This is a genomic window from Bacillus sp. SH5-2 (genome assembly GCF_008368905.1).
GTDB classification, from domain to species: Bacteria; Bacillota; Bacilli; order Bacillales; family Bacillaceae_G; genus Bacillus_A; species Bacillus_A luti.
This window is the reverse complement of record NZ_QOSD01000003.1, coordinates 54,649-98,157: the sequence shown is the minus strand read 5'-3', so window position 1 is coordinate 98,157 and position 43,509 is coordinate 54,649. Positions and strand designations below refer to the sequence as shown.

42 protein-coding genes, 3 pseudogenes, 1 riboswitch and 1 other annotated feature (1 of these 47 only partly in view) are annotated in these 43,509 nt (G+C 32.1%); of the genes and pseudogenes, 35 read left to right on the top strand and 10 right to left on the bottom strand.

From position 1 onward, the window contains the following. The first annotated feature begins 24 nt into the window (after nucleotides 1–24). The 4 genes from DN410_RS03320 to DN410_RS03305 all read left to right on the top strand — a co-directional run bounded on the left by DN410_RS03320 (nucleotide 25) and on the right by DN410_RS03305 (nucleotide 3,254). Complete coding sequence (locus DN410_RS03320; RefSeq protein ID WP_149175334.1) at nucleotides 25–366, top strand: PadR family transcriptional regulator; 342 nt, start codon at nucleotides 25–27, stop codon at nucleotides 364–366. Beyond that, a complete protein-coding gene (locus DN410_RS03315) occupies nucleotides 363–875 on the top strand; it encodes a hypothetical protein (RefSeq protein ID WP_149175333.1) in 513 nt (170 codons plus the stop codon). Before DN410_RS03320 ends, DN410_RS03315 begins: the two co-directional genes overlap by 4 nt. Further along, complete coding sequence (locus tag DN410_RS03310; RefSeq protein ID WP_149175332.1) at nucleotides 875–2,326, top strand: serine hydrolase domain-containing protein; 1,452 nt, start codon at nucleotides 875–877, stop codon at nucleotides 2,324–2,326. The genes DN410_RS03315 and DN410_RS03310 overlap by 1 nt, the downstream gene beginning before the upstream one ends. A 115-nt stretch (nucleotides 2,327–2,441) precedes the next feature. After that, nucleotides 2,442–3,254, top strand: a complete 813-nt coding sequence (locus DN410_RS03305) for a MerR family transcriptional regulator (protein ID WP_149175331.1) — start codon at nucleotides 2,442–2,444, stop codon at nucleotides 3,252–3,254. Between the two features lie 70 nt (nucleotides 3,255–3,324). Here DN410_RS03305 and DN410_RS03300 read toward each other — a convergent pair whose 3' ends face one another. After that, complete coding sequence (locus DN410_RS03300; RefSeq protein WP_149175330.1) at nucleotides 3,325–4,551, bottom strand: MFS transporter; 1,227 nt, start codon at nucleotides 4,549–4,551, stop codon at nucleotides 3,325–3,327. 226 nt (nucleotides 4,552–4,777) lie between these two features. On the opposite strand from DN410_RS03300, the pseudogene DN410_RS03295 reads away from it, so the two are divergent. The 7 genes and pseudogenes from DN410_RS03295 to DN410_RS03265 form a co-directional block, all read left to right on the top strand. Further along, nucleotides 4,778–5,084, top strand: a pseudogene (locus DN410_RS03295) (NUDIX hydrolase); the annotation flags it as partial. Next, nucleotides 5,058–5,321 (top strand): annotated as a pseudogene (locus DN410_RS03290) (winged helix-turn-helix transcriptional regulator); the annotation flags it as partial. The pseudogenes DN410_RS03295 and DN410_RS03290, both read left to right, overlap by 27 nt. Nucleotides 5,322–5,454: 133 nt before the next feature. Then, the gene (locus DN410_RS03285) at nucleotides 5,455–6,207 is read left to right on the top strand and encodes a class I SAM-dependent methyltransferase (RefSeq protein WP_149175328.1); all 753 of its coding nucleotides are present in this window, start codon (nucleotides 5,455–5,457) and stop codon (nucleotides 6,205–6,207) included. A gap of 136 nt (nucleotides 6,208–6,343) precedes the next feature. Beyond that, nucleotides 6,344–7,177, top strand: a complete 834-nt coding sequence (locus tag DN410_RS03280) for an alpha/beta fold hydrolase (protein WP_149175327.1) — start codon at nucleotides 6,344–6,346, stop codon at nucleotides 7,175–7,177. A 115-nt stretch (nucleotides 7,178–7,292) separates the two neighbouring features. Then, the gene (locus tag DN410_RS03275) at nucleotides 7,293–8,087 is read left to right on the top strand and encodes a VOC family protein (RefSeq protein WP_149175326.1); all 795 of its coding nucleotides are present in this window, start codon (nucleotides 7,293–7,295) and stop codon (nucleotides 8,085–8,087) included. A 116-nt stretch (nucleotides 8,088–8,203) separates the two neighbouring features. Then, nucleotides 8,204–8,953 (top strand): aminoglycoside phosphotransferase family protein, encoded by a 750-nt coding sequence (locus tag DN410_RS03270; protein WP_149175325.1) that lies wholly within the window; start codon nucleotides 8,204–8,206, stop codon nucleotides 8,951–8,953. Nucleotides 8,954–9,006: 53 nt separating this feature from the next. Beyond that, a pseudogene (locus DN410_RS03265) lies at nucleotides 9,007–9,744 on the top strand (AraC family transcriptional regulator); the annotation flags it as partial. Between the two features lie 14 nt (nucleotides 9,745–9,758). Here DN410_RS03265 and DN410_RS03260 read toward each other — a convergent pair. After that, on the bottom strand, nucleotides 9,759–11,450 hold the full coding sequence (locus DN410_RS03260; RefSeq protein WP_149175323.1) for a M3 family oligoendopeptidase: 1,692 nt from the start codon (nucleotides 11,448–11,450) through the stop codon (nucleotides 9,759–9,761). A 226-nt stretch (nucleotides 11,451–11,676) separates the two neighbouring features. On the opposite strand from DN410_RS03260, the gene DN410_RS03255 reads away from it, so the two are divergent. From DN410_RS03255 to DN410_RS03245, 3 genes are all read left to right on the top strand, one after another. Further along, the gene (locus DN410_RS03255) at nucleotides 11,677–13,056 is read left to right on the top strand and encodes an aminotransferase-like domain-containing protein (RefSeq protein WP_149175322.1); all 1,380 of its coding nucleotides are present in this window, start codon (nucleotides 11,677–11,679) and stop codon (nucleotides 13,054–13,056) included. Between the two features lie 11 nt (nucleotides 13,057–13,067). Further along, nucleotides 13,068–13,415 carry a peptidase associated/transthyretin-like domain-containing protein gene (locus DN410_RS03250; protein WP_149175321.1) on the top strand — a complete coding sequence of 116 codons (348 nt, stop codon included), beginning with the start codon at nucleotides 13,068–13,070 and terminating at the stop codon, nucleotides 13,413–13,415. Between the two features lie 169 nt (nucleotides 13,416–13,584). Continuing rightward, nucleotides 13,585–13,788, top strand: a complete 204-nt coding sequence (locus DN410_RS03245; RefSeq protein WP_149175320.1) for a hypothetical protein — start codon at nucleotides 13,585–13,587, stop codon at nucleotides 13,786–13,788. Between the two features lie 27 nt (nucleotides 13,789–13,815). On the opposite strand, the gene DN410_RS03240 is transcribed toward DN410_RS03245, so the two are convergent. Next, nucleotides 13,816–14,058 carry a hypothetical protein gene (locus tag DN410_RS03240; RefSeq protein WP_149175319.1) on the bottom strand — a complete coding sequence of 81 codons (243 nt, stop codon included), beginning with the start codon at nucleotides 14,056–14,058 and terminating at the stop codon, nucleotides 13,816–13,818. Nucleotides 14,059–14,168: 110 nt separating this feature from the next. Here DN410_RS03240 and DN410_RS03235 point away from each other — a divergent pair, with 110 nt between their 5' ends. From DN410_RS03235 to DN410_RS03215, 5 genes are all read left to right on the top strand, one after another. After that, a complete protein-coding gene (locus tag DN410_RS03235; RefSeq protein WP_149175318.1) occupies nucleotides 14,169–15,095 on the top strand; it encodes a zinc-dependent alcohol dehydrogenase in 927 nt (308 codons plus the stop codon). Between the two features lie 81 nt (nucleotides 15,096–15,176). Then, entirely contained in the window at nucleotides 15,177–16,034 is an 858-nt protein-coding gene (locus DN410_RS03230) for an NAD-dependent epimerase/dehydratase family protein (RefSeq protein WP_149175317.1), read from the top strand. A gap of 55 nt (nucleotides 16,035–16,089) precedes the next feature. Then, nucleotides 16,090–16,587: a DUF421 domain-containing protein gene (locus DN410_RS03225; protein WP_149175316.1), complete on the top strand. Its 498-nt coding sequence runs from the start codon at nucleotides 16,090–16,092 to the stop codon at nucleotides 16,585–16,587. A gap of 256 nt (nucleotides 16,588–16,843) precedes the next feature. Continuing rightward, complete coding sequence (locus DN410_RS03220; protein WP_149175315.1) at nucleotides 16,844–17,473, top strand: class I SAM-dependent methyltransferase; 630 nt, start codon at nucleotides 16,844–16,846, stop codon at nucleotides 17,471–17,473. 361 nt (nucleotides 17,474–17,834) lie between these two features. After that, the gene (locus DN410_RS03215) at nucleotides 17,835–19,700 is read left to right on the top strand and encodes a GMC family oxidoreductase (RefSeq protein WP_149175314.1); all 1,866 of its coding nucleotides are present in this window, start codon (nucleotides 17,835–17,837) and stop codon (nucleotides 19,698–19,700) included. Between the two features lie 281 nt (nucleotides 19,701–19,981). On the opposite strand, the gene DN410_RS03210 is transcribed toward DN410_RS03215, so the two are convergent. Both DN410_RS03210 and DN410_RS03205 read right to left on the bottom strand, forming a co-directional pair. Continuing rightward, nucleotides 19,982–20,683 (bottom strand): class I SAM-dependent methyltransferase, encoded by a 702-nt coding sequence (locus tag DN410_RS03210; RefSeq protein ID WP_149175313.1) that lies wholly within the window; start codon nucleotides 20,681–20,683, stop codon nucleotides 19,982–19,984. Continuing rightward, entirely contained in the window at nucleotides 20,680–21,582 is a 903-nt protein-coding gene (locus DN410_RS03205; RefSeq protein WP_149175312.1) for an SMP-30/gluconolactonase/LRE family protein, read from the bottom strand. Before DN410_RS03205 ends, DN410_RS03210 begins: the two co-directional genes overlap by 4 nt. A 129-nt stretch (nucleotides 21,583–21,711) precedes the next feature. Between DN410_RS03205 and DN410_RS03200 the strand changes: the two genes are divergently transcribed. After that, the gene (locus DN410_RS03200) at nucleotides 21,712–21,882 is read left to right on the top strand and encodes a DUF2197 domain-containing protein (RefSeq protein WP_149175311.1); all 171 of its coding nucleotides are present in this window, start codon (nucleotides 21,712–21,714) and stop codon (nucleotides 21,880–21,882) included. 69 nt (nucleotides 21,883–21,951) lie between these two features. Further along, nucleotides 21,952–22,208 (top strand) — a binding site (T-box leader). 83 nt (nucleotides 22,209–22,291) lie between these two features. Further along, nucleotides 22,292–23,845 carry a lysine--tRNA ligase gene (gene lysS, locus DN410_RS03195; protein ID WP_149175310.1) on the top strand — a complete coding sequence of 518 codons (1,554 nt, stop codon included), beginning with the start codon at nucleotides 22,292–22,294 and terminating at the stop codon, nucleotides 23,843–23,845. Nucleotides 23,846–23,904: 59 nt separating this feature from the next. Here the strand turns inward: lysS and DN410_RS03190 are convergent, their stop codons facing one another. Then, on the bottom strand, nucleotides 23,905–24,333 hold the full coding sequence (locus tag DN410_RS03190) for a cell wall hydrolase (protein ID WP_149175309.1): 429 nt from the start codon (nucleotides 24,331–24,333) through the stop codon (nucleotides 23,905–23,907). Nucleotides 24,334–24,488: 155 nt separating this feature from the next. On the opposite strand from DN410_RS03190, the gene DN410_RS03185 reads away from it, so the two are divergent. From DN410_RS03185 to DN410_RS03175, 3 genes are all read left to right on the top strand, one after another. Further along, complete coding sequence (locus tag DN410_RS03185; RefSeq protein ID WP_149175308.1) at nucleotides 24,489–25,403, top strand: acetamidase/formamidase family protein; 915 nt, start codon at nucleotides 24,489–24,491, stop codon at nucleotides 25,401–25,403. A gap of 125 nt (nucleotides 25,404–25,528) precedes the next feature. Then, nucleotides 25,529–26,236 (top strand): response regulator transcription factor, encoded by a 708-nt coding sequence (locus DN410_RS03180; protein ID WP_149175307.1) that lies wholly within the window; start codon nucleotides 25,529–25,531, stop codon nucleotides 26,234–26,236. Then, nucleotides 26,233–27,216 (top strand): sensor histidine kinase, encoded by a 984-nt coding sequence (locus tag DN410_RS03175; RefSeq protein ID WP_149175342.1) that lies wholly within the window; start codon nucleotides 26,233–26,235, stop codon nucleotides 27,214–27,216. The genes DN410_RS03180 and DN410_RS03175 overlap by 4 nt, the downstream gene beginning before the upstream one ends. Before the next feature lie 321 nt (nucleotides 27,217–27,537). Here the strand turns inward: DN410_RS03175 and DN410_RS03170 are convergent, their stop codons facing one another. After that, nucleotides 27,538–28,164, bottom strand: coding sequence for a DUF6518 family protein (locus DN410_RS03170; RefSeq protein WP_149175306.1), 627 nt, complete (start codon nucleotides 28,162–28,164; stop codon nucleotides 27,538–27,540). Between the two features lie 557 nt (nucleotides 28,165–28,721). On the opposite strand from DN410_RS03170, the gene abc-f reads away from it, so the two are divergent. The 5 genes from abc-f (at nucleotide 28,722) to DN410_RS03145 (ending at nucleotide 34,621) form a co-directional block, all read left to right on the top strand. Next, nucleotides 28,722–30,350 carry a ribosomal protection-like ABC-F family protein gene (gene abc-f, locus DN410_RS03165; RefSeq protein ID WP_149175305.1) on the top strand — a complete coding sequence of 543 codons (1,629 nt, stop codon included), beginning with the start codon at nucleotides 28,722–28,724 and terminating at the stop codon, nucleotides 30,348–30,350. Nucleotides 30,351–30,370: 20 nt separating this feature from the next. After that, the gene (locus tag DN410_RS03160; RefSeq protein WP_149175304.1) at nucleotides 30,371–30,955 is read left to right on the top strand and encodes a GNAT family N-acetyltransferase; all 585 of its coding nucleotides are present in this window, start codon (nucleotides 30,371–30,373) and stop codon (nucleotides 30,953–30,955) included. A gap of 255 nt (nucleotides 30,956–31,210) precedes the next feature. After that, a complete protein-coding gene (locus DN410_RS03155; protein ID WP_149175303.1) occupies nucleotides 31,211–31,981 on the top strand; it encodes an ABC transporter ATP-binding protein in 771 nt (256 codons plus the stop codon). Next, on the top strand, nucleotides 31,956–33,881 hold the full coding sequence (locus DN410_RS03150) for an ABC transporter permease (protein ID WP_149175302.1): 1,926 nt from the start codon (nucleotides 31,956–31,958) through the stop codon (nucleotides 33,879–33,881). Before DN410_RS03155 ends, DN410_RS03150 begins: the two co-directional genes overlap by 26 nt. Before the next feature lie 68 nt (nucleotides 33,882–33,949). Then, entirely contained in the window at nucleotides 33,950–34,621 is a 672-nt protein-coding gene (locus tag DN410_RS03145; RefSeq protein ID WP_149175301.1) for a lipoprotein BA_5634 family protein, read from the top strand. A 76-nt stretch (nucleotides 34,622–34,697) separates the two neighbouring features. Here the strand turns inward: DN410_RS03145 and DN410_RS03140 are convergent, their stop codons facing one another. Beyond that, on the bottom strand, nucleotides 34,698–35,039 hold the full coding sequence (locus tag DN410_RS03140; RefSeq protein ID WP_149175300.1) for a DUF3914 domain-containing protein: 342 nt from the start codon (nucleotides 35,037–35,039) through the stop codon (nucleotides 34,698–34,700). A gap of 306 nt (nucleotides 35,040–35,345) precedes the next feature. Here DN410_RS03140 and DN410_RS03135 point away from each other — a divergent pair, with 306 nt between their 5' ends. From DN410_RS03135 to DN410_RS03115, 5 genes are all read left to right on the top strand, one after another. Then, the gene (locus DN410_RS03135; RefSeq protein ID WP_218947460.1) at nucleotides 35,346–36,383 is read left to right on the top strand and encodes a homoserine dehydrogenase; all 1,038 of its coding nucleotides are present in this window, start codon (nucleotides 35,346–35,348) and stop codon (nucleotides 36,381–36,383) included. Nucleotides 36,384–36,565: 182 nt separating this feature from the next. Continuing rightward, nucleotides 36,566–38,014, top strand: coding sequence for a MocR-like pyridoxine biosynthesis transcription factor PdxR (gene pdxR / locus DN410_RS03130; protein WP_149175298.1), 1,449 nt, complete (start codon nucleotides 36,566–36,568; stop codon nucleotides 38,012–38,014). A 4-nt stretch (nucleotides 38,015–38,018) separates the two neighbouring features. Beyond that, complete coding sequence (gene ddlB, locus DN410_RS03125) at nucleotides 38,019–38,933, top strand: D-alanine--D-alanine ligase (RefSeq protein ID WP_149175297.1); 915 nt, start codon at nucleotides 38,019–38,021, stop codon at nucleotides 38,931–38,933. A 73-nt stretch (nucleotides 38,934–39,006) separates the two neighbouring features. Then, a riboswitch (TPP riboswitch) is annotated at nucleotides 39,007–39,112 on the top strand. Between the two features lie 123 nt (nucleotides 39,113–39,235). Beyond that, nucleotides 39,236–39,925, top strand: a complete 690-nt coding sequence (tenA, locus tag DN410_RS03120) for a thiaminase II (protein ID WP_149175296.1) — start codon at nucleotides 39,236–39,238, stop codon at nucleotides 39,923–39,925. A 286-nt stretch (nucleotides 39,926–40,211) separates the two neighbouring features. Further along, nucleotides 40,212–40,826, top strand: coding sequence for an ABC transporter permease (locus DN410_RS03115; protein WP_149175295.1), 615 nt, complete (start codon nucleotides 40,212–40,214; stop codon nucleotides 40,824–40,826). A gap of 300 nt (nucleotides 40,827–41,126) precedes the next feature. On the opposite strand, the gene DN410_RS03110 is transcribed toward DN410_RS03115, so the two are convergent. After that, nucleotides 41,127–41,384 (bottom strand): hypothetical protein, encoded by a 258-nt coding sequence (locus tag DN410_RS03110; RefSeq protein ID WP_179958569.1) that lies wholly within the window; start codon nucleotides 41,382–41,384, stop codon nucleotides 41,127–41,129. A 417-nt stretch (nucleotides 41,385–41,801) separates the two neighbouring features. Here DN410_RS03110 and DN410_RS03105 point away from each other — a divergent pair, with 417 nt between their 5' ends. Next, a complete protein-coding gene (locus DN410_RS03105) occupies nucleotides 41,802–42,503 on the top strand; it encodes a pPIWI_RE module domain-containing protein (RefSeq protein WP_149175293.1) in 702 nt (233 codons plus the stop codon). Nucleotides 42,504–42,541: 38 nt separating this feature from the next. On the opposite strand, the gene DN410_RS03100 is transcribed toward DN410_RS03105, so the two are convergent. Further along, nucleotides 42,542–43,509: the 3' portion of a site-specific integrase gene (locus DN410_RS03100; protein ID WP_149175292.1), read on the bottom strand. The gene runs 142 nt beyond the window's last position; only the last 968 of its 1,110 coding nucleotides appear in the window; its start codon lies beyond the right edge, outside the window; it ends in the stop codon at nucleotides 42,542–42,544.

Genomic DNA, 43,509 nt, shown 5'->3' with positions numbered 1-43,509 from the left:
ATATATTTCTGTTAAATTTATCCTATGGATAGAACAAGTTTAATTAAAGGTCATTTAGAAATGTGTGTATTATCTATTTTGTCGAAAAAGAAAAGTTATGGTTATGAGATTATGAAAGAACTTGAAATAAACAATTTAAAATTGAAAGGAGTAGGAAGTATTTACCCTATTTTAACTAAGTTGAAAAATCAAGAGTGGGTTAATACTTATCAAGAGGTAACAGACAGTGGTAAAGTGAGGATTTATTATGAAATTAATGAAAATGGGGAAATACGTCTTGAGAAGAAAATTAATGAGTGGTTAGAATTGCAATCGGACATTCAAACATTATTAAAAAGCGGTTTGAAAGGAGACCTTCTGAAATGAGGAATAGATTGATAGGTAAAGAAAAGCAATTTTTAAGAGACGTACTTAAGGAATTAAAGCAATACGATATTAGTTTAGAAGAAAGGGAAAATATTAAGCGACAAATATTAGAACATATTCAAGAGTGTCGTGAACATGGTGAAGACAGTATAGATGATTTAGGTACCCCTCAATTATTTATTACAGATTTTATAGAAATAAATGAAATTGATTTACAAGTTAAAATGAAACAACTTCAAAATGAAAAAGGAAAATTCAACACATTTATCTTACGTGGCATATTCATCGCATTTATTACTTACCTCATCTCGCAAACTACATTTTCAATATTTTTAACTGAATCATTTAATTCAACTAATAGCAAAAATACATTTAATTATAATATTTTATATCGCATATCAGAGAATCAATGGTGGAACGTTTTATTAATAATGATTAGTTTTATGCTCTCTGTAGTAGTGTTTATTAGCTTAGTAAGTTATAAAAAAAGAAAGCTATCTAAAGTATAATGAAGAAAACTATCTATAAACTATTTCAAATATGTATTCTTTGTAATGTAATAGTATTATGTATTATTCATCCAAAAGCATATGCTCAGCAAGAGATTAAAGCTACTTTAGATAAGTATATTGAAAAATTTATAAAGGAACAGAATATTCCAGGAGTTGCTGTTGCAATTGTACATAATAAAGATGTATTCTTCACTAAAACGTGGGGGATTACTGGGGAATCTGAAAAAAAAATAACTAGCAAAACACCATTTGCAATCGGCTCAATAAGTAAATCTTTAACAGCTTTAGCTATAGTGAAATTAATAGAAGACAAAAAGATAAAATTAGAGGATTCAGTTCAACAACATCTTCCTTGGTTTAAACTAAAAGATTCTCAAATATCCTCATCTATAACAATCCAACACCTACTAACTCATACAAGCGGAATAAACACATATGAAGGCTTATTAATATCAGATAAGCAATCCAAAAGTTCTACAGCATTAAAAGAAAATGTAATGAGACTTTCAAATGTAAAATTAACTGCTCTACCAGGAGAAAAATATCAATATAGTAATGCGAATTATATTGTTTTAGGTGCACTTATTGAGGAAGTTACAAATGATACATATTCCTCATATATGGAAAAACATGTTTTTCAGCTATTAAATATGAATGGTGCGGCAGCAAGTAAAGAAACTGCATATGAAAAAGGCTATTTAACAGGTTATCAGTCGTGGTTTGGCATACCAAGAAAAAGTGTAGTGTCCTATGATAATGCCGGGGCACCGTATGGTTATATTACCGCGAATTTGGAAGATATGATTCAATTTATTATGTTTTTGAATCGCCAAAAAGATACTCAATTTTTAAAGAAAGAAAACATCGCCCTTTATCTATCACCACTTTATAACATAAATTCAGAAAAAAGCTATGGTTTTGGATTAAGAACAACAAGTATAAATGAAAGCGAAACGATGATTTGGCATTCAGGATCAACGCCCGATGCTCGTACAGAAATATTTACTTTAAATAAAAGTGGCTGGGGTGGTGTGATTTTAACAAATAAAAATCATGTATTAGAAGAACCAGCACTTTCAGTATTAAAAAAGGGGATTATTAGTATTTTGAATGAAGAAGAACCGGTTGATCCCCATAAAAGCATACCATTTACACAAATTGTTATGTCTACAGTTATACTCGCGCTTTTCATTTCATCAATTATGTTAATTAAAAAATATAAACATAAGAAAACTGTAAAAAAACTAATTTGGTTATTCGTAGGGAATCTATTCCTACTATTATCTATTATTTTCATCCCACTTCTTACTTATTGTACAAGCTCACCATGGCGTACGATAAAAATATTTGCGGCAGATGTAGGGTTACTTACAAGTATTATAGTAATTTTATTAGCTGTGAACGGATTATTATCAATCTTTATAGGCATAAGACGCAAAAGGGTATAAGGGTAAATAATTAAAGAAATATAATTCAAGTGTTATAAACAGTTGACTCTCACACAATGTCATTGTTTAAGATAAAGTTAAGCTTCAAAGTAGATGTAACTTATAGGAGGAAATCATGTTTAAAATAGGGGATTTTTCAAAACTATCTTCCATTAGTATACGTATGTTGAGACACTACGATAAAGTGGAATTACTACAACCAGTAAAAGTCGATGAGCAAAGTGGATATCGATTTTATTCAGCAGACCAATTAAAAAAAGTAAATCAAATTCAAACATTAAAAGCTATGGGGTTTAATATTGCTACCATCAAAGAAATAATAGAATGCGATAATATAAATAGCATAAAAGGGCAATTTTTAAATCGTAGTGTTCAAATTAAAGAAGACATGAATAACCTCCAAAAACAATTACGTCTCCTCGAAGACTCAATGAAAACGATGAGAGAGGATGTTGTTGAGATAAATTATCATGTTTCAATAAAAGAAATTCCAGAAAGAACTGTAGCTAGTGTTAGAAAGATTATTCCATCGTATAATTGCGAAGGTGATTTATGGAGTATATTAATGCAAGAAATTCAAATGAAAAATATTAGTATTACCCAACCGAGTTATAGTATTGCGTTTTTCCATGATCGTGAATACAAAGATAATGATGTAGATGTAGAAATACAGCTAAGTATTCTAGGCAAGCACGAAAATACAAAAGACGTTACATTTAAAAATATGGGATCAATTAATGTAGCTTCTATAACAGTTAATGGAAGTTATGAACAGATGACGGCTGTAAATGAGGCTGCGGCAAAATGGATTGAGACAGAGGGTTACAAATTAGCAGGCCCGATGTTTAATATTTATCATGTGAGCCCAGCGATGGAATCGGATCCTAATAAGTGGGTTACAGAAGTTTGTTATCCAATAAACAAATAAGTAATAAAAAAAGGCATGTTTTATGCCTTTTTTATTTTATTGATATATCAAAATATATAATTTTTACTCTTTACAGTTTTCGTATCGGACTACATAAGGCAATAAAGACTTCAATTAATTTAGTAAAAGCAGCTAAAGCAAATATAAATACAGGATTGTAGGCTGAAATAATTCCACCTACTAATGCCCCCAATGGCATAGCTAATCGTGTAAGTACACGAGAAAAACCTAAAACACGTCCTTGCAAATTGGATGGAACAGTTTCCTGTCGAATTGATGTAACAATCGTATTCCATGTGATATTACATGTCATCGCGATACCGAAAGCAATTCCGGGAGCAAGCCAATATGTACTCCATAAAGCAAATGTTAATCCAAGCGCTCCCAAAAATAGGAGTAAAGGAATAAGTACACCACGTCGAAATTTCTTTTCTAAAGGAACGGCAATTAAGCTTCCTAAAAGCCCGCCTATTCCTATTAAAGTATAATTATAACCACTTTGTGCGGAGGTAAGATGTAATGTCGATAATAAATAATACATAAGTACACCTAAAACAGCACTTGCTCCAAAGTTACCTACCATAGCTTGAAGTGACAAAGCTATATTTAACCGATCATTCTTGAGCCATTTAAATCCATCAAACAAATCATTTAGTACATTTTGCAATGTATTTTTATCAGTATTCTTTTTGTTTAAGCTTTTCATAGAAGGTAATATAATCACAGCAATTAATGTTGCAATAAACGAAAGAACATTAATCCAAAGTACTTGAAAGCCGTCAATAAAAGATATGAAAAGACCAGCTATCATTGGACCAAACAAACTAGCCAATTGATTGACCATTTGATATAAAGAATTAGCCTTTGTTAATGATGCACCTGCGATGTGTGGAATGACTGTAACAGTTGTTACGTCAAAAAGCATGGACATAACTGCTAAGATAAAAGCAATTACGTATAAATGCCAGACTTCTAATAGATGTAATGCATGTAGAATTGGTACGAGACTTACTAAAATAATATTGGTAATATCCGCTATCCATAGCAATGTTTTTCGATCGTATCGATCAATTATTACACCAACTAAAGGACCAAATAAAACGATTGGTAATACGTTAATAGCAAATAAAGAACTCATAATTACAGCTGAACCGGTTAATTGATAGGCAATCCAAGGTAATGCAAAAGTATATAGTGAATCCCCAATTCGTGAAATGAGTAAACCAAAAATAAAAATCTTATATTCTTTAGAAAAAGTTGTCTTTATGGTAAGCCTTTGTTCTTGTATAAATTTCACACTGTTTGAACCACCTTTATTATAGAGGAATTTGAAAATAATCCGTCCAATATTTGTTATGTATAGAATTCTATTATTCTTTTGTGAATCCTACTTTTTAGATGTATTTTAAAATTTTAAGGAGGAAATAAAAATGAAGGCAGTTTTTTGGATTGAAGATCATTAAAAAAACATAATAAAATTATAATAAACTGTCTTATTCAAAGATTCTTAAGGAGGGATAATATTGATATATATAGATAAAAATGTACGAACATCTGGTGCATATGTAATATACGAGAACTTATTTGTTTTCCAAGTTGGGCCAACGAGTAAAGGAGATACATTAGGTGTAGTAAGGCTCGGCGGACATAAAGAAGATGAAGAAACAGCAGTAGAAACTGCAAAAAGAGAAGTGAGAGAAGAAGCTACTATCGATATTACTATTTTGAGTTCACCAAGCATATTATAAAGAGAATTGGAATGCGCAATCAAAGAAAATAAAGATAGCAAATGAGATCAATCCAATATTAATTATTAATAGTCCAGATGGAACGGAACGTTTTGGTGAATTAAAGCGATTAATACCAGAAATATCTCAAGGGACGTTAGCAAAGCAATTACGTGAATTAGAGCAAGATCAACTAATAAAACGCGAAATTTATCAAGAAATACCACCTAAAGTAGAATATAGATTAACTGAGCATGGAAAAACAGTCAGTACTGTTTTGGATAGTATGTGTAGTTGGGGAAGAGGACATTTAGAACATATAGATAAAGATAGACTATAAAATTGTTATGTAAACTTAATGTAGTACGAAGTGAAATGTTGTTTTAATAATTTTTAGTTTATAATATATAATTAAACAGTGTTGCAGGTTATTATACATATTTAATTTATTTTTACAAAGGGGAAGTTATAAGGTGAATGAATTAGAGTATAAAAGCTTTTATGATAAAGTAGGAAGATTAAATGGATGGGATTTTAGTAAAATAAAATGTGAAACTGTAGGAGATATATGGGACTTTTATGGAGAAGTGAAAGAAAGATGTAAACCATCAGACACTCTACTTGATGTTGGTACAGGTGGAGGAGAAAATGTACTTAATATAGCATCTTCGGCTAAAGTGTTAATTGGAATTGATAATTCAAAGGGCATGATTGAAACGGCACATTCTAACTTGAAAAAATCAGGTGTACAAAATGTTGAGTTTCTTCAAATGGGTTCTGAAGCTTTAACATTTCCACATGCACATTTTGATATTGCTTCAAGTTGTCATGCCCCGTTTCTGGCATCTGAGTTAGCAAAAGTAATGAAAAAGGGTGCCTTTTTCTTAACACAACAAGTAAGTGAGAATGATAAATTAAACCTGAAAGAAGCATTTGGCAGAGGACAATGCTTAGGTGAACGAGATGGCACTTTAAAAGAAAAGTATATGAATGAACTTATAAGTGCAGGATTTGATCTCGTGCAAGTACGTGAATATGATGTTACTGATTATTACAGTAGGCCTGAAGATCTCATTTTCTTATTAAAACATACGCCTATTATTCCTAGATTTGGAGAAGAGGGAGAGGATTTTACTATTTTACAAAAGTTCATTGACACGAATAGTTCTGAAAAAGGGATTCGTACGAATTCAAAAAGATTTATGATTATCGCTGTTAAATTATAATATATTTTAGTGTAAAAGCTGCTTTTCATTTAAAGAAAAGCAGCTTTTTGTGTGGAAAAGAATGCAGGAAATACTTGAAAATAATAGAAATAAATAAAGTATAAATTGAAAAATCAAAATATGAAGGATAAATGTTTTGAAACGTTACTATATTAGCAATGAAAAAATAAATGTACATATTACTGAATGGGGGAATAATGACAAACCCGTTATCTTTTGTTTACATGGATTAGGTAGTACGAGTTTAAGTTTTATAGAAATTGCTGAGGAATTAAAAGAAGAGTATAGATTTATCTCCGTTGATGCACCTGGACATGGTAAAACATCGCCCTTTGAAAGAACAGAAGATTATGAGATGCACAATTTAGCAAATTGGTTAAATGAAATAATAAATGAACTGAGAATTGCACATTTCTATTTTCTATCACATTCATGGGGTAGTTTTGTAGCGTTATTTTATTTGTTAAATCATCCAGAAAAAGTACAAGGAAGTATTCTTATTGATGGTGGATATCAAACGAAAAGGCTTCAAGAAGAAACGTTGGAAGAAGAAATTGCTTATTATGAAAAGGACTTTGATGAATACGTTTTTAATAATTGGGACGAATTTTTCAAAAGTGAAAAAGAAGCTTATACTAGATGGTCTCCATTATTAGAACTTGCAGTAAAAGATCTTGGGATTGAACTGGATAATAAAGTATGTTGGCATGCGCGAGGAACAACGGCTGGCAATATAATAAGAGGTATGCATAAAGATGAAACGATAGATATATATGAGAAGCTGCCGGCTAATATTGTATTACTTCGAGCTACAGTTCCACAAGTTTGGGCGGATTATAGAGATAAGACGGTAAATGTTTTTAAAGAGAAAACTGACAGTATAGTAAAAGTAATCCCTGATACTACCCACATGTTGCACTGGGATAAACCAGAAGTTGTTGTAGCAGAAATAAAAAGTAATTGGAACTAACGTATTCATACTAAAGTTGTAGTTTCTACATGGAAAATCAATCCTTCTGTTTGATTTTATCTATTTCTAATTGTAATACAATACGAGTAAATAGTATGAAATAGGGGGATGTAAAATGATTACACATATTTCAGATATAAAACTACAAACGGTTTCAATAGAAGGAGTAAAACAAGTTTATAAGGATATATTATCTTTTCCAATAAAAAAAGAAACTGCATCATGTATTCAATTTGAAGTAACACCATACACAACAATTAGTTTTCAAGAAGTATATGAACCGATTGCACCTGCGCATTTCGCTTTTGAAATTCCATATTCAAAATTTCATGAAACAGCAAAGTGGCTTGGAAAATCTGGATTACTCATTATGAAATGGAAAGATGGAAATACAATCGGTGAGGAGAACGGTCTATTCAATTTATACTTTAAAGACGGTGATGGAAATCTTCTTGAAATTATCGCACATAGTTATGTTAAAGAAGATGTATTAGTTTCGCAGTCACCTTTAAACATTTTATATGTTAGGGAAATCGGTCTTCCCGTTAAAAGTGTACCTGTATTTACGGAGTGGTTAAAATCAAATCTTCATATGAAAACGATGGAAGATGGGGATATTTTTAATTTTGTTATAGGTGGCACTGCATACATTGTTGCAACTTGGTGGCAGCGACCTTGGATTCCAATTGCGATGAAAGCATTACCACCGAAAGTACACGTCTCTTTCGGAACACCGGATCCCGCATTTTTACAGCGGATCCAAAATACATTTCAGAAAAATAGTATTCCATTTGAGTGTAAATGCAATGAAGTATCGTTTATTCAACAAGGATATTCATTTACTATCTTGCATACACCGGAGTTTCATTCTGATGTTCCTAAACAGTTAAACTTACCACTTTCTATTTAAGAATAGGAAGTGGTAAGTTTTTTGTAGATTCGTTAAGTAGGTTTTCGTTATGATTACAGTGAATATAAAGTAAAGGATAAAGTGTTATTTGAATTTATTTAAAGGAGGGGAGCGAAGTGAATCTAGGTAATCCAATTGCAAAAGGGAATACAGCGGAAATTTATCTATATGATAATAAGATTGTGAAATTATTTAAAGACTATCTCCCAAATACAGAGGCTATAAACGAAGCAAAAAAACAAAAATATGCTTATTCATGTGGGCTACCAGTTCCGAACGTATTTGAAGTGACAAAAATACAAGATAGACAGGCAATTATTATGGAATATGTAAAAGGGGACTGTATTGGTGATCTCCTGCTTAATAACCTAAATGAAGCAGAGCATTACATTGGCCTATGTGTTAATGAACAAAAAAAGATTCATGCTATATGTGTGAATCCAGATGAAACGGAGCCAATGAGAGAAAGGTTAGAGCGTCAAATTAAATCTGTACATAGATTGGATGAAAATAAAAAGGAAAATATATTACAAAAATTAGATTCAATTGTATTTGATTCTAGGCTATGTCATGGAGATTTTCATCCATTCAATCTGATTTTGAGTAATGGTAACGTGAAAATTATAGACTGGGTTGATGCAAGTTCAGGTGATGCTCGTGCAGATGTATTTCGTACATACTTATTGTACGCTCAGGCATCAGTAGAATTAGCTGAAATGTATTTACATATTTATTGCAAAAATACCAGCTTATCAAGAGATGAGATTTTTCAATGGGCTCCTATTATTATTGTAGCTAGATTGTCAGAGAAAGTATCTCCGCAAAACGCAGTATATTTAAATGGATTATTAGATCAGTATGTATAATTGGAAAATAAATATAATCTAGTGAACAAGTAAGTATCCTTATAATAACAGGAGAGTTTAAAATGAATATTTCTAGAAAAATAGAGGTTGAGCAGTTACGAAATGCAAAGAGTGAGCTGTTTGATAAAGATGTACTTCACATATTAAACGGTCAAATGATGTATGAAGAGTTTAAAAATGAAAAGCTAATGGGTGAATCTGATTATGCACCATTTAACGAAGCAATGTGTGTAAATCTCGTTACTACACAAGTTTTTGATGAAGAGTTTATTAAAACAAGAGCAATGGGGCATAATAGTGCAGTTGAGGATTATATACAAAAGGTTATAGCTCCATTAAATAATCTTTTTAAGAATAAATATGAATGTATTGTTTTATGGTTTGGTGAGGATATGTTTTGCCAAATGAATCTACTTACAATACTTGCATACCTTGAACAGTCAGGTTATGAGGGGAGAGTGGTTTTAAATAGCTTTAAAGAGGATGAATTCAAATTCAATCAAATTGAAATAAAGTTAGGAAACTACCACTCTGTATATACAGAAGTATTGGTGAATCATAGGAAACAATCAGTAGAGTTACTTCCAGTAATGTATCAGGCTGTAGACTTATATTTAGAAATGTTAAAAGATGATAATGATGTAATAAAATTTATCTCCAAAAATAAAGATTTATCAGCGCAAGAATTATTAATAAAGTTGTTTCATCTTTTTCCAACAATCGGATATGGAGATTTTCAGTACATAGAATTAATCAATAAAATAAAAAAGAAAGCTGCACCTAAAATATAGGTACAGCTTTTTTCTTATATTTGTTCCAATAATTCTAATTCTTTTTCTACAAATGACATGAGTTCTTTAATGGTTTCACCTGAAAAATCAAAACGAATGCCGGCTGTCTCATATACTTCTTTTATTGATTTTGAGCTTCCTAGCGATAGTGCCTTTTTATAATTTTCTAGAGCTTGGTCCGGATTGTCTTTATATTGTTTATACATTTGCAACGCACCAAGTTGAGCAATTGCATACTCAATATAATAAAATGGCACTTCAAAAATATGGAGTACAGGTAACCAACTCGTTGCTATCCAGTTTTCGTAGCCATCAATATGTATGACGTTAGACTCATAAGTTTTTTGAAGTTGTAAGTATTTTTCATTTCTTTCTTCAGAAGTATGACTCGGATTTTCATAAATCCAGTGTTGAAATTGATCTACGATAAGCATAACAGGTAAATATGAAATAACATCTTTAAAGAAGTTAATTTTCGCTTGTTTTAAATCTTTTTTGTCTGTGTAGAAAGTTTCCCAGTAGTCAATTGAGAATAATTCCATTGTCATACTAGCTAGTTCAGCTGTTTCAGCGGGAATTTCTATATATTGTCGTAAATCTAATGGTTTGATGAGTTCGTTATGAATGCTATGACCCATTTCATGTATGAAAGTGATAATATCATCTTGCGTATAGTTTAAGTTCATAAAAATAAAGGATAATTGAGAAGCTGGTAAGTACTCACAAAATCCACCAGATGCTTTTCCTTTGCGGCTTATTAAATCAAGGCAATCATGTTCATGCATTCGTTTTAAAAGTGCTGAAAATTCAACATCTAGTTTATTGAAGATGTGAGTGCTTTTTTCAATTAAATCATTTTCATTTGCAATAGGTGTAAGTACTTTTTCATCTGGGGCTACAGCTATTACATCCCATGGACGAAGTGTATCCACTTGCAGTTTTTCTGTTTTCTCTTGTAATATTTTATCTTTAAGTGGTATAACGTACTTACGTATTGATTCGGCTAGTTCATAGCAATCTTCGGCTGTATAGTCAAAGCGCTCGTACTTCTTAAACATATAATGACGATAACTCTCTACTTGAATATTTTTCGCCTTTTGATGGCGAATTTCAATTAATTGATTTAAGAGAGTTTGGAGTTCTTTTTCGACAGACAAGAATTGTTCAGAAATAATTATTTTTGCTTTTTTACGGATTTCACGATTTGGATTTTGTAAATATGATTGTAATTCTGTAATTGTTTTTTCTTCGCCATTCCAAATGCCACTTAATCCTCCTGTAATTTCAAAGTACTCTGTTACTAATTTGTCTTCTTTAATTTCTAAATCGATGTTTTCCTCACAGAATAGTGTTTGAGCATTTTTTATTTTAGTATCTAATAAACTATATAATTTAGCATCTAATTCCATTCGAAAAGGTGACTGTAAGTATGTATTATTAAATAAGTTTTGATAACGTTTTAAAAGAGGTCTTACAAACTGTTGATCATGTTCAAATGTATCTTTTATTTCTTTATTATCTGTATTACATTGAAAAGCAATATAGTGTGATCTTAATTGTTCTTCGATTTCCCAAATTAATTTAGATTGCTCTTTTAACCAATTTTCAAAGTCGTGCTTTGAAGAGATCTCTTCATGTAATAAAGTCGAAAGAGCTTTTTCTAATTCAAGTACATTACTAATATCAATCGTATTTAAGCGCTGCATTATATATCCCTCACTTTTCATTTATTCATGGAGATATTCTATTTATTAATTGTAAATCCTTTGTGAAGTGAAAGAATTGTGAAATAATGTTAAAATTCATAATTTTAGAAGGGGTTTATAAGTCATAGTACTAAGTTGTATGTAATTGCATAAGAAATCTAAATGAAGACTCAAAAAGTATGTTAATTAAGCTGTAACGATACAAAACTAATGAAGAAGGTGTGAGATGTATAAGTATTTACATGTTTTGAATGACCTAGAAAATATGATTCAAAATGGAGAGATAAAAGAAGGGAAGAAACTACCGTCTATTCGGACACTTGTTTCACAATATGAATGTAATAAGGCAACAGTTATACGTGCGCTTCATGAATTAGAAAAGCGTCATATTATTTATTCTGTGCCGCAAAGTGGATATTACGTTGTTAAAAAATCAGGAAATACCATAGAAAATAACGAGATAATTGATTTCGCTTCGTCAGCACCAGATCCAGATGTTTTTCCATATTTAGATTTTCAGCATTGTATTAATAAGGCTATTGATACTTATAAAAATGACTTGTTCGTATACGGAACGCCGAAAGGGTTACCATCTTTAATTCCAGTTATTCAAAAGCAATTGGCTAACTATCAAGTTTTCACAAAAGAAGAAAATATTTTTATAACGTCAGGTGTGCAGCAAGCGCTTGCTATATTAACTTCTATACCATTTCCGAATGGAAATGAAACTGTATTAATTGAACAGCCAACATATCATCTATATATTGATTATCTAGAAATAAATAAAATTCCTGTAATCGGTATTAGACGTACGAATGAAGGTATCGATTTGAATGAATTGGAACAAATATTTCAAACTGGAAAAATAAAATTCTTTTATACGATACCGAGATATCATCATCCGCTTGGAACTTCTTATTCTAAAGATGAGAAAGAAAAAATCGTACTATTGGCTAAAAAGTATAATGTATTTATAGTGGAAGATGATTATTTAGCAGACTTAGAAACAGATTCAAAAGCAGATCCGCTATATAGTATAGATGATTGTAACCATGTAATATATTTGAAAAGTTACTCCAAGATTATTTTTCCCGGTTTACGAGTCGGTGTAGCAGTTATTCCACCGGTGATCGCAAACGATTTCTATAAATATAAAAAGATATTAGATATTGATAGTCCAATGATATCTCAAGCAGCTTTAGAAATTTATATAAAAAGTGGCATGTTTGAACGTCATAAAAATAAAATTAAAACTTCTTACTATAATAGATCAAAAAAATTAGCAGAAGCATTAGAAAAAGTGCAAAATGAAAACCCACATTTATTTATATATAAAAAGCAAAGCACATTGGGAATACATACTTGTTTAGAATTACAGAAACATATAGCTACGGAAACTCTTATTGGAAATTTAAGTGAAAATCAAATAAATATTGATCCTATTGATAAAAATTTTGTAAAGGATTTCCCTAAAGAAAAACTATTAAAGTTAAACGTATCAAATGTAAAAGAGGATAAAATTGAAGAAGGTATTTACAAAGTAATAGAAGAAATCAAAGTATCAAGACATCTAGATTTTCAATTTAAAAAAGAACAACCTAAATAAGGAGGCGGATTGTGAGACGCAAAATAATTATTTTGTTTATATGTATCGCTATAGTAATTGGAGCGATAGTTATTATTAAATATTATAATGAAGATAATCAATGCATAGCGGTTGCTAAGTACTCACGAGGTATTATCGTAGATCAAAATAACGAACCTATATTTAATGTGAAAATATACGAAGATTCTATTGGAAGTAAAGAACGTAGTATTTCAAATGAACAAGGTGAATTTGAAATACCACATGGTGTTTGTGGCGAAATAGTATTGCAATTTGTTACTCCAGATGGAAAAACTTATACGAGAAAATATGATAGTAAACATATACCAAAATTGATAAAACTAAATTATAAAAAATAAGTAGAATTATATGAAAGCATTATAAGGGAAATGTGTTAAATTAAAAGAGCACTCCATAGCTGAGTGCTCTTTTAATTTGTGTCATAAGTATAGTAACTGGAAATAAACTACCAATAAATGATATTCTTAAAATAAAGCTTTTATTTTGAAGAGGAGGGTGATGGAGTTTATGGCGGTACGTATAGTCGATAATTTACAGCAATTATCTTTATTACTTATGTTTTTAAGTACATTCATATTTTACAAATACTTAAAGAAAGTTAAACGAAAGAGAAAATTGACTCGTTTTGAATGGACAATGTATTTTGTCACTCAATTTGCGACATTGATTTGGGCAATGACTTATTTTATTAAACACTTAGCTGAATCGTAAATTCTATTCATTCAATCTAGTTTACTGTTATCTATTAGGAATATAAATATAGTCTGTGTCTAAATCGATGACAACATCGCTCGTGCCGTCTTCTTGTAGTGACTTTGGAATAATTTCATAATGATAGTGTACACAAAATAAACGTAGAAGATCCTCATTAGATAACTCTTTATTTTTAACAGTTAAATACATTGTTTTTAACTCGTTAAGAGAACAGTTATTGCCAATAACATACTCATTAATTCCATATCCATCAAATTCAATTATCATGTTATCACTGTTGGTTGCTAGTCAACGTTATAGCTTTAGTTTTGGATGAATCTATTATACATTGTTTAAAATTTAGTGAGAAAATATTTTTATAAAGTGAGAGGGTATGAATGGAACAATATAAATTAGTTTTAGAAGGACCAAAACGTCTTAAGTGGCAAACGTGTGAAATTAAGTCTATACAGGATGATGAAATTATCGTTAAAACAATTGCAGGTGCAATAAGTATTGGAGCAGAGTTACCGCAGTATAAAGAATCGGATGTTACAGATACGAATCCTTTTTATCCAAGAAAAACTGGATATGAAAGTTATGGTGAAGTGATTCAAGTTGGTAATAAAGTAACACATGTAAACGTAGGCGATAAAGTAGTTTCTTTTTATGGACATGAAACGATAGGGATAGTTAAGGGGCATAAAGTAATTCGAGTGCCTAGTAATATACAGCCTAAAACTGCTTTATTATCTATTCTTTCGTGTGATGCTGCTAAAGGGGTATTGAAACTGAACCCACGACAAGATGAAAAAGTACTTATAACTGGAATGGGGGTTATCGGTTTACTAGCTTGTTATTTCTTAACATATTATGTAGGTGTTGAGCGCGTGGATGTTGTTGAACCTAATATAAACAGAAGAGACTTTGCAAAGAAGTTTGGTGCCAAAAACATATATGATTCAGAAGAGAAAATAATAGAAACATATAATTACGGTGTTGAATGTTCTGCTACAAATATCGGATTTCATGCATTACAAAAAGCACTTAACAGTAATAGTGAAATATGCATACTTTCTGATGGTAATATAGAAGAACTAACATTAACCGCCGATTTTTATCAGAAAGAATTGCAAATCATTGGTTCAAGTGACGGATATGATTATCAAAAACATGCAGATTGGTTTTTTAGTCAAATAGAGAAAACACCATTTATAGAAGAAATCTTTCAACATGAAATTCACTATACTGCACTTGAACAATGTTTTGAGGAATTGAGTGAAGGAATAATAAATCCTTTAAAAGTGTTCGTTTCATATGAATAATAGATAAATCTATCAAGTGTTTGTCACATATCTCATATATGTTTCGTTATATGTATGATTACTAAATGAGGGGGAACATATATGAAAATATTTGTAGCAGGTGCAACAGGTGTAATAGGACGTTCTTTATTGCCACTGTTAATAAAAAATGGGCATACGGTGTTTACAATGATTCGTAATGAATCGCACATAGGAGCGATGAAGAAAATTGGTGCTATACCAGTAATCGCCGATGTATTTAATCGACAGGCTGTATTTTCTGTATTAGAAGAAACTAATCCTGATGCAGTTATTCATCAATTAACGTCGTTGTCTTCAGGGGATTTTGAGGATAATGCAAAAATTAGAATCGAAGGCACTCGTAATCTTGTTGATGCTGCTAAAAATGTAGAGGTAAAGAGAATGATTGCTCAAAGTATTTCATGGGCGTATGAACCAGGAGATTCATTTGCGATAGAAAAAGATTCATTAGATATTGCTGCTCCTATGCCTCGGCAAGTGACTATTAATGGCATATTAAAATTAGAAGAAGCTGTTTCTGAGTTTCCAGAAGCAGTTATACTTCGTTACGGTACGCTATATGGACCGGAAACATGGTATGGGGAAAACGGATGGATCACAAATAAAATTCAGAATAATGAAATTATTGCAACGGACGGGATAAGCTCATTTTTACATGTTGAAGACGCAGCTAGAGCAGCTATGTTAGCTCTTGAATGGCCTTCAGGAGTCGTAAATATTGCTGATGATTCCCCGGCTTCTAGTAAAGAATGGTTACCAATATATGCAGCTGCAATTGGGGCACAGGTTCCTAAAGTCCAAGATGGGAAAAATAGTTGGGAAAGAGGAGCGTCAAATAATAAGGCGCGTAAAGAGTATGGATGGACACCTTTATTTCCAACATGGTCTGAAGGGTTTAATAACTTGAAAAACATGTAAAATACACCTTTAATGGGAATGCTAGTAATATTCACCATTAAAGGATTGATCTATAATGAATATTCTTTTTGAAAGTATTATTTTAATTTTTACTGGAGTTTTTGCTTTGAAAATGACAGGAAGTAAATCTGTTGGTCAAATGACGAGAGCTGAAATAATTATAGTCGTATCAATTGGACGTATTATTGTAGAACCTGTATTAAGTAGGAAAGTAGTCCCATCTATATTTGCGGCTGTAATATTTGCAGGCGTCCTTCTTATCATTCATTTCTTTGAATTGAAATCAAAGAAGATGGAACAATTCCTAAATGGCTGTAGCATTATAGTAGTAGAAAACGGAGAGATTGTAAAAGAGAATTTGATGAAGGCAAAAATGTCGGAACAACAACTTTATATGCAATTAAGAGAAAAAGGAATTCATGATTTAAAGAGTTTACAACAAGTTACGGCTGAACCGAATGGGCGTATTGGTTATCAATTAATAAAGAAAGCTCAACCAATAACTTTAGAAGTGTTAGAAAAAGTAATAGATCAGTACAACATAAAAAGATAATTTCTCTTGAGAAAAGCCAATACTACAACGGAAGTATTGGCTTTTTTATTTTTCTACAAACGTAAGGATTAATAAAATAGGGTGGATTTTAAACCAATCATTATAATAGATATAGGCTTATAATTATGCTATATTCAATGGACCTTTAGTCAATGTGATAAAAAAATTAATTTGGCATAGGTAGCCGCAGTGTTGAAATTTATAAGTTTTTAATGTGATACTAAAAATGAGATAAGAACAAGGAGATAGAAATATAATGGAATTTTGGGAATCAAGTTTTATAGAAAAACAAACGATGTGGGGGTTTGAACCTACAGATTCTGCAATTTTGACAAAGGATTTTTTCCTTGAAAAGAACGTTAAGGATATTTTAATTCCGGGTATTGGATATGGTAGAAATGCAAAGGTTTTTAGCGATAATAGTATAAATGTCACGGGTATTGAAATTTCCAAAACAGCCATTGATTTAGCAAAGCAAAACGGACTAGAAGGTATTAGTATACATCATGGTTCGGTAAACGATATGCCTTTTGATAGCAAACTGTATGATGGGATATTCAGTTATGCACTTCTTCATTTGTTGAATAAGCATGAGCGAGAGAAATTTATTAAAGATTGTTATAATCAGCTAAAACCAGGTGGATATATGGTTTTTACAACGGTTTCTAAAAAAGCTCCAATGTACGGAAAAGGGAAACAGTTGGATCAAGATTATTTTGAGGTAATGGAAGGCATAAAAATGTATTTCTATGACTCTGAATCCATACAAAAAGGTTTTGAAAAATATGGACTTGTACAGGTGTCTGGAATTGACGAACCACATAAGAATGCAAAAAATAAACCTTCAATACATTTTTTATTTATAAAATGTAAAAAAGCATTATAAAGAAAAGGTAGTAGATATTAATTACCACTGTTAAATATAGATTATGTATGCAAAAATCGTAACTGGAAAACATAGGTTGCGATTTTTCTTTTGAAGGAAGTAATTAAACTTCGTATGGAGATAATTTCAAAGCCGTACTTATCGCAATTAATCGAAAAGGAATACAATCAAGCCCATTTACTCGAATGTTCAAAATCCAGATATGACAAAGTTACTACTCATTAGTAAATAATGATGATGAATGTTAGGCCAATCTTACATGTATAGAGTATACATTTTTTTTAGTAAAGACACTGGTACAAGAAACAGATTTTTTTTTACATTTAATATACTAAATGTAAAAAAAGGAGCCTGATTATTCATGACATCAAAAAGTAAAAAATGTTTCAATCCTCATGAATTTCCTTATTCACTCTTTCCTTGTGCATTTCCGTGCGAACTTCCAGAGCCTATAAAACCAATAGACCCTGCCAAATTTGATTATATCGTGATTGGTGCTGGAACTGCTGGAGGGGTAATTGCCAAAGAATTAACGGATGACAAAAGTACTTCTGTACTAGTGCTTGAAGCGGGAACAAATATGACGAATGAGCTAAGTAACCCTAGCGTTATTGGTGCGATTAACACAACTCGTAGTAATAGATTTAGCTTCAATGTTACTTCTGAGCTAGAGTCTACTATTGCACGTACGCTTATTGCAACGAATGGTCGCGCTATGGGGGGAAGCTCGGAAATTTGTGACATGTATGCTGTACGTGGGAGTAAAGAGTTATATGACAAATGGGCAAGTCTTGTTGGTAACCAATGGAGTTACAATGAGATTAGCTCCTTATTTATAAAAAATGAAACCTATACAGGAGCGACACAAGATCCTAATGAAAGGGGAAAGAATGGGCCGATTTTTAATAGGCAACAGAATATTCCCCCAGATGGATTGATAGATACGTTAGTTCAAGCAACAAATACTGTATTGGGAACACCGATTACTGAGGACTATAATACCGGCATTAGAGATTGTACATTTCATAAAACGCAAATCATTCAAAAAGAGATTGGTCCCGGTCAATTTGTCCGATCCTCAACGGCAACAGGTTATTTAAACGAACAGATCGTTAGTCAAGGAGATCAAATTCATCCAGATGAATTTGGAGTTGATGGAAGAAAATTGGTTATTCTAGCTAAAACAACCGTTAACAAAATCTTATTTAAGAAGAAAAATGGAGTGAACATTGCAGTTGGTGTTGAATTTGTCAAGGATGGTGTTTCACATAGAAGGTTTGCAAGAAAAGGCATTATCGTCTCTGCAGGATTTTTTTCCTCAGTCATTCTACAACGTTCAGGGATCGGTAAATCAGATGATTTAGCTAAAGCGGGTATATCAACGTTGATAGAGAGTCCAAATGTGGGTCACAATCTGCAAATTCAGGGTTATGTTGGATTAGGAGTTGAGATAGATACATCTCAACTTCTTCCGGTATTTTTTGCTGATCCCAACTTTCCACTTATCCTAGGTGCTTTCCAAGCAGAAAATCCATTGAATATACTAGAAAGTCGTCGTCTCCAATTGATAGGGGCTCCTATTCCATTTTTTCTCCCGGCTTCAGATGTGATTAGCAATGGTTGGAGTTTAGATTTAACTTTTCAAACTACGCCAAGCATTATGAGTTTTGGTATTATAGACGTTAATACAAAAAGTAGGGGTACAGTACTAGTGGAACATAGCGATCCAGAGGCTTATCCATCCCTCGACTTCAATCCATTGGGAAATCCAGATGACCTAACATATATGGTCGATCAATATAAGAGGATTTATAATATAATTGTAGAAGCTAGAAATCCGCTCAAATACCCAAATAACGGAATTGGGAAAGTTGTATACCCTCCAGAGAGTATATTCCAACTACCTGATAACGACCCTAATAAACAAAAGCAGCTTGAGAATTATGTCAAAGCTTCTTATACGAACTTTTCTTTAGGGGGACAGTGTCGGATGGGACAGACGATTCAAGAAGGTGTTGTCGATGGGTTCCTCAATGTGTTTGGTACTAAAAACCTTAAAGTGGCTGATCTTTCCATCTCTCCTTTTTTACCAGATGGTCAGCCGTCCGCCGCTGCTCAGGTGATTGGATTAAATGCAGTACGTTTTATAAAAGAGGATATCTCTTCATATGTAATGACAGATGAGGAACTTGAAGATTATGAAAATGAATTGAAAAAAGGATATTAAATATTTGTGCATTTTTTCTATTTTTATTTTTGTTGGAAAAGCTTGAATTTGTAAGGAATTCAAGCTTTTTACTATATGTGAAAGAAAGGAATAATAATGATAATCACATTGCAATTAACTAGTTTTTGTCTAGCCATTTATATATAAAGAAAAGATGCCTTGACAGTGCTACTAGTGAAACTATATGTTACTCATAATTGTTAATACGTAAGAGAACGATGTAACACATAATAAAAAATGAATCTGTAAGAGTAGTATTACAGATTCATTTTTAAATATTATTATTTCTGAACGACAAAAGTAATCGCATTTGTCTTTAATTGAATGTGTCTTTTATTTCGAACTATGTCATAAGCTAATTCTTTTATTTCAATTTTTATTTCTTGCCATTCCTTATAAATACTTTTTAATAGATGTATCATATCATCAGTAGGAAGGTTAATTTCAATTAAAGCATCTAATTCTTCATTCGTATGTAAGCCAATTTCTTGTATGTTTGAGTTAATAATTAAACAATTGATACCACCAGTCTTTGTACCTTTTTTCATAGAATGGAGCACATTTGTTAAATCTTCTTCTGATTTAACATGCTCTAAACTAGATACTGCAACGATATAATCATAAGTGTTAGGGACAATATAGTAGTTTTCAATTGCTGCTTGTTCCGTTTTAATATTTTTAATTACGCCATATTCTTTACTATAAGTTTGTAATTTTGTTAAAGCGGAATCAAGCAAGTCAACACATGTAACAGTACCGCTAGCGTTTTTTATCTTTTGCGCAATTGGAATGCTATTTCTACCGACGCCAGAGCCGAGGTCAAGTACTTGCAAGTTTTTTTGTCCTTCAAAGTGATCTATTAAGTCCATCACCGTTTTAACTGGTTTGTAAAGCCAAGACCCCGTTTTGAACAGTTTATATTGTTCATAGCAAAGATCGTGATATTTCTTTTCTTCTTGTCTTATGTATTCGATACGGTTCATATTGTTTCAGCTCCAATATTTTTATTGCAAAATTCATATGTAGGACACCCTTTAATATTTGTTTGAATTCGAAAGATACCACCTGCATGTGGATAGTCCTTTAATTCGTCATCCGTCATTCTTGTTCTGGCTGTTGTAACATATAAATCTGTTAAATTAGGCCCTCCAAATGTACACGACGTTACATATAACGCTGGAATCGGAATACTCAATATTTGTTCGCCAGTTAAAGGATTCCATCTAGTAATCTTTGAACCTCCCCAATGCGCAATCCATAAACAACCTTCTTCATCAATTGTCATACCATCAGGTAAACCTTCATTCTCAGAGAAAAAGATTACATCGCTTGGATTGCAAATTTCTCCAGTACTTATATCATAATGAAAACGAACTACTTTTTTAGTAGGTGTATCAATAAAGTAAAAGTATGTATGATCAGGTGACCAAGCAATTCCATTTGATGTATTTACATGTAAAACTTTTTTCTCTACGCTCCAATTATTATTTAAACAATACAAGGAACCTGCAGCATTGATACCGTATGTATCTGTAGTACCTGCCCAGAAGCGACCAGCTGGGTCACATTTGCCATCATTAAAACGATTTTCTATTAAATGTGATTCGGGATCAAAAATATGGGTCAGCTTTTCTGTATTTACATTAATAGAATAAAAGCCGTTTTCCATAGCTAAGAGCAGTAAGTCCTCTAAATATGGGACAACACAACCAATTTGTTGATTGAGAGCGATTACTCGGTTCGTATTAGTGATAGGACTATATATACATAATTTTTTCTCCATAATATCAACCCAATATAAAAGCTGCTTTTTCTCATTCCAACATGGTCCTTCAGCTAAACTTGCTTTAGCATCCAAAACTAATTCTATATTACTGAACAAGACGTTCACCTCGCTTTATAAGATATTTATATAATTCGATAAGAATAGAGGTAAACCTTTAGTGATAGGATATTAAGATTTGTAAGGTAGGTAGAATTATTAAAAAAGTGTATAAACACGGAGAGGAAAATGCATATGATGTTTTATGAGATTGTTTGCTTTTCTTGTAAGAACATATTTCGTGTTTACGAAGGTAGTGAAAAATATAAGCGATTTAAAGAGAAACCAAAAGGGGCATATTGTTGTGATGAGTGTAGCCACAAAATTCAATTAGAAGCGATTAAGCATTTTTTTAGATAGCTATATATTTTGTTCGGAAAAGTTTGACAATAAAAGTGTAATAAATTATCATATAAAAAACTAATATTTAAAATGGCATGGAAGAGAAGAGTAGTTAAGAAAGGATACGTACAGAGAGCTCTGGTAGCTGAGAAAGAGCGGTATACATCTTAATGAAAAAAGACTTGGAGCTGCGCAAGGAACTAATTTATTTAGGGATGGTGCGACGGGATCTCCCGTTATAGAGATAGGGTATAAGCATATTTTGTCGTACCTGAAGAGGTTAATATGGCGACATATTAACAAACTGAGGTGGTACCGCGAAGCTAATAACTTTCGTCCTCAAGATGAATAATCTTGGGGGTGGGAGTTTTTTTATTGTAAAAAAATGAAAATATGAGAACAAAAATATAATTGAGGTGAGTAGTATATGCATTGGGCGTATGAAGTAGCACATGAATTAATTAGAAAACATCCAAACAAAGAAACTTTTGTTTGTGCTTCAGGAATTAGTCCATCTGGTTCTGTTCATATCGGGAACTTCCGTGAAATTGTAACGACTTATTTTGTTGTAAGGGCACTTCAAGATTTAGGGAAAAAGACTCGTTTCATTTTTTCATGGGATGATTACGACAGGTTTAGAAAAGTTCCTAAAAATATTGATCCATCTTTTGTAAAGTATATCGGTATGCCATACTGTGATATACCAGATCCGTATGGATGTCATAACTCATATGCGGAGCATTTTGAAAAAGAGTTTGAAAAGTCGCTCCAAGTATTTGGGATTGAAGTGGAATTCATATATCAAAACGCTGAGTATAGAAGCGGAAGGTATAACGGAAATATATTAGAGTCTTTATATAAAAGAAAAGAAATATATGATATTTTAATGAGTTTTAAAACTGTGGAGTGTAGTGATGAAGAACGAGAGAGCTTTTATCCGGTTACATTATATTGTGAGAAATGCGGGAAAGATGCAACAACGATTACACATTTTGATGAAGTATTGAAAACAGTTCGGTATGAATGTGAATGTGGAAATCAAAATGAATTATCAATATTAAATACAAATAGAATGAAACTGAATTGGAAAATCGATTGGCCGATGAGATGGATGATAGAGGATGTTATTTTTGAACCGGGCGGAAGAGATCATTCATCAGAAACGGGTAGTTATAATGTATCAAAGGAAATTGCAAGGAAAATATTCAATGGTGAAGCTCCTCATTACGTTGCTTATGATTTCATTGGTATTAAAGGGAATCATGAAAAAATGTCTAGTTCCTCAGGGAATAGTATTACACCTAGCGAGTTGCTAAAAGTGTATTTGCCCGAAGTGATTCTATTTATGTTTGCAAAATATAGGCCAGACGCAGCGTTTCATATCGGTCTTGATGAAGATGTGATTCGCAATTATACAGAGTATGAACGATTAAAAGATAGTTATAAAAATAAAAAGCTCAAAAATGAAGATTTATTTGATGCAATTAAACTTTCTAGAGTTGATAGTGGATTTAAAGAATATCCGAAATTTAATCAAGTAGCAGGAACGTTACCGTTATTAAATTTTGATTCATCTATTTTACAGGGAATATTAAAGAAAATAGATAGGAGCTATGCATTAGATGAAATGAGAGCGATAAGTAAACGTGCAGAGTATTGGATAAGAAACTTTCAACCTGAAAAATTAATTGCGGTAAATCAGAAGAAAAATACAGAGTTTTACAACACATTAGAGGAAAGGCAGAAAAAATGGCTAGTAGAAGTTTGTAAAATACTGTGTTCAAATAAAGATTATTCAAACATAATGGAACAGATATATTCGATTTGTCATCATGAAAATAAAAAAATAATGAAAGAAAATCAAAAACAATTATTCACCATTATATATAAGCTCATTATGAATCAATCAAATGGTCCTCGTATACCATTATTAATACATGTGGTAGGCATAGAAAAATCCATCACATTATTAAATTTCTAAAACACAGTTAAAAGCAACGCAAGTACCCAAATTTCTAAGCACTTGCGTTGCAAATTTTATTATCGTGAATACATTTTCGGGCATTCATCACCACGTGGTTCATAAAAGCAATGGCTTTTAAACTGTCCTACAAACGGCTGGTTATACCATTCAGGTGGACAAGCTCCAGTTGGACGGAAATACCAAAGAGCCCATCTTGCTGGCCAGCGCCATTCTCCTTGTAAAACCTTTCTTGCGATTTCTTTTTCTGATTCACGAGCGCGTTGGTAAAAATATCCGTATTGTACCGCTTCAAATCCACCGGGACTTTGATATACTGCATCACGTACAGAACGAAGTTGTTTAAAATCTAAGCAATCACAAAATACACGGTTTACTACTACGCAGCCAACAAGTTGTTCACCTTGTCGACCTTCGCCTTCAGCTTCAGCGCGCATTAAACGAGCTAGTAAATCAACATCGCTTTCGTTATATGGAATAAGGGGCATAGTGATACCACCTTTCTGTTTCTGTTATAGTAAAGAGTGTATGTATGAAAATAAGCTAAGTGCTTTTCTATATGTAAATTCATTAATTATTAAAAGGAGCTTTTATGAAAAAAGCTAATTAGTAATTGTAGGTCAATATAAAAGGGGGAGATAAAATGTATCGAATTCATAAAGAACATATCATTTACGCAATGTCACCAGAAAATAAGCCATGTATAGAAGTAGAAAATGGGAGCCGCCTTGTATTTGAAACATATGATTGCTTTGAAAATCAAATTGATTCTGAAGATGTTGTGTTTCAAGAATTAGATTGGAACCGGATTAATCCAGCGACTGGTCCTGTATATATTAAAGGGGCCGAACCTGGTGATATATTAGTTGTAACGATTGAAAAGATAAAAATTGCAGAGCAAGGTGTTTTAATTACAGGAGTGAACCTTGGCGTAATGGGTGAAGATCTACATGAAAATACAGTGAAAATTGTCCCAATACATAATGAACATGTTTTGTTTTCAAGTGAACTACAAATCCCAATTAATCCAATGATCGGTGTAATTGGTACTGCGCCGAAAGAAGAGAGCGTTTCATGTGGCACACCGCATGATCACGGCGGGAATATGGACTGTAAAGAGATAAATGAAGGGACAACATTATTATTACCTGTAAATGTTCCTGGTGCTCTATTAGCATTAGGCGATTTACACGCAGCGATGGGCGATGGTGAAATTGGTGTTAGTGGAGTAGAGGTTGCTGGCGAGGTGACAGTAACAGTTCAGATTATAAAAGGAAAGAAATGGCCACTACCAATGGCTATCCAAAAAGAAAAAGTAATGACGATTGCTTCAGAAAAATTATTAGATGATGCAGCGGATCGCGCTGTACGTAATATGGTGACATTTTTACATGAAGAATTAGAAATGACTAAGGCTGATGCAACGCTTTTATTATCAGCAGCAGGTAATCTAAAAGTTTGCCAAGTTGTTGATCCACTGAAAACAGCACGGATGGAATTAGGAATGGACTATGTGGAGAAGCTTGGTTTTAATTTGAGTAAGTTTAATATGAAGTAAGAATAATAGAAAAAGGATGCTGTTGTATAAAAGTATCCTTTTTTAATTTACGAATTAAATAAAAAAAGGTAGTATTTATTTTATATATTTGTATATAAGATTGTAGATCGAAAAGGAGTTCAATAATGGTCAAAGTTATGATTGTAGAAGACGATATGAAAATTGCAGAATTATTATCAACACATGTTGCGAAATACGGGTACGAAGGAATTATTGTATCGGATTTTCAAAATGTATTAAACATTTTTTTAGAAGAACAACCAGAGTTAGTTTTATTAGATATTAATTTACCGAGTTTTGATGGTTACTATTGGTGTCGTCAAATTCGCGGAGTTTCTACATGTCCGATATTATTTATTTCAGCTCGTGAAGGTACGATGGATCAAGTTATGGCGCTAGAAAACGGTGGCGATGATTTCATTTCAAAGCCATTCCATTACGAAGTTGTAATGGCTAAAATTCGAAGTCATTTAAGACGTGCTTACGGAGATTATGCACCGAAAGTAGAAGAACGGATGATTGAGCAACATGGTCTTTGTTTATATCCTGAAAGGCTTGTATTGAAGCTTAAGAATCAAGAAATTGATGTAACGAGAAATGAAGCTATTTTATTAGAAATGTTAATGAAAAAGTATCCGCGTGTTGTGAGCAGAGAAGTGTTATTAAATAAATTATGGGATAGCGAATCCTATGTGGATGATAATACATTGAGTGTAAATACGACACGTGTTCGAAAAAAGTTAAAAACGTTACATATTGAGAATGCGATTGAAACGATTCGTAGTGTTGGATATAGATTGCATATTACTTGGGATACTGGTATGGAAAAATGATAAGGCTGTTTATACGTGATCATATACCACTTATTTGTTTTACAGCGATCCAACTACTAGCCATATTCCTCGTATATTGGTTTGATGGACATAATCATATTTCAACAGCATTATATGCAATGTTTTTAGGTGTTTTCTTTATGGGAAGTTATTTAGTATTTCGTTATTTTACACATCGTTCTTTTTATGAGCGCTTAGCAAACCCGATGCAATCTTTAGATGAATCGGTTCAAAAATCTGATTTTGTAGCTTTATCTGCTGCGCTTCAAGACTTGCTTGAGGTACAATATCGCCATTATCAAAATCAGCTACAAATACAAGAGAGAAAAAATAATGATCATTTAACTTTTATGAATCAGTGGATTCATCAAATGAAAACACCTTTATCTGTAATAGAATTAATTACACAGGATGAAGTGGATTCGCGTTTTGAAAGCATTAATGAAGAAACGGATCGGTTAAAAAAGGGATTAGAGATGGCTCTGTATGTTGCACGTTTAGAAGCATTTACACAAGATTTTTATGTAGAAAGAGTACAACTACATAAAATAGTGAATGATTCCGTGCATGAACATAAACGCTTCTTTATCCGGAATTTTGTATATCCACAGCTTGAAATAGATAAGGATATTACTGTAGAAAGCGATGCGAAATGGTTGCAATTTTTAATTGGACAAATACTATCGAATGCGATTAAATATTCATCTGGTAGTAGGGAGAAGATTAAAGTGCAAGCTTGTAAGGAAGGTAAAAATGTTATACTTGAAATTACCGATAACGGCGTAGGAATACCGAAGCAAGATTTACCAAGAGTGTTTAAACCTTTCTTTACAGGAGAAAACGGTAGAGATTTTAAAGAATCAACTGGAATGGGGCTATATCTCGTATATGAAATTACGAAACAATTAGGACATAGTGTAGAAATCTATTCAGAAGTTGGTAAAGGTACCGTTGTACAAATTATATTTTTTAATGTGTAAATAAGTGATCTAGGCTAAAGAACTTTGGAGATAAGTTTTTTAGCCTTATTTTATAGCGGTTATATGAAATGGTAAAAGGTCATCTTAGTATGTATAATAATGACACGCTAATAAATACGGTTGTTAAATTAGAAGGATTTAATAAAAAGCTGATTAATAGTTTTTGTAAGAAAAAACCACCCTTTTGAAAGAGATAGCTTCATGAATCCATGCTATGAATAAGTGTATCAACATTAATAAGTATAATGTTCGAATTCGTGATATGTTTTGTGGATTATATTAGAGTTAGTCTTTTATTTTTTTCATGATACAGTATTGTAATTAAACAAACAAACTTAATAATTTATATCCAATTAATCCTAAAATAGTGATAGGAATCATCATTAAGAAAGAAGACATTCGATTAGCATTAGAGCGTTCTAATACAAGAATCAAGAAAATCCCGACTATGACTTCGGTATATCCAACAGGTAGCATGTGACTATAGTCTTCAAAATTTAAAAGAATGTGAAGTCCATCCGTTACAAAAACTCCACTAATAAGCGCGCTTCCGAATTTATGAAGTGGAGTTGTAGTATCTTTCCATAGAAAACCTGCAATTCCAAAGATAGTTCCTCCTATACATGCACATACAATCCATACAGATATAAAATAAATAGAGTGAGCTACATTTTTAATAACTATTGCATAACCATAGTAGCCTAATACCATACCGAATAGTGCAAGAGTACCAGAAAGTATAGCTGTACGCTTAGAATAACTAAAGCTAGCCACAAAAAAGGATGGAACTAACCAAACGCTTCCTAGATTAGCTAATGAATTCCAATGTCCTGGAAGTATACTTTGCCCAAATTTAGTTAGTATACCAACAATTATCCCTACTATAATCGGGATGAGAAAAATCCTTAAAAACATATTTAACTTTGTGATTTTTAATGTCCTGTCCATAAATTCAATCCTTACATTATTATTTTCTGTAAACATATAATAGCTTATTACAAAGGGATAATCAATAAAAATTTATCGAAAAACAATAAGTGATTATTGGATAACGAATAACATTTTGTTTTTATATAAAATTTATATAAGAGAGAGTGCTTAGAAGTTTACTACTGGGGAAATCTAAAGGACGTATTACAATCAATGGAATTTGTGCTTGTTCAATATGAAGTTAAGGAATGATAAATAAGTCTAAAAGAAAGCAATCTTTTTAACAGCACAAATAATTGCATTTACTCATACAGTACTAGTATGGTACAATATGGTTATTAATGACGGAAAGGAATGATGGGTGGACGATGATTAACTAATCTTATTTTTAAATGTTGAAATTCAATAAATTTCAATTTCTAAAAAATAGGATTAGTCTGCCCGATTTCCATACAATGGTATTGCTATTTATGTTGCGCAATAGCTTATTTGGGTATAAATATTTTAACGACTAATCCTGCCAAATTTATTTGGGAGGATTTTTTTATTCTCCTTTAATGAAAGGGATCGGTATTATGAAAGAACTATTAAAATTAAATGATGTTTATGTTGAAATAAAGGAAAATATGTTGTTAGAGAAAATGAATGTGACAGTAAAACAAGGGGATGTTATCGGATTAATTGGTAAAAACGGTGCTGGTAAATCAACTTTACTTCAATTAATAAATGGAAAGATTGAACCTTCAAAAGGTACTGTTGAATGGATGCAAATGAATATGACAACAGCATATGTTGAACAAGAAAAAGAATCTTTCGTTAGTAAGGATATGATTGCAAAAGAAGCAGAACTTCTTGCGAAATGGGGCGTGCCAACGAACGACTTTCATACTTTAAGTGGTGGCGAAAAGCTGAAAGTACGATTAGCAAAAGGATTTGCGGAAAATCCTAATGTCTTAATATTAGACGAACCGACAAATCATTTAGATGAGATGAGTACGGAATTTCTCATTAAGCAAATTAAAAATATGAAAGGTACAGTTATCGTCGTATCGCATGATCGATATTTTTTAGATGTTGTTGCGACTAGAATATGGTCAATAGAGGATAAGAAAGTAATTGACCATAGCGGTAATTATACAAGTTATATGAAAGCACGTGAGCATAAAAGAATGACGCAGCAGCGTGAATATGAAAAACAACAAAAAAAGATAGAACAAGTAGAAACTCATATAAAAGAATTAAGTTCATGGTCACAAAAGGCACATGCGCAGTCTACAAAACAAGAAGGAGTTAAAGAATTTTATCGTGTAAAAGCGAAGCGCATGGATGCACAAGTGAAGTCAAAACGAAAACGTCTCGAAAAAGAGCTAGAGAAAACGAAGGTAGAACGTGTGAAAGAGGAGTATTCAGTTGAATTCTCTATTCAAGCGAGTAAAAAAGTAGGGAAACGTTTCTTAGAAGTAAAACAATCGCGGAAAGAATTTAATAATCGGACATTATTTGAAAACGTTAATTTTACAATTCAGCATGGTGAGAAGGTTGCGATTATTGGGCCGAATGGTAGCGGGAAAACAACTTTACTGAAGATGATTATGGGAAACGAAACTGCTGAAGGAGAAGTATGGATTTCACCATCAGCAAACATCGGTTATTTAACACAAGAAGTATTTGATTTACCACTTGATAAAACACCAGAAGATTTATTTTATAAAGAGACATTTGAAGAAAGAGGAAAAGTCCAGAATCTAATGAAACATTTAGGGTTCCAATCTTCTCAATGGAAAGAGCCGATTGAGTATATGAGTATGGGTGAACGAGTAAAATGTAAGCTAATGGCTTATATTTTAGATGAAAAAGATGTACTAATTTTAGACGAACCGACGAATCACCTTGATCTTCCTTCACGTGAACAGCTTGAAAATACATTAGCTGAGTATAATGGAACACTCGTTATCGTTTCTCACGATCGATATTTTCTGGAGAAAACAACTAATACAAAACTCGTGTTTTTAAACAATACGATACAAAAGCAGCTCGAAGAACCTACGAAAACAAGAGATGAAATTGAAGAGCTACGTTTAACATTAGAAACAGAGAGACAAGAAGTATTAGGTAAATTAAGCTTTTTAACTTCTAAAGACAAAGAATATAAAGAACTGGACGAACGGTTTATAGAACTTACGAAGCAGATTAAGGCGCTTTAATGTAAGTAAGGGGGATTAACATGGGAGAAGAGAGTTTGACTAATTTATTTAGGATAGATTGTGGAGATGTATACCTGCAAGAGTTTACGATTAAAGATGCAGAGAGTATTTATAACATATCCAATCAACCGGAAATAGAAAAGTTTTTACCAGACTGGAAATCAACGAAAGAACAAAGGGTTAATTGGGTTGTAAATTATGAAATACCAGAAAATAAAGTGTTTCTTCATGCAGTGAGAACTACGACTAACATAGATGATCACATATTAAGACTAGGAATATTTAAGAAAACCACAAATGAATTTATTGGATGGTGCTGCACAGGTATGAAAGATGAACTCCCTCCACCGAATAGAGAAATTATGTATGCTATTTCAAGTAAATATCATAATAATGGTTATGCTACTAAAGCAACTAAAGGGTTAATTGACTATTTGTTTGAAAAAACAACTGTAGATGTCCTTAACGCAATCGCTTTAATTAACAATGTAGCATCAAATAAAGTTATTGAAAAATGCGGATTTAGTTATAAGAGCCAACAGAGGATAAAAAATCAAATATATAATCATTATATATTGAGAAAATCTGAGTGGATAAAAATATAACTTTGGGAAGTAAAAGACCGATAAAGCAATCGGTCTTTTTTCATTTATATAATAAAGATCTAATATTGTATTTCCTGCTACTATACAATTATTATAAGATAGTTATGCGTTAATTTAAGTTTGAAAATAGATTTATTATCAGTTTTTTTAGAAACCTTACAAGCGTGTAAGATAAATGAAAGACGAATCAATATGAGCTGTAAGACAATTCATTTACACTCTGTTATGAGAAGTGCAAATGAAGGGAGAATATACATGGAAATTTTACATGCAAAAAGTATTAGTAAAGTATATAAAGGAAAAGTACCTTATAAAGCATTAGTAGATATTGATTTATCAATTCAAGAAGGGGAATTTGTAGGCATTATGGGTCCATCAGGTAGTGGGAAAACAACGTTATTGAATATGGTATCTACTATTGATTCTCCATCATCGGGAGAAATTTTAATTAATGGCACAAATCCTTTTCAATTATCATCAGAAGAATTAGCGTTATTCCGTAGAAAACAATTAGGTTTTGTTTTTCAATCATTTAATCTTCTTAGCACACTTTCTGTAAAAGAAAACATCGTATTGCCAATGACTTTAGATGGTGTTCCTGTGCAAGAGATGAACAAACGAGTGGAAGGAATTGCAGAGAAGTTAAACATTACAGATATATTGAGTAAAAGAACGTTTGAAATATCAGGGGGGCAAGCTCAAAGAACAGCAATCGCTCGCGCAATCGTTCATAAACCGCAATTATTACTTGCAGATGAACCAACAGGGAATTTAGATTCTAAATCCTCAAATGATGTAATGGAGATGCTTGATACTCTTAATAAAGAAGAAAAAGCAACGATGATGTTAGTTACACATGATCCGTATGCTGCGAGTTTTTGCAGTAGAGTAATATTTATTAAAGATGGCCAACTATATAATGAAATTTATTGTGGTGAAAGTAGGCAAGCTTTTTATCAAAAGATTATGGATGTCCTTTCTTTGTTAGGAGGGAAAAGGCATGACTTTTCGTCAGTTCGCATTTAATAATATTTTTCGGAATAAGCGTACGTATGCTGCTCATTTTTTAAGTAGTGCATTTTCTATTATGATTTTCTTTACATATGCTCTTTTATTATTTCATCCTGATTTACAAGGGGAATTAAAATCAACAAGTGCAACAATAAGTGCATATGGTACTATGGGATTTACAATTTCGCAAGGTTTGATTTTTGTATTTTCATTTTTCTTTATTCTATATTCAGTTAGTTCATTTTTAAAAACTCGTAAGAAAGAATTTGGTATATTAATGATGCAAGGTATGTCAATGAGACAGTTTAAGAAATTATTATTAACCGAAAATATGTTGATTGGACTTGGTTCAATTGGTATAGGGATTTTCATTGGACTCATATTTTCTAAACTAGTCTTATTGATAAGCGCAAGTGTATTAATGATTAATAATGGGTTGCCTTTTTATACACCAGTGAAGGCTGTATTATTAACAGTTATCACTTTTCTTTTCTTATTTTTAATTGTTTCACTATTTACATTTAAAATGGTAAAAATAACGGAACTTGTGGAACTTATTCGAGCAGAGGAAAAGCCAAAACCTGAACCGAAATCTTCAATTTTATTATCGCTACTTTCTTTAAGTAGTATAGGATATGGATATTTCTCAGTATTTCGCTTCATTTCAAGTTCCAGTTTTACTACGCTCGGAATGGGTGTCCTACTAGTAATTATAGGAACGTACTTTTTATATACACAGTGTAGCGTTTATATATTACATCTTGCTAAAAGGAGAGAATCTTTCTTTTTAAAGAGAACGAATATATTAACGTTTTCAGAATTAATTTATCGTATGAAAGATAATGCAACGATGTTTTTTATAGTTTCTATTGTTTCAGCAGTTGCATTTACAGCGATTGGTACAACAGCTGCAATTGGAAGTAAAGATTTGGTAAGGATGACAAATCCGTATACATTTTTGTATGGAAATTTTGAAAACGACAAAGCATTAAATAAAAATCTTTCTATTATAAAAAAACACCTTTCTGATGCTAATATTTCGTATCGAATGGCTTCAGCTTCATATATATACACAGAAAGTAATGTAATTGTAATGAAGTTAAGTGAATATAACGATCTTGCTAAAGCACTCGGGTATCAGCAAGAAACGATAGAAAAAGAGGATGACATTTTATTAATTCCTGCAGTCGTATCACAAAAACAAGAATTTAAAAGTGGCAACTATAAAAAAAATATAGAAGTCATTCAAGGTGAATGGACAAAAACATTTCATGTGAAAAAAGCTGTAGAAAATTTAGTGTTACCACATGATACTAGAAGTATATATATCGCTGTTCAGGATCATGTATATGATGAAATACCTATTACTAGTGACCCAGGTAATCTGGATATTCCATATCGTACTTACGGATTTGTTGTAGACGATTGGATAAAAACGAAGAGAATTTCAAACGAATTAATTAGTACATTCGCGAAAGAAGAAGGTAGTTTTCAATTTCGAGCTTTAACTATAGATTTGTTAAGTGCGAAGCAAACGAATGGGCTATTACTTATGGCAAGTGTTTTAGTCGGAATCGTCTTTTTTACATTCGCTGCTAGTTTTATTTATTTCCGATTATATACGGATTTGGATCGTGATCAACAGCAATATAAAATGATTTCGAAAATGGGATTAAGTAAGCGAGAACTAAAGAAAGTTGTAACGAGACAGTTATTATTAATGTTCTTCTTACCGATTATCATTGCAGTGATACATACTGTAGTCGCTTATATGGCATTACAACAATTAGTCGATTTTTCTATTATGAATAGCTCTATTGTAATTTTAATTTCATTTATTTGTATACAAGTTTTATATTTCTTTATAACACGTTGGCGTTACCTGCAAAAGCTTTATAAGGTTATGGAGCAATAGAGTTTATTAGCTTGTAAGACTATATGAAAGTATGTGAAAAAATCAACTGTATGATGAAAGGAAACGCAATGAAAAGAACTTTAACTATTTTTATGTTAACGATACTACTATTAATAAGTTTTAGTGCATGTTCTAAAAAGGAGAATCGATTTCCTGCAAACGGTATATTAATCATTGGAGATGAAAATAAAATTTCACCAATGATTAATCGTTATCAGGAAATTACGAAAGCAAATGAAGTGTTTTCTGTGAAAACAGGTATTTATGGAAACGGACAGGTATTAATTTTAAATGAGTCGACAGCACAAGCATTGATTAAAGCTAAAGTTTTTCGTGAACGAGACAATGGCTCTAATTATATACCTGTAAATACGTTACCGAAATTCCCAACAGCGGGTTCGCTACTGTTTGCACAAGACGACGAAAAGACTTTGAAAAGTATTAAACTAGAAGGAAAAGAGATTCCTGTCATGTACAATAGTGACGCTTGGATAGGTAACAAACGTATTTATCCAACACAACGGTATGTGATTGTATCAAAAAACAATGTATATAAGGAAATAAGAGCAAATGAAACAAAAATGCATCTTCTTCAATTTAAAAAATCTATAGGTGATGAAAAACCTAAAATGTCGACAGATAATTCATTGATTAATGAAAATATCAAAGTAAAAAAGCTAATTAAAGGTTTGGAAGGAGAAGTATCTTTTCAGTTTGTAACGATTGAAGAAAAATCTTAAAAAAGAGTTCGAGGTTGATAGAAACTTTATCAATCTTGAACTCTTTGTAGTTTATTGGCTATTCATATAACATATGCTACATTACTTCATTTAATCGAGTTTCGTTTGTTTCCTCAATCATATTGGGACTTTGAACCGAATTGTTTTGGGTTTCTTTTTCTTTACGAGACTTTTGTAGCATTTCAAGGATGATCCATAAAGGAACACCTTTATCTTTTAACATCTTCCATAAATCTAATTCGTTAAATTTATGCTCAGGCTGTTTCATTTCTTTTTCAGATGAACGAATTTCAAATTTGATTGGATCATTTGATTTTGCATCTTCAAGTTTGCTAGAAGAGATATTATTACGCTCAAGTGTAGTAGGAGTTAATTTAGTAGGTTGAGATAATGTATGAGTATTTAATCCGATTTGCATATCGCTATACCTCCTTTTCATGTAATGAAGATAGTTTTCCATAATGTATAGATTGGTTTAACATGAGAAAACCATATTCAATTATAAATTCTAATAATTAGATTTACAAGTTACAATGAAGAACATGAATGGTCATTTATACTTTTTACTAATAAATTGATGGTGTAGTAAATATCAATAGAGTAATTTTAGCGAAACGATGATGGTTATCAAAATAAATATAATATAAAGCGCTCTCGATGGAATTCGAGGGTGCTTTATATTATATTGAAAGAGGGATTTGGTAGAAAAATATGGGGGGATATTATGAAAATTCAAGTTGTATTATCAGGATATGGAACAGTAGGAAGAGAGTTTATCAAATTACTAAATGAAAAACATTTATATATAAATGAGACATATGGGATAAATTTAGTGGTAAGCGGTGTATTAGGTAGAAATGTTGCAATACGTAATGATGAAGGTTTGTCTATTCATCATTTATTAAAGTGTGGCAGTGGTACTGATGCAATTGAAAAATATTTAGAAAATTATCCGAAAGAACGTGCAACAAATAGTATAAGTGGTACTGTACTAGTAGAATCAACAGTTACAAACCTTAAAAGTGGAAATCCAGGGAAACAATATATGGAGCAAGCGATTGAGAAACAGATGGATATAGTTGCAATTTCAAAAGGTGCACTCGTTACAAACTGGAGCGAAATAAATGAAGCAGCAAAGCAGGCGAATGTACGAATTCGATATAGCGGTGCAACTGCGGCTGCACTACCAACATTAGATATTGGGCAATTCAGTTTAGCTGGTTGTAATATTGAAAAAATGGAGGGAATATTAAACGGGACAACTAATTATATTCTGACAAAAATGCATGAATTAGATATGAAATTTGAAGAAGCTTTACAAGAAGCGCAAAATAAAGGCATTGCTGAGACAAACCCACTATTAGATGTAAGTGGTTCAGATAGTGCGTGTAAACTGCTACTTTTAACAAACAGTTTAATGGGAGTAGAGAATACACTTACAGATATACATATAAAAGGAATCGAGCACGTTACAAGAGAACAAATTCAAAATGCTAAGGAACAACATAAAATTGTTAAATTAATAGCATCAGCTTATAAGGATGAAAAAGGTAATGTGAATCTAAATGTTGAACCATACGAAATAGCGAAAGATCATCCGCTAGCAAAAATAAATGGGACAGAAAAAGGAATTACATTCTTTACAGATACGATGGGGCAAATTACTACAATTGGTGGTGCTTCTAATCCGCGCGGTGCTGCAGCGGCTGCTTTAAAAGATGTAATTAACTTATACCGAAAAGATTTGTCCGGCACTTTGTGAGCAGTAAATCTCCCACCTTAAAATTCGGCTAGAGCAGAGAAGTTAGTTGGGAGTCGGGCTGTCCGTAAACACCCGATTAGTTGAACTTTATAAGACCGTACCGCCCATTATAGAAAATACATATGTTGTGGACCTTTTGAGAATGAAATAAATATGCAAAAATGATTGCAGGGGGTAAGAAATTGTTTAAAGATTTTAAAGTTGTCAAAGATCGACCCGTTTATATACAGCTGAAAGATTATTTGAAAAAGATGATTATGAAAGGGCATTTGTTAGGAAATCAAAAAATCCCATCAACAAGGGAATTGAGTGAATTATTAACTGTAAGTAGAAACACTGTACTCGCTGCTTATGCAGATTTAGAGCAAGAAGGTCTCATTTATGCAGTTAAAGGAAAAGGGAACTTTGTTGCAAAAGTTGATATATCTAACAATTTGGCTGTTGAAATAGATTGGAAAAATAAACTTAATACAGTTACCACATTAGCGGATGAATTAGATTTAATGAAGCATGGAATTCGCTGGGGAAAAGGAATGATTGTTTTTAATAGTATTGCCCCAGACGAAAAGCTGTTTGATGTTGAAAATTTCAAAAGAGCTTTTCTTACTCGTATGTCCATTGAAGGTGATGTCGTATTGAATTATGGATATGCAAAAGGATATCGACCTTTAATGAATTATCTACTTCATTATATGGAAATGAAAGGCGTAGATATTTCGAACAAAGATATTTTAATTACAAATGGATTTACAGAGGGATTAGATATTGTACTATCTTCTTTATCAAAGAAATCAGGGCGTGTTATTTGTGAGAATCCAACTCACCATGCTGCACTGAAGCTTTTTCGCTTGCATGGACTTGAAGTTCATGGGATTGATATGAATGATGATGGTATTGATACACATGAAGTAGAAAAAAGTTTACGTGAAAAGGATTTTGATTTTGCGTATTTAATTCCTTCTTATCATAATCCGACCGGTATAGTTACGAGTTCGGAGAAAAGAACGGAACTGATGAGATTATTTTCAAAATATAAGATTCCTATTATAGAAGATGGTTTTAATGAAGAATTACGTTATTCAGGTTCACATTTAGCACCGTTATTAACCTTTGCTGGAGCTGGTAATAACGTCATTTATATTAGTAGCTTTTCAAAGGTACTTTTCCCAGGATTACGTGTAGGTTGGGTTATCGCAGACAAAGAACTGATTCATTATTTAGAAAGTGTAAAAAGAGCAAGAACGATTCACACATCTACTTTAGATCAAGCTGTTCTATTTCAATATTTACATGAAGGATATTTTGAGAAATATTTAAAAAAAGCAAGATCTGTTTATAAGAAAAAATATGAACTCGCTGTTGGGGCATGTAATCAGTACATTCCGTTTAGAAGAATGACTGGAGATGGTGGACTTCATTTGTTTATTGAGCTAGAAGAGCATATTAATGCCCGAATACTTTTGCAAAAATGTTTTGAGAAAGGAGTTACGTTTTCTCCCGGAGATGTTTTTTATTCTAATGGAGGAGGAGCGAACACTTTCCGATTAGGATTTTCACGTTTGAAAGAAAAAGAAATAGTTAGTGGGATTCAGACGATTGGTGAAATTTTACAAAGTGAAAAATGGAGTTGAGAAAATGAAAATTGGCGTTATTATGGGAGGAGTTTCCTCTGAAAAACAAGTATCAATTATGACTGGAAATGAAATGATTGCACATTTAGATAAAAGTAAATATGAAATAGTACCAATTACGTTAAATGAAAAAATGGATTTAATCGAGAAAGCGAAAGACATTGATTTTGCGCTACTCGCATTACACGGAAAATACGGAGAAGATGGGACAGTTCAAGGAACGCTTGAAAGTTTAGGTATTCCTTATAGCGGGAGCAATATGTTATCTAGCGGTATATGTATGGACAAAAACATTTCGAAAAAGATTTTACGTTATGAAGGAATAGAAACACCAGATTGGATTGAACTTACAAAAATAGAGGATCTAAATGTCGATGAATTAGATAAGTTAGGATTTCCGTTAGTTGTAAAACCAAACGCTGGTGGCTCGAGTGTCGGTGTAAAGATTGTCTATAATAAAGACGAATTAATTTCAATGCTGGAAACTGTATTCGAATGGGATTCAGAAGTAGTAATAGAAAAGTATATAAAAGGTGACGAGATTACATGTTCCATTTTTGATGGAAAACAGTTACCGATCATTTCAATTCGACACGCGGCGGAGTTCTTTGATTACAACGCGAAATATGATGATGCTGGTACTATTGAAGAAGTTATTGAACTTCCATCTGAATTGAAAGAACGTGTAAACAAAGCGTCACTGGCTTGCTATAAAGCATTAAAATGTAGTGTTTATGCAAGGGTTGATATGATGGTGAAGGACGGTATTCCATATGTAATGGAGGTTAATACATTACCAGGGATGACACAAGCGAGTTTACTACCTAAAAGTGCAGATGCGGCGGGCATTAATTATAGTAAACTATTAGATATGATAATTGAAACATCATTAAAAGTTAGAAAAGAAGAAGGATTTTAAGATAATTGTACAATTAAAACTTTTGATAGTTCCACGAAGTATGCTATGATAATTACAATACGATAACTAAATATTTATCCACTAGGGGGGCCTTTTATAGGCTGAGATCAAATGAAATTTTGAGACTCTTAGTACCTGATCTGGTTAATGCCAGCGTAGGGAAGTGGGAAAGACGTTGCTATTTAATGAATAAATACTGTCAATTTCACTTTCTTTACGCCTGTAAAGAAAGTTTTTTTGTTTTATAGATTTAATAATTGTGGGTAAATACGTATGTTTTATAAATTATTGGAGGGATTTAGATGACTTTTTCACAATCATTACGTAAAGAAGTAGATTCAATTTGGGAAGCTAGTTTTAATCATCCTTTTGTAAAAAAACTTGGGGAGGGAACTTTAGATTTAGCTAGTTTTCGCTATTATGTGCTTCAAGATTCATATTATTTGAGTCATTTTGCTAGAGTACAAACGTTAGGAGCTGCAAAAGCTCTTGAATTAGAAACGACTGCCCGTATGGCGCACCATGCTCAAAATACGTATGAGGCGGAATTATCATTACATGAGAATTTTGCCAAAAAGCTAGGGATTACAAAAGAAGAAAAAGATCATTTTATCCCTGCGCCAACTGCATATGCGTATACTTCACATATGTATCGAGCTGCGTATGAAGGACATTTAGGGGATATTATCGCAGCGATTTTACCTTGCTACTGGTTATATTATGAAATTGGTGAACGTTTAAAAGTGTGTCAACCTGAAGAGCCAATTTATCAAGAATGGATTTCTGCTTATGGATCTGATTGGTTCCGTACGTTAGTTGAGGAACAGATCGCTCGGTTAGATGCTATAGCGGAGACAGTAACAGAGGCAGATCGTAATCGTATGAAACAGCATTTTATTATTAGTAGTCAATATGAATATTCATTTTGGGCGATGGCTTATACATTAGAAAAGTGGCCAGTGGATACAGACGTAAAAGATTTAATTGGATAAAGAGTAGAGGTATTGCTATACATAGGTATAGACAATACCTTTTTTTATAGTTTTTTGATGATCAAGACAAATGAAGAAAGGAAGTAAGAATTATATGGGAAAATTACGGTTATTAACATTTGAAAATATATAAATGAAAGTGTGTCATTTACATACTTTATTGTTTCCTTCCCCCTTCCAAATGGTGGGACTTTTTTAATTCTATTAAAAATAGTAAAAGCTCGTCCAAACTTTTTAAATCTATCTTACATAATATATAGTAATAAATTTGAAAGGAGATGCTAGTATGTCCTATTCTTATGGTGAACATTGTAAGGGGTACAACAAGAAATATCATGATTGTCATAAAAGTAGTAAGTGTTATGACAAATATGATGGATATTATGAAAAATGTGATAAAAAGCATGAGGAAAACCCTTGGGTTCATGTGAAAGTGGATTGTTGTGATGATAAAGGGGAGAAGCTTGTAAGAGCGTCTGCTTTTAGAGCTATAAAAACAGGAAGCCAAAATGTTCCAGCTGATACTTTTGTTAAGGTATTATTCCAAAATGAACAATTTGATTTAGCGAATGAGTATAATCCAGCTACATCAATTTTTATTCCAAAGACAAGAGGCGTTTATTCTGTTATTGGAACGATTGCTTTTATTCCGAATAACATAAACGTAAATTATAGAGCGCGGGTAGAAATTCGTGTTAATGGAAATCCAGCAATTGCAATAGATAATGACTTTTTTGGTCCAATAAATTTTGCCAACGTCGTTGCTGTTTCATCAATCATTCAGTTAAATGCAGGGGATTTAGTGGAGATTTTTGCACAAAGTAGCGTAGCTGGAGTTATTTCTAATGTAGAAAACAGTACACATTTTGAAGCTGCAAGATTTCCGTCTCCAAAAGCATAAGTGATATGAAATTTCATCAGTAATTTTTTCTAAGGACATTCCCTAATTTATATTTGACCTGCATTTATGCAGGTCTTTTTTTTCGAAAAAAAGGGGACATTTCCGAGGATTTCTCAAAATAGAATCAATATTACGCTATACCTATACAGTTCTTTGAAAAAAGAATAATGTGTGGATAACGTATCTATGCGCTCGTAATCGATGATCGTAGCCCTTTTATCAAAACGTTACTCTGTCGGGATGGACGGAGAATCAAAAGGACGAAAAGACCATCCCATTTAGAGACAGTCTTTTTAGTTATTATAATCTAGCATTTATCAGTCCCAAAGACATGTTCTTTGCCTTTAAATTGGCACTGAAAATCTTACCAATGTTTCCTTTTACAATGACAACAAATAAAGAAACATTTACAACGACACTTATTTCGCTTAAATTTCCAATCATCATCACAATGGTGCTCTTCTTTAGATTTCCACCAATCATCATCACAATGGTGTTTTTCTTTAGATTTCCACCAGTCATCACAACAATGCTTTTTCTTAGAACTCCAACAATCATTATTCCAGGACATTCTTTTATACCTCCCTTCAATTAGGATTCATATTATTCTATGTTGTAGTAAAAAAACTGCTTGTTTATTAACCTATTATTATATGCTTAAATGATAGAGTGCTTTCTATTAGATATAAAATGTATAAAAACTATGCTATTTTTTATTTTTTTGTAAAAATATTGTAAATAGCAAACATAATACACTTATATACTATATAATCTGAATGTATAATTATAATGATTATAGAGGTGATGTAAATGATAATTACTTTAAGTTTTTAAAAGAGTTGTTTTAATAACGTATTATTTTAATAAAATGTTTTTATTTTTCTTTTAAATACTTGGTTTAAATTGATTAGATGAAGTAAGCGTTTTTCTAGTTTTTGATGATCAAGACAAATAAAGAAAGGAAGTAATCATTTTATGGAAAAATTAAAGGTATTAACATTTGAAAATATAGTAGCCCCCCTTTTAAACGAAAGTGTATCATTTATATATTTTCCTATTGAATGGCTTGACATTGTAGAAATACATTATAAGACGTTTTTATTAACGAGTAAGTTGAAACGATTGAATGAAAGATTGTATGATATGTTTTCTGATATATTGTTTATTCAGCATAATCCGTATGTATTAAATGAAAATACACCATGGATTGTATCGAAAGAACCTATTAGAAAAGAACAACTTGATTATATTTTCCAAAGTTGGTATGAGGTTATTCATGATTGGAAACCTAATAAATTAATAGAACCGCCAAAATATGAATGGCATTACGATTTGGTTTCTAATTTATCAGTATTACATGATAATGAAATATATTCTAAGTGGGTGCCCGCTTTAATTTCACATATTTTTTGTGAACGTCCGGTACAATTGGAAGATAAAATTGAAGAAGAAATCTATTTTTCACCACTACGATCACAAAATATTTGTGAGGCTATGTCAGAACCAATTAAAGATGAAAGCACACAAGATTATTTCGCTTATGTATATCGGTTTGAATGTATTACTCGTGCAGGAGAGAATATCCCATTATTAAATGTTTCCGTAGGCATTCGAAGGTTCTATCAAGAATATAACCTGTCAAGTCAAACAAACCTTGATATGACAACGTTTGTTTGACTTGTTTTTATAAAATGCAAACATTTTGCAAACATCAATTATCCAAAGATACTTTTACCGAAGTTTTTAACAGCCTCTTCCTGCATATTCGGTAAAACATGAGAATAAACACTTAATGTCAGTGAAATATCCGTATGACCTAATCTTTCACTGATAATTTTAGGATTAACTCCTTGTTTCAATAATAAGGTTGCGTGTGTATGTCTTAAATCATGGAATTTAATTTCTTTTACGCCTGCGTTGTGTGTCGCTCTAATGAAGTTTTTTCTGAAATTCTCTTTTTTAATAATGACTCCAAACTCATTACAATTAATTAAATCAAAATCTTGATAAGCAGAACCGAATCTTAATTTCTCTTTATTAACTGCAATTTTATGCTTTTTTAAGGATTCTATCGTTTCTTTAGGTACGGGAATGGTGCGCTTTGACGAATTTGTTTTGGCTGTTTTTTTGATTTTATCGTCATGACCAGATGTCTGGTTTATTGTAACGGTATGTTTTTCAAAATCAACGTCCTGCCATCGTAAACCTAGAACTTCTCCCATACGCATACCTGTAGTTATTGCAAGTAGATACCCAATGTGATATCGTGATTCTTGTGAATGCAAAAGAAACTTTTTTACTTCTTCCTCTGTCCAAGTCTGGATAGAGGTTCTTTCTTTTTTTGGTATCTCAGCAAAAGCAGCCGGATTTCGAGAAATAGTATTTTGTTTTACAGCTAGATTTAAAGCGCTCTTTAAAATTCTATGCATAAGCAGAATAGAATTGTTTGCAATGCCTTTATCCATTGCAGTCTTATAACATTTTTGAATGTGCATAACATTTAATTTATGGAGCGCAACCATCCCTATACTAGGTATAACATGTTGATTGATAAATGCCCTATAACCAACAAAAGTACTTCTTTCTATACTCATACTTTTAATTTCTAGCCAATGATTTAGATACTCCTTTAACGTAACTTTGGATGGCTCTATAAAAGTTCCTTCATTTAATTCTGTAATCT

Excerpts from the sequence above, each read along its gene's own strand:
- DN410_RS03320 (WP_149175334.1), top strand. The coding sequence starts at position 25 with ATGGATAGAACAAGTTTAATTAAAGGTCATTTAGAAATGTGTGTATTA.
- DN410_RS03315 (WP_149175333.1), top strand. The coding sequence starts at position 363 with ATGAGGAATAGATTGATAGGTAAAGAAAAGCAATTTTTAAGAGACGTA.
- DN410_RS03310 (WP_149175332.1), top strand. The coding sequence starts at position 875 with ATGAAGAAAACTATCTATAAACTATTTCAAATATGTATTCTTTGTAAT.
- DN410_RS03305 (WP_149175331.1), top strand. The coding sequence starts at position 2,442 with ATGTTTAAAATAGGGGATTTTTCAAAACTATCTTCCATTAGTATACGT.
- DN410_RS03275 (WP_149175326.1), top strand. The coding sequence starts at position 7,293 with ATGATTACACATATTTCAGATATAAAACTACAAACGGTTTCAATAGAA.
- DN410_RS03260 (WP_149175323.1), bottom strand. The coding sequence starts at position 11,450 with ATGCAGCGCTTAAATACGATTGATATTAGTAATGTACTTGAATTAGAA.
- DN410_RS03255 (WP_149175322.1), top strand. The coding sequence starts at position 11,677 with ATGTATAAGTATTTACATGTTTTGAATGACCTAGAAAATATGATTCAA.
- DN410_RS03245 (WP_149175320.1), top strand. The coding sequence starts at position 13,585 with ATGGCGGTACGTATAGTCGATAATTTACAGCAATTATCTTTATTACTT.
- DN410_RS03240 (WP_149175319.1), bottom strand. The coding sequence starts at position 14,058 with ATGATAATTGAATTTGATGGATATGGAATTAATGAGTATGTTATTGGC.
- DN410_RS03235 (WP_149175318.1), top strand. The coding sequence starts at position 14,169 with ATGGAACAATATAAATTAGTTTTAGAAGGACCAAAACGTCTTAAGTGG.
- DN410_RS03230 (WP_149175317.1), top strand. The coding sequence starts at position 15,177 with ATGAAAATATTTGTAGCAGGTGCAACAGGTGTAATAGGACGTTCTTTA.
- DN410_RS03225 (WP_149175316.1), top strand. The coding sequence starts at position 16,090 with ATGAATATTCTTTTTGAAAGTATTATTTTAATTTTTACTGGAGTTTTT.
- DN410_RS03220 (WP_149175315.1), top strand. The coding sequence starts at position 16,844 with ATGGAATTTTGGGAATCAAGTTTTATAGAAAAACAAACGATGTGGGGG.
- DN410_RS03215 (WP_149175314.1), top strand. The coding sequence starts at position 17,835 with ATGACATCAAAAAGTAAAAAATGTTTCAATCCTCATGAATTTCCTTAT.
- DN410_RS03210 (WP_149175313.1), bottom strand. The coding sequence starts at position 20,683 with ATGAACCGTATCGAATACATAAGACAAGAAGAAAAGAAATATCACGAT.
- DN410_RS03200 (WP_149175311.1), top strand. The coding sequence starts at position 21,712 with ATGCATATGATGTTTTATGAGATTGTTTGCTTTTCTTGTAAGAACATA.
- lysS (WP_149175310.1), top strand. The coding sequence starts at position 22,292 with ATGCATTGGGCGTATGAAGTAGCACATGAATTAATTAGAAAACATCCA.
- DN410_RS03190 (WP_149175309.1), bottom strand. The coding sequence starts at position 24,333 with ATGCCCCTTATTCCATATAACGAAAGCGATGTTGATTTACTAGCTCGT.
- DN410_RS03185 (WP_149175308.1), top strand. The coding sequence starts at position 24,489 with ATGTATCGAATTCATAAAGAACATATCATTTACGCAATGTCACCAGAA.
- DN410_RS03180 (WP_149175307.1), top strand. The coding sequence starts at position 25,529 with ATGGTCAAAGTTATGATTGTAGAAGACGATATGAAAATTGCAGAATTA.
- DN410_RS03175 (WP_149175342.1), top strand. The coding sequence starts at position 26,233 with ATGATAAGGCTGTTTATACGTGATCATATACCACTTATTTGTTTTACA.
- DN410_RS03170 (WP_149175306.1), bottom strand. The coding sequence starts at position 28,164 with ATGGACAGGACATTAAAAATCACAAAGTTAAATATGTTTTTAAGGATT.
- abc-f (WP_149175305.1), top strand. The coding sequence starts at position 28,722 with ATGAAAGAACTATTAAAATTAAATGATGTTTATGTTGAAATAAAGGAA.
- DN410_RS03160 (WP_149175304.1), top strand. The coding sequence starts at position 30,371 with ATGGGAGAAGAGAGTTTGACTAATTTATTTAGGATAGATTGTGGAGAT.
- DN410_RS03155 (WP_149175303.1), top strand. The coding sequence starts at position 31,211 with ATGGAAATTTTACATGCAAAAAGTATTAGTAAAGTATATAAAGGAAAA.
- DN410_RS03150 (WP_149175302.1), top strand. The coding sequence starts at position 31,956 with ATGACTTTTCGTCAGTTCGCATTTAATAATATTTTTCGGAATAAGCGT.
- DN410_RS03145 (WP_149175301.1), top strand. The coding sequence starts at position 33,950 with ATGAAAAGAACTTTAACTATTTTTATGTTAACGATACTACTATTAATA.
- DN410_RS03140 (WP_149175300.1), bottom strand. The coding sequence starts at position 35,039 with ATGCAAATCGGATTAAATACTCATACATTATCTCAACCTACTAAATTA.
- DN410_RS03135 (WP_218947460.1), top strand. The coding sequence starts at position 35,346 with ATGAAAATTCAAGTTGTATTATCAGGATATGGAACAGTAGGAAGAGAG.
- ddlB (WP_149175297.1), top strand. The coding sequence starts at position 38,019 with ATGAAAATTGGCGTTATTATGGGAGGAGTTTCCTCTGAAAAACAAGTA.
- tenA (WP_149175296.1), top strand. The coding sequence starts at position 39,236 with ATGACTTTTTCACAATCATTACGTAAAGAAGTAGATTCAATTTGGGAA.
- DN410_RS03115 (WP_149175295.1), top strand. The coding sequence starts at position 40,212 with ATGTCCTATTCTTATGGTGAACATTGTAAGGGGTACAACAAGAAATAT.
- DN410_RS03110 (WP_179958569.1), bottom strand. The coding sequence starts at position 41,384 with ATGATTGTTGGAGTTCTAAGAAAAAGCATTGTTGTGATGACTGGTGGA.
- DN410_RS03105 (WP_149175293.1), top strand. The coding sequence starts at position 41,802 with ATGGAAAAATTAAAGGTATTAACATTTGAAAATATAGTAGCCCCCCTT.